Annotated in this window: 55 protein-coding genes and 1 tRNA gene (2 of these 56 cut by a window edge); 20 read left to right on the top strand and 36 right to left on the bottom strand. The window is 45.4% G+C overall.

The window, feature by feature from the left end; translation table 11 throughout:
- Positions 1-723, top strand: partial view of a 2,3-dihydro-2,3-dihydroxybenzoate dehydrogenase gene (locus A8140_RS04790; protein ID WP_005529950.1) — the 3' portion only. 69 nt of this gene lie to the left of the window's left edge; only the last 723 of its 792 coding nucleotides appear in the window; its start codon lies off the left edge, out of view; it ends in the stop codon at positions 721-723.
- A 19-nt stretch (positions 724-742) separates the two neighbouring features.
- Here the strand turns inward: A8140_RS04790 and A8140_RS04785 are convergent, their stop codons facing one another.
- From A8140_RS04785 to A8140_RS04765, 5 genes are all read right to left on the bottom strand, one after another.
- The gene (locus A8140_RS04785) at positions 743-1,465 is read right to left on the bottom strand and encodes a transglycosylase SLT domain-containing protein (protein ID WP_005529952.1); all 723 of its coding nucleotides are present in this window, start codon (positions 1,463-1,465) and stop codon (positions 743-745) included.
- Between the two features lie 362 nt (positions 1,466-1,827).
- Positions 1,828-2,277: a DUF3015 family protein gene (locus tag A8140_RS04780; RefSeq protein WP_005529955.1), complete on the bottom strand. Its 450-nt coding sequence runs from the start codon at positions 2,275-2,277 to the stop codon at positions 1,828-1,830.
- 4 nt (positions 2,278-2,281) lie between these two features.
- Positions 2,282-4,132, bottom strand: a complete 1,851-nt coding sequence (locus A8140_RS04775) for an Lnb N-terminal periplasmic domain-containing protein (RefSeq protein WP_032999980.1) — start codon at positions 4,130-4,132, stop codon at positions 2,282-2,284.
- Positions 4,133-4,259: 127 nt separating this feature from the next.
- Entirely contained in the window at positions 4,260-5,120 is an 861-nt protein-coding gene (locus A8140_RS04770) for an alpha/beta hydrolase (protein WP_005529959.1), read from the bottom strand.
- Between the two features lie 188 nt (positions 5,121-5,308).
- A tRNA-Arg gene (locus tag A8140_RS04765) sits at positions 5,309-5,385 on the bottom strand.
- Positions 5,386-5,589: 204 nt separating this feature from the next.
- Here A8140_RS04765 and folD point away from each other — a divergent pair.
- Positions 5,590-6,450, top strand: coding sequence for a bifunctional methylenetetrahydrofolate dehydrogenase/methenyltetrahydrofolate cyclohydrolase FolD (folD, locus tag A8140_RS04760; RefSeq protein ID WP_005529961.1), 861 nt, complete (start codon positions 5,590-5,592; stop codon positions 6,448-6,450).
- Positions 6,451-6,669: 219 nt separating this feature from the next.
- Here folD and A8140_RS04755 read toward each other — a convergent pair whose 3' ends face one another.
- The 4 genes from A8140_RS04755 to A8140_RS04740 form a co-directional block, all read right to left on the bottom strand.
- Complete coding sequence (locus A8140_RS04755) at positions 6,670-7,869, bottom strand: NupC/NupG family nucleoside CNT transporter (RefSeq protein WP_005536160.1); 1,200 nt, start codon at positions 7,867-7,869, stop codon at positions 6,670-6,672.
- A 235-nt stretch (positions 7,870-8,104) separates the two neighbouring features.
- On the bottom strand, positions 8,105-9,049 hold the full coding sequence (locus A8140_RS04750) for a LysR family transcriptional regulator (protein WP_005430870.1): 945 nt from the start codon (positions 9,047-9,049) through the stop codon (positions 8,105-8,107).
- Positions 9,050-9,120: 71 nt separating this feature from the next.
- A complete protein-coding gene (locus A8140_RS04745) occupies positions 9,121-10,092 on the bottom strand; it encodes a lytic murein transglycosylase (RefSeq protein ID WP_005536157.1) in 972 nt (323 codons plus the stop codon).
- A 48-nt stretch (positions 10,093-10,140) separates the two neighbouring features.
- Positions 10,141-10,422, bottom strand: a complete 282-nt coding sequence (locus A8140_RS04740) for a YcgL domain-containing protein (protein ID WP_005430875.1) — start codon at positions 10,420-10,422, stop codon at positions 10,141-10,143.
- 197 nt (positions 10,423-10,619) lie between these two features.
- Between A8140_RS04740 and minC the strand changes: the two genes are divergently transcribed.
- Genes minC through minE form a run of 3 tightly spaced genes read left to right on the top strand, consistent with a single transcriptional unit; the run spans position 10,620 to position 12,378 of the window.
- Entirely contained in the window at positions 10,620-11,282 is a 663-nt protein-coding gene (minC, locus tag A8140_RS04735) for a septum site-determining protein MinC (protein ID WP_005536153.1), read from the top strand.
- A 17-nt stretch (positions 11,283-11,299) separates the two neighbouring features.
- The gene (minD, locus tag A8140_RS04730) at positions 11,300-12,112 is read left to right on the top strand and encodes a septum site-determining protein MinD (RefSeq protein WP_005437688.1); all 813 of its coding nucleotides are present in this window, start codon (positions 11,300-11,302) and stop codon (positions 12,110-12,112) included.
- A 2-nt stretch (positions 12,113-12,114) separates the two neighbouring features.
- Entirely contained in the window at positions 12,115-12,378 is a 264-nt protein-coding gene (gene minE / locus A8140_RS04725; RefSeq protein ID WP_005437690.1) for a cell division topological specificity factor MinE, read from the top strand.
- Positions 12,379-12,789: 411 nt separating this feature from the next.
- Here minE and rnd read toward each other — a convergent pair whose 3' ends face one another.
- The 8 genes from rnd to A8140_RS04685 form a co-directional block, all read right to left on the bottom strand.
- A complete protein-coding gene (gene rnd, locus A8140_RS04720) occupies positions 12,790-13,908 on the bottom strand; it encodes a ribonuclease D (RefSeq protein WP_005536150.1) in 1,119 nt (372 codons plus the stop codon).
- An 87-nt stretch (positions 13,909-13,995) separates the two neighbouring features.
- Positions 13,996-15,687: a long-chain-fatty-acid--CoA ligase FadD gene (fadD, locus tag A8140_RS04715; protein ID WP_005536148.1), complete on the bottom strand. Its 1,692-nt coding sequence runs from the start codon at positions 15,685-15,687 to the stop codon at positions 13,996-13,998.
- A 105-nt stretch (positions 15,688-15,792) separates the two neighbouring features.
- A complete protein-coding gene (locus A8140_RS04710) occupies positions 15,793-16,647 on the bottom strand; it encodes an alpha/beta fold hydrolase (RefSeq protein ID WP_005536146.1) in 855 nt (284 codons plus the stop codon).
- A 6-nt stretch (positions 16,648-16,653) separates the two neighbouring features.
- Positions 16,654-17,211 carry a Slp family lipoprotein gene (locus A8140_RS04705; RefSeq protein WP_005536144.1) on the bottom strand — a complete coding sequence of 186 codons (558 nt, stop codon included), beginning with the start codon at positions 17,209-17,211 and terminating at the stop codon, positions 16,654-16,656.
- Positions 17,212-17,236: 25 nt separating this feature from the next.
- Complete coding sequence (locus tag A8140_RS04700) at positions 17,237-17,542, bottom strand: hypothetical protein (protein ID WP_005536142.1); 306 nt, start codon at positions 17,540-17,542, stop codon at positions 17,237-17,239.
- Positions 17,543-17,595: 53 nt separating this feature from the next.
- Complete coding sequence (gene tsaB, locus A8140_RS04695; RefSeq protein WP_005446440.1) at positions 17,596-18,297, bottom strand: tRNA (adenosine(37)-N6)-threonylcarbamoyltransferase complex dimerization subunit type 1 TsaB; 702 nt, start codon at positions 18,295-18,297, stop codon at positions 17,596-17,598.
- A gap of 45 nt (positions 18,298-18,342) precedes the next feature.
- Positions 18,343-20,268: an ATP-dependent DNA helicase gene (locus A8140_RS04690; RefSeq protein ID WP_038862752.1), complete on the bottom strand. Its 1,926-nt coding sequence runs from the start codon at positions 20,266-20,268 to the stop codon at positions 18,343-18,345.
- A gap of 91 nt (positions 20,269-20,359) precedes the next feature.
- Positions 20,360-20,542, bottom strand: coding sequence for a hypothetical protein (locus A8140_RS04685; RefSeq protein WP_005534198.1), 183 nt, complete (start codon positions 20,540-20,542; stop codon positions 20,360-20,362).
- Positions 20,543-20,791: 249 nt separating this feature from the next.
- On the opposite strand from A8140_RS04685, the gene purU reads away from it, so the two are divergent.
- From purU to A8140_RS04670, 3 genes are all read left to right on the top strand, one after another.
- A complete protein-coding gene (gene purU, locus A8140_RS04680; protein ID WP_005534200.1) occupies positions 20,792-21,625 on the top strand; it encodes a formyltetrahydrofolate deformylase in 834 nt (277 codons plus the stop codon).
- Positions 21,626-21,833: 208 nt separating this feature from the next.
- Positions 21,834-23,462 carry a serine protease gene (locus tag A8140_RS04675; protein WP_005534202.1) on the top strand — a complete coding sequence of 543 codons (1,629 nt, stop codon included), beginning with the start codon at positions 21,834-21,836 and terminating at the stop codon, positions 23,460-23,462.
- Positions 23,463-23,466: 4 nt separating this feature from the next.
- Positions 23,467-23,835 (top strand): hypothetical protein, encoded by a 369-nt coding sequence (locus A8140_RS04670; RefSeq protein ID WP_005534205.1) that lies wholly within the window; start codon positions 23,467-23,469, stop codon positions 23,833-23,835.
- 71 nt (positions 23,836-23,906) lie between these two features.
- Here A8140_RS04670 and A8140_RS04665 read toward each other — a convergent pair whose 3' ends face one another.
- A complete protein-coding gene (locus A8140_RS04665; RefSeq protein WP_005534206.1) occupies positions 23,907-24,503 on the bottom strand; it encodes a VOC family protein in 597 nt (198 codons plus the stop codon).
- Between the two features lie 220 nt (positions 24,504-24,723).
- Between A8140_RS04665 and argS the strand changes: the two genes are divergently transcribed.
- From argS to A8140_RS04650, 3 genes are all read left to right on the top strand, one after another.
- On the top strand, positions 24,724-26,457 hold the full coding sequence (gene argS / locus A8140_RS04660; protein ID WP_005534209.1) for an arginine--tRNA ligase: 1,734 nt from the start codon (positions 24,724-24,726) through the stop codon (positions 26,455-26,457).
- A 146-nt stretch (positions 26,458-26,603) separates the two neighbouring features.
- Positions 26,604-27,032 (top strand): HIT family protein, encoded by a 429-nt coding sequence (locus tag A8140_RS04655; protein WP_005382194.1) that lies wholly within the window; start codon positions 26,604-26,606, stop codon positions 27,030-27,032.
- 149 nt (positions 27,033-27,181) lie between these two features.
- Positions 27,182-27,703 (top strand): YqhA family protein, encoded by a 522-nt coding sequence (locus tag A8140_RS04650; RefSeq protein ID WP_005534212.1) that lies wholly within the window; start codon positions 27,182-27,184, stop codon positions 27,701-27,703.
- A gap of 109 nt (positions 27,704-27,812) precedes the next feature.
- On the opposite strand, the gene A8140_RS04645 is transcribed toward A8140_RS04650, so the two are convergent.
- The 5 genes from A8140_RS04645 to znuA all read right to left on the bottom strand — a co-directional run bounded on the left by A8140_RS04645 (position 27,813) and on the right by znuA (position 35,771).
- Positions 27,813-28,043 carry a FeoC-like transcriptional regulator gene (locus A8140_RS04645; protein ID WP_005534215.1) on the bottom strand — a complete coding sequence of 77 codons (231 nt, stop codon included), beginning with the start codon at positions 28,041-28,043 and terminating at the stop codon, positions 27,813-27,815.
- Positions 28,040-30,316, bottom strand: coding sequence for a Fe(2+) transporter permease subunit FeoB (feoB, locus tag A8140_RS04640; protein ID WP_038862751.1), 2,277 nt, complete (start codon positions 30,314-30,316; stop codon positions 28,040-28,042). Before feoB ends, A8140_RS04645 begins: the two co-directional genes overlap by 4 nt.
- Positions 30,316-30,543, bottom strand: coding sequence for a FeoA family protein (locus A8140_RS04635; RefSeq protein ID WP_005426705.1), 228 nt, complete (start codon positions 30,541-30,543; stop codon positions 30,316-30,318). The genes feoB and A8140_RS04635 overlap by 1 nt, the downstream gene beginning before the upstream one ends.
- Positions 30,544-31,298: 755 nt before the next feature.
- Positions 31,299-34,679: an AraC family transcriptional regulator gene (locus A8140_RS04630; protein ID WP_033000429.1), complete on the bottom strand. Its 3,381-nt coding sequence runs from the start codon at positions 34,677-34,679 to the stop codon at positions 31,299-31,301.
- 210 nt (positions 34,680-34,889) lie between these two features.
- Positions 34,890-35,771: a zinc ABC transporter substrate-binding protein ZnuA gene (znuA, locus tag A8140_RS04625; RefSeq protein ID WP_005534219.1), complete on the bottom strand. Its 882-nt coding sequence runs from the start codon at positions 35,769-35,771 to the stop codon at positions 34,890-34,892.
- 78 nt (positions 35,772-35,849) lie between these two features.
- Between znuA and znuC the strand changes: the two genes are divergently transcribed.
- Both znuC and znuB read left to right on the top strand, forming a co-directional pair.
- Entirely contained in the window at positions 35,850-36,638 is a 789-nt protein-coding gene (gene znuC / locus A8140_RS04620; protein WP_005534221.1) for a zinc ABC transporter ATP-binding protein ZnuC, read from the top strand.
- Positions 36,631-37,416, top strand: a complete 786-nt coding sequence (znuB, locus tag A8140_RS04615) for a zinc ABC transporter permease subunit ZnuB (RefSeq protein WP_005534223.1) — start codon at positions 36,631-36,633, stop codon at positions 37,414-37,416. Before znuC ends, znuB begins: the two co-directional genes overlap by 8 nt.
- A 129-nt stretch (positions 37,417-37,545) precedes the next feature.
- Here znuB and sucD read toward each other — a convergent pair whose 3' ends face one another.
- The 8 genes from sucD to sdhC form a co-directional block, all read right to left on the bottom strand.
- Positions 37,546-38,418 (bottom strand): succinate--CoA ligase subunit alpha, encoded by an 873-nt coding sequence (gene sucD / locus A8140_RS04610; RefSeq protein WP_005436989.1) that lies wholly within the window; start codon positions 38,416-38,418, stop codon positions 37,546-37,548.
- Positions 38,418-39,584, bottom strand: a complete 1,167-nt coding sequence (sucC, locus tag A8140_RS04605) for an ADP-forming succinate--CoA ligase subunit beta (protein WP_005426700.1) — start codon at positions 39,582-39,584, stop codon at positions 38,418-38,420. Before sucC ends, sucD begins: the two co-directional genes overlap by 1 nt.
- A 205-nt stretch (positions 39,585-39,789) precedes the next feature.
- Positions 39,790-40,998 (bottom strand): 2-oxoglutarate dehydrogenase complex dihydrolipoyllysine-residue succinyltransferase, encoded by a 1,209-nt coding sequence (odhB, locus tag A8140_RS04600; RefSeq protein ID WP_005426699.1) that lies wholly within the window; start codon positions 40,996-40,998, stop codon positions 39,790-39,792.
- A gap of 28 nt (positions 40,999-41,026) precedes the next feature.
- Entirely contained in the window at positions 41,027-43,852 is a 2,826-nt protein-coding gene (sucA, locus tag A8140_RS04595) for a 2-oxoglutarate dehydrogenase E1 component (protein WP_005426698.1), read from the bottom strand.
- A gap of 92 nt (positions 43,853-43,944) precedes the next feature.
- Positions 43,945-44,655 (bottom strand): succinate dehydrogenase iron-sulfur subunit, encoded by a 711-nt coding sequence (locus A8140_RS04590; RefSeq protein ID WP_005426697.1) that lies wholly within the window; start codon positions 44,653-44,655, stop codon positions 43,945-43,947.
- Between the two features lie 15 nt (positions 44,656-44,670).
- Positions 44,671-46,437, bottom strand: coding sequence for a succinate dehydrogenase flavoprotein subunit (gene sdhA / locus A8140_RS04585; RefSeq protein WP_005534230.1), 1,767 nt, complete (start codon positions 46,435-46,437; stop codon positions 44,671-44,673).
- Positions 46,438-46,782 carry a succinate dehydrogenase, hydrophobic membrane anchor protein gene (sdhD, locus tag A8140_RS04580; protein WP_005426689.1) on the bottom strand — a complete coding sequence of 115 codons (345 nt, stop codon included), beginning with the start codon at positions 46,780-46,782 and terminating at the stop codon, positions 46,438-46,440.
- Positions 46,776-47,168: a succinate dehydrogenase cytochrome b556 subunit gene (gene sdhC / locus A8140_RS04575; protein ID WP_005534233.1), complete on the bottom strand. Its 393-nt coding sequence runs from the start codon at positions 47,166-47,168 to the stop codon at positions 46,776-46,778. Before sdhC ends, sdhD begins: the two co-directional genes overlap by 7 nt.
- Positions 47,169-47,564: 396 nt before the next feature.
- Here sdhC and A8140_RS04570 point away from each other — a divergent pair, with 396 nt between their 5' ends.
- Positions 47,565-48,854 (top strand): citrate synthase, encoded by a 1,290-nt coding sequence (locus A8140_RS04570; RefSeq protein WP_005426685.1) that lies wholly within the window; start codon positions 47,565-47,567, stop codon positions 48,852-48,854.
- 186 nt (positions 48,855-49,040) lie between these two features.
- Here the strand turns inward: A8140_RS04570 and A8140_RS04565 are convergent, their stop codons facing one another.
- Positions 49,041-49,799 (bottom strand): Nif3-like dinuclear metal center hexameric protein, encoded by a 759-nt coding sequence (locus A8140_RS04565; protein WP_005535175.1) that lies wholly within the window; start codon positions 49,797-49,799, stop codon positions 49,041-49,043.
- 132 nt (positions 49,800-49,931) lie between these two features.
- Here A8140_RS04565 and A8140_RS04560 point away from each other — a divergent pair, with 132 nt between their 5' ends.
- On the top strand, positions 49,932-50,684 hold the full coding sequence (locus A8140_RS04560) for a DUF1853 family protein (RefSeq protein WP_005535177.1): 753 nt from the start codon (positions 49,932-49,934) through the stop codon (positions 50,682-50,684).
- A 253-nt stretch (positions 50,685-50,937) separates the two neighbouring features.
- On the opposite strand, the gene pgm is transcribed toward A8140_RS04560, so the two are convergent.
- Positions 50,938-52,584 carry a phosphoglucomutase (alpha-D-glucose-1,6-bisphosphate-dependent) gene (gene pgm / locus A8140_RS04555; RefSeq protein WP_005535179.1) on the bottom strand — a complete coding sequence of 549 codons (1,647 nt, stop codon included), beginning with the start codon at positions 52,582-52,584 and terminating at the stop codon, positions 50,938-50,940.
- Positions 52,585-52,676: 92 nt separating this feature from the next.
- The gene (gene seqA / locus A8140_RS04550; protein ID WP_005535181.1) at positions 52,677-53,219 is read right to left on the bottom strand and encodes a replication initiation negative regulator SeqA; all 543 of its coding nucleotides are present in this window, start codon (positions 53,217-53,219) and stop codon (positions 52,677-52,679) included.
- Positions 53,220-53,311: 92 nt separating this feature from the next.
- Here seqA and A8140_RS04545 point away from each other — a divergent pair, with 92 nt between their 5' ends.
- From A8140_RS04545 to fldA, 3 genes are all read left to right on the top strand, one after another.
- Entirely contained in the window at positions 53,312-54,079 is a 768-nt protein-coding gene (locus A8140_RS04545) for an alpha/beta fold hydrolase (RefSeq protein WP_005535183.1), read from the top strand.
- Positions 54,080-54,191: 112 nt separating this feature from the next.
- Entirely contained in the window at positions 54,192-54,413 is a 222-nt protein-coding gene (locus A8140_RS04540; RefSeq protein ID WP_005446406.1) for a DUF2788 domain-containing protein, read from the top strand.
- A gap of 49 nt (positions 54,414-54,462) precedes the next feature.
- Positions 54,463-54,996, top strand: coding sequence for a flavodoxin FldA (fldA, locus tag A8140_RS04535; RefSeq protein WP_005535185.1), 534 nt, complete (start codon positions 54,463-54,465; stop codon positions 54,994-54,996).
- A gap of 57 nt (positions 54,997-55,053) precedes the next feature.
- Here fldA and A8140_RS04530 read toward each other — a convergent pair whose 3' ends face one another.
- Positions 55,054-55,557: a DUF4442 domain-containing protein gene (locus tag A8140_RS04530; protein ID WP_005535187.1), complete on the bottom strand. Its 504-nt coding sequence runs from the start codon at positions 55,555-55,557 to the stop codon at positions 55,054-55,056.
- A 199-nt stretch (positions 55,558-55,756) separates the two neighbouring features.
- On the opposite strand from A8140_RS04530, the gene fcrX reads away from it, so the two are divergent.
- Both fcrX and A8140_RS04520 read left to right on the top strand, forming a co-directional pair.
- Positions 55,757-56,206: a ferric iron uptake transcriptional regulator FcrX gene (fcrX, locus tag A8140_RS04525; protein WP_005535189.1), complete on the top strand. Its 450-nt coding sequence runs from the start codon at positions 55,757-55,759 to the stop codon at positions 56,204-56,206.
- 70 nt (positions 56,207-56,276) lie between these two features.
- Positions 56,277-56,864, top strand: coding sequence for a type II secretion system protein (locus A8140_RS04520; RefSeq protein ID WP_005535191.1), 588 nt, complete (start codon positions 56,277-56,279; stop codon positions 56,862-56,864).
- A 53-nt stretch (positions 56,865-56,917) separates the two neighbouring features.
- Here the strand turns inward: A8140_RS04520 and glnS are convergent, their stop codons facing one another.
- Positions 56,918-57,671 carry the end of a glutamine--tRNA ligase gene (gene glnS / locus A8140_RS04515; RefSeq protein ID WP_005535193.1) on the bottom strand. 917 nt of this gene lie beyond the right edge of the window, so the window shows 754 of its 1,671 coding nt (coding positions 918-1,671); the start codon falls outside the window, past its right edge — the gene reads right to left on this strand; it ends in the stop codon at positions 56,918-56,920.

The following is a 57,671-nucleotide window of genomic DNA, read 5'->3' as shown; positions in this document are numbered from 1 at the left end:
CTAGCATGTGCCAAAAGCTTATTGGCACAAGGAGCACGAGTGATTGCCTGCGATGTCACTCAATTGGCACTCGATACCTTCCAGCAGTCGCTACCAAAATGCCAGCAATCGAATACGTTGCTTGTCCCTTTTGATTTGGCAGATTCAAATGCAATTCAAACCGCTTGCCATAACCTAGAGCAAGACCAACTTATCCCTGATTACATCGTCACTTGTGCTGGCACTTTGCATCTCGAATCAGTTTTAGATTTGCCACTGGAAGCACTGAATAAAACCTTAGATGTGAACTTAAAAGGCACCATGCTGCTCACACAACAACTGGCTAAAATTCTGGTCAAACACAGCAAGCAAGGCGCGATTGTGGCCGTCGGTTCCAACGCAGCAGACACACCACGCGTCAAGATGTCTGCTTACTGCACATCCAAAGCTGGCCTGCACATGTGGATGCAATGTTTGGGGTTAGAACTGGCAGAGCATGGCATTCGTTGCAACATCGTTAGCCCCGGTTCAACCCGGACCCCAATGCAAGAGCAGATGTGGAATGAAGCTTATGGCGAGCGAGAAACAATTCAAGGCAACTTGGTCTCCCATCGCATGGGCATTCCGTTAAACAAGATTGCCGAGACCAAGGACATCACCAACGCGATTGAGTTTTTGCTCAGTGATAAATCAGGTCATATCACGATGCATGATTTGAGAGTGGATGGCGGAGCGACCTTCTGAGCCTCCGCCGAACGGAAAGTTAACCGTAAAACTTGGGGTGCCTGCCCTTCTCTAGCTTGCGCCTCACCTTGTAGGACACATCACCTAACGTGATCTTGCCAGCGTTGTTGCGGTCGATCCCCGCGTTCTGACGATACGCGATCGACCCCTGTTTAAACAACACATGCGAATGGGGTTTACCAATGGCAGCCGGATAGAGGATAGCCATGTACACATCTTCAAGAGAGTCCATTCGGCCACGGTACGGCAAGAAGTACGCTTTGACGTAATCGAGCTGCTCAATTGCGCTCATCTTGGCCAGTTTTTTGGTGCTGGTACCCAGCGCCTCGGCCGTTGAAGGCATAAACTGAATAAGCCCTGTCGCGCCACTTCCAGAACCATTTTTGATGCTCGGGCTAAACGTCTCTACCGTTTCAAACGCCATGCAAGCCATTAGGTGGTTTGGGTCTATATTGAGCTCTTGAGAAATGTCGCTGACTTTGCTTTTAAACTCGGGTGAAACGCGATTACCCCAAGCTAGGGCATCAACAGGAGAGGAGGAAAAACACGAACAAGAAACATCATTTTTATTAGGGAATAAAGATAAAGGCGAGAGAGTGTTTACAACCTTCTGGTTCTTACGCATCAGGCTGTTAGGAAAGGAAAAAACCTTATCTTTTTTGTGCTTAAGCTTTGTTATTTTTAGTAGCTTATACAATCGCTTAGAAACCGTTTTCACGATAAAACCACAGTGGGAAAACATTTTTAAAACTGTAGTCCATTTCTTACTTTTTTAACATCAGTATCAGTAGTGAAGCACAAAAATGTGAGGTGGATCGGTGAGCTTTATAGGAAACATTTAGGATAAGAATAGGAATGAGAAAAAATCATACTTCATGATTTTCTTTCCGATCAAAGCAATAAGTAGTTTGTTGCACATCGGAATTCGGTTGAATGTATTTGGGCTACTAAACTAAGATGCAAACCTAAAGTAGAGATTTACACACTTTATTCTGGGCGTCCATATTAAGCTTCATCCAGTCAGCTCAAAAGTCGAAGTTGTAGTTCAAAAAATAAAAAAGGTTACCGAAGTAACCTTTATAAAAGCTCAACTTATACCTTAAATTAAAGGCTAGCCATAACTACATCGTAGTAAGCTTCAGGGTTTGATTGTTTAGCTACCACTTGTTCCGCCATTTCAGAACGTATAGCGTTGATAACTTGTGGGTGCTGGCTCGCGTCAACATCAAGCATATTTAGCATTGCGGTCAAGTGTAAACCAGAACCTTGAGATGTTTCTTCGATTACTTGATCGTAGTTGTCTTGAATAAATTGTGCAGTTTTAACTTCCTTACCCTCACATGAACCCTCAGAAGAAACTTGAGATGATACCGCTGTAGTGCCTAAATCCCAAATAACGTTAGAGATAGCTGCTGCCGTTCCATTATCATTAAAAATCATTGCACCAATACCACAATGTGTCCACGGGTTAATATTTGATTTTCCTTCTTCAGCAAAAGTAGTGCCAGTAAGAAGAGTGGATACAGCAATTGCGCAAAGTGTTATTTTTTTCATTTTATTACCAGTACGTTGAAAATTTTATAGCATATTCAAAATCTTCATCATATTGAATCGACGTCCTAATATCGAAATTCTTACTTTCGAAAAAACGCTGATCCCATTTGAGGTAGTTTTTGTGTTCTGCTATTTTGGTTATGTCGAAGCCACTCCCAGCTTTTATGGAAGTAACCCAGTATGGTGCTATATTTAGCACTAAGCCTATCTCCGGACCAATACGGACGGTGCCGTGAGAGAGGTCCGAAAATAAAATTTCCCCAGCAAGAGCAGCATAGCCAGCTGAGTCATTTTCTAAATAAATACTTTTACCTAAAAATCCACTTACATACATATCCGAGCAATCAATACACGATAAGCTACTTGGTTTGTAGCCTGCATTTAAAGACCACGCATAGAAATCATCTTCGGCTAGTCCCGTCTGGGATACGTTCAAATTTAATACATTAAACAGGGTCAATTCTCTTACTGACCAGCTATGTTCCTGCTCCGTATATAATAGAGTCAAATCAAAGGTACTAAGCTCCGAAAAAGGTATACGAGCAGAATTGATGTTTAATAAGTCATAGTAATTTGCACGAAAACGTAAACTGATTCCTGAACCAAATGCGTCATTGTATCTTGTAGATACCTGAAACATCGCCGTATTTTGTGCTGTATGGGGTGGCAGCTTATTTGCTTGTTCCCAACTACTTTGCCCTGCAGGCAAACGAAAGCGCTCAGTTAATAGTTTTTCTCTTTTTGTCACTTCAGCTTCAGACAAACCACCATTTTTAACGTCTAGGAACGCGTAATAGTCATACATAAAGTCAATGACTCGTTTTACTTCATCATCATCAAGAGAAAGAAGTACGTTATGCTCTTCGCCAATTGGAAGAGCAATAATGCTCTCTACACTTTCTTTTTCATTAGCATTTAGCTGATTAAAGCGGCTATATAGCTTTTCCTGACGAGATTCATGATAGACAACGTTTTCTATATAACTATTCGTTTCAGGTTGATTGAGCATCATCACCAAATCGTAGGGCATCACCCAAATTTTATTTGGTGCCAAAAGGGGCCTTTCAATAACTAATTCTAAAAGCTTAGCAAGCTGGTAGCCGCAATTTTGTTTAAAGAAATAGTATGCCATGCTCGTATTGTCTAATTCCCACAAGTGTGCAAGTAGAAATATAACTTTTTCTTTGGGAAGATTAAGTTTGTATTCCCATAAGTCTCTAAGCTCTGTTTCGTTATATGCCAAATTTTGATGATGATACTTCTGGTTTGCAAAATGTCCCTGATACCCTCCGGTTATTCCTTTATAGATGTAGACAAGCTTATTATCCGACTCTGGAACCATCGCTCCGTAGCTGAACGTGTTGTCTAGTAACTCATTACCTTCACCTGAATTAAATTTGAGTAAAACGTGACCATACATTGAAGCAGGATTACCCAAATAACCACTCGCATAAACCACGCTGATACTATCAGTCATAAATGACCCTAGATACTGATTATATTCAGGACAATCTATTTCTGGGAATAAAATCTCTGGGACGACACGTTTTAGCCATATTTTCCTTGCAGGGAATTGACACTGGGTAATAGGTTCATCGATAAACGATTGAATCGTAGATTTTAACTCTTCTTCTGGGTTAAGTTTTCCAATCGGCGATAAGAAAAATGATGGACTTGTAACACTACTAAGAGTTTCAAAGAGCCCCTCTTCGTAGTGAATTAGTAAGTGCCATGTCGTCAGAGAGCTTATAGCTTCGAGATCATAGTTTTCTAAAGTTCCTTTTTGACCAGAAGAGGCGTTACTAGATGTAAAACAAAACACAAAGATTAAGATGGATATAATTAACTGTTTCAATAGGACCGAATTTACCGAATACATGCTTGATATAAAACTGAGCGCTTATAATAGCAAAACACGTTCGTTATTATCAATATTTTTCATGCTTATGGTGTTTTTATATCATTAAACGTATGGGTTGTGTTCATTGACAAACTTTGTTTTGGTCTTTTAGATCTGGCCATTGCCTTAGCTGACAAATAATCTTCTCTCGCCAGATAGGTGAGTCCCAAATAGTAATATGACCTTCTGTGTTAGTAATCCAAAGTTGCTTTGGAGATTGAGTGTGTGAATACAAAGCAAAAGCATGGCTTGAGCTTATAAGAGGATCCAGAGAACTGTGAGTTATTAGTACAGGGACATTATCTATCTGAGCAACATTAGCCAGTGGCGAATAATCATCAGTAACTAACATGCTAAGAGGATATTGAAATAGCCATGTAATCCAAGATTTACCAAGCGTTTCCTGCATTATTTTACGGTGTGAACTAAAGGTGCTGTCCAGTATTAGTCCCTGCGGTTTTTTTAATGTTGGAAGCTCAGCAACTAAATTAACGGCTACGGATGCGCCAAGGCTTTGCCCCCAAATAATAATCGGTAAATTAGTTGTGTTCTGAGTGAGTAATTCGTAATAGCCAGCTCTCGCATCTTCTTGTATCGAAGCGAAATCAGGCTCCCCATGAGAGAGACCGTAGCCACGATAGTCAATTATCATGACTTCCCACCCAATATCTGATAGCCAGTGGACATTTGCGATGTGATAGCTAAGATTTTGAGCATTACCATGTAAAAAAAAGACAGTACCTTGCTTTTCTTTATCTGTATGAACCCTCCAAGCGTGTAGCCTAGTACCATCCTGTGAGGAAAAAAATACATCGGTTTTAGAAAACTCGAATACTTCAGGTGACGATACCAGATTCTTTGACGGCCAAAAGAACAGGCTCTCACAACCTAGGAGCATTAAAGATATTAAGAAGTAGGCTGGAATCTTTACTCCACAAATCAAGCACTCACCTGTTATGTTTTCATATTATAACAACAAGTATTGTCACTAGTTTTAGAATATTCAATTTAGAATAATCCGCTCGGCTCAATCTTTAGAAGTTGCTGACACATAGAGTGCCCAGTATCAGATCTGGAACGAAAACGACAAAACCCCGACAACTCGAGGAGCTATCGGGGTTTCTGAATATATGGCACGCCCTGTAGGATTCGAACCTACGACCACATCCTTAGAAGGGACGTGCTCTATCCAGCTGAGCTAAGGGCGCGCTACAGGGAAAGGATTATACGAGTTCAAGCGCTTAAATCAACGGGTTTTCATAACATTCTGATCTGAATGCCTAAAAAAAGGGCACTAAAGCGATAAATGTTCAAAAACACCCCAAAGCAAACGTTTGCGTATGGATGTTAAATAGATTTTCTGCGACAATGCGCCGCAAATAATTTGCCTTCTCAATTTAAAAAGGAAAGTCATGACTGCTCAAAATATAGATGGAACTCTCATTTCCCAAACTGTTCGATCCGAAGTTGCAGCACGTGTGAAAGCTCGCGTTGAGGCTGGCCTTCGTGCTCCTGGTCTTGCAGTTATTCTAGTTGGTGAAGATCCAGCTTCTCAAGTTTACGTTGGCAGTAAGCGCCGTGCGTGTGAAGAAGTTGGCTTTGTCTCTAAGTCTTTTGACCTTCCTGCGACAACGTCGGAAGAAGAGTTGTTGGCACTTATCGATGAGTTGAACAACGACGCAGAAATCGATGGCATTCTTGTTCAGTTGCCACTTCCTGCTGGCATCGATGCAACGCACGTTCTTGAGCGTATTCACCCAGAAAAAGACGTGGATGGCTTCCACCCTTACAACGTTGGTCGTCTAGCACAGCGCATTCCTAAGCTTCGTTCTTGTACGCCAAAAGGCATTATTACGCTGCTTGATCGTTACAACATCGAGCTACGCGGTAAGCACGCGGTTGTGGTTGGCGCATCAAATATCGTTGGCCGCCCAATGACACTTGAGCTGCTTCTTGCTGGTTGTACAACGACAACTTGTCACCGCTTTACCAAAGACCTAGAAGGTCACGTTCGCCAAGCTGACCTTGTTGTGGTTGCTGTTGGTAAGCCAAACTTCATTCCTGGTGAGTGGATTAAGAAAGGCGCTGTTGTGGTCGATGTGGGCATCAACCGTCTTGAGTCGGGCAAGCTAGTAGGTGACGTGGAATACGACAAAGCACGTGAGAATGCGAGCTTCATTACACCAGTACCGGGCGGTGTTGGCCCAATGACGGTAGCAAGCTTGATTGAGAACACGATGCTGGCTTGCGAGCAATTCCATACGAAGAAGTAAAGAATTACGATACTGAAAGGGCTCCGCAAGGGGCCCTTTTTGTTTGGAGTAATAACCCCCTCTAACTCCCCCTTGAAAATGGGGAGGACCGGTCTGAGATCGTTTTTACCTATGAAATCACATCGCACATCATATTCATTGTCGACTGGTGCTTCACACTAAGCGCACTCAAGTCTAGTCCCCTCCCCTTTCTAAGGGGAGGGTTAGGGAGGGGTTCTGTTACAAACTCAAGATCACGCCAGCAATTGATGCACTCATCAAGTTCGCCATTACACCTGCTGCGATTGCGCGGAAGCCGTATTTCGAGATGAATGAACGCTTCTCTGGCACTAATGAACCTAGACCACCAATCAGCATTGCCATGGTTGAGATGTTTGCGAAACCACACAGTGCGAAGGTTACAATAGCTTGTGAGTGTGCGCTTAGCTGAGACTTCACTTCCATCAGTTGGATGAAGGCTACGAACTCGTTTACCACGATCTTGTTACCGATCAGGGAGCCAGCTACGATAGCTTCATTCCAAGGAATACCTAGCAACCATGCGATTGGTGCGAATAGGTAGCCAAGCACTAACTCGAAGCTTAGTTCCATACCGAATAGACCGCCGAACCAGCCTAGAATGCCGTTTAGCATCGCGATAACACTCACGAACGCCAATAGGGTTGCACCTACCGCCACTGCAATACGTAGACCAGACATTGCGCCGTCAGCCATTGCTTCAACCACGTTGGTTGCGCGTGGCATTTCTACTTGGTCTAGATCCATATCCTGTGCTGCGCTGTCTGTCTCTGGCATCATAATTTTTGCCATTAGAAGACCCGCTGGTGCTGACATGAATGCCGCTGCGATTAGGAAGTTAAGATCCACACCCAGTGATGCGTAACCCACTAGCGTGCCACCTGCAACCGATGCCAAACCACCAGTCATGACTGCGAAGAACTGAGAATCGCTCATGTGCTTCAGGTATGGCTTTACTACTAGCGGCGCTTCAATCATACCAACGAAGATGTTCGCTGTTGCAGATAGCGATTCTGCACGGCCTGTGCCTAGCAAACGCTGTAGACCACCACCGATTAGGTTGATCACTTTTGGCATTAGACCAATGTGGTACAAACCAGAAATCAGCGCTGAGAAGAAGACGATGATACCTAGTACATTAATCGCGAAGGTAAAGCCACCTGTTGCTAGGTTGCCAAATAGGAACGCGATGCCCTCTTGACCGTAGTTGATTAGGTTAGAAACCGCGCCAGTTACTGCGTTAAGCGCTTCTTTACCCGCTGGAACGTAAAGTACCAATAGCGCGAAGATTACTTGCAGAGCAAAAGCCAAAGACACCGTTCGTAGACGAATGTTCTTACGGTTAGTCGAAAGCAGCCATGCTACGAATAGGATGACTACGATACCAAGAATTGAGTTCATAAAATGAATCCGAAAAAGGGGGAACAGGAAAGGCGTCGGATTGTATAGAGCGTAAAAAATGCTGCAAGTTGGGGATGTTAACAGGCTGAAAATCTCACCAGCTTACTCTTTAACCAGCAAAATAACTCGTTGAATTAAATAAAGATAAACGTTTGCTTAAAGTTATTATTTCCAAATGGAAAAGATGTTTCTGGATTTGGAAAAACTTTGTGATTCAAATCACCTTATGTATTCCCTACTTAGGAATCGAAATATACGGCGCTAATCGCTGATCCCAATGGCAAGGAGAACCGATCTTCTGTTTGATGAATTCGATCACTGCTGAGATCTTTTTCGGCATATGCTGACGACTTGGGTACACCGCATAAAACGGCATGGACTGGCTGGCTTTCCAATCTGGTAGAAGCTGGATCAATTTGCCTGAGCGGAATTCATCCCCCAGCAAGTAAGTGGCTAAGTAAGCAATCCCCCACCCTGCGATTGCGGCATCACGCACCGCTTCTGCTAAATCGACTGAGTAGTTGCCAGAGACTTTCACGTTGAGCTCTTGCTCGCGATTGGTGAACGCCCAGCTGGTGTAGTCACGCTCCCAACTGCGGTAAATAAGGCAGTTATGCTGCGACAAGTCATTCGGTTCGGTTGGCGTATCGTGCTTGAGTAAATAATCCGGCGATGCGGCAACCACGAATTGGCAATCTGCTAGACGCTGAGCAATGTAGCCTTCTGGTAGGTGTTCATTATTGGTGATCCACAAATCCAAGCCTTCTTCGAGCATATCGACTTTGTAATCGAACAAATGCACTTCGACTTGCAGTTGCGGGTATTTCTCGCGAAGTTCTTGAATGGCAGGAATGATATGCAAGGTGCCAAAAGACTGCGACAAACCAAGACGAACCAAACCGGCGACTTCATCGCGCTGGCTTTCCATCTCTAACGTTGCACTGCTAACGGCTTGCACCACTTGCTCACAGTGGTGATAAAAGGTTTGCCCGGCTTCGGTTGGCGTGAAGCTGCGCGTGGTGCGTTGCACAAGCTTGATACCCAGTGAAGCTTCCAACTGGCTGAGCTGTTTACTAACGTGAGAAACAGACACGCCTAGGCTCTTTGCCGCAGCGGTAAAGTTCTTATGTTTGATCAACGCTGAGAAGATCACCATTTGTGCAGCACGTTCAGATAACACGCAAACCTCGTTTCAAATAGAGAAAACAAAGGGCTCCGAAGAGCCCCTTTTTATTCGTTTATACATTCAACCTAGAATGTGATGCGGTCAGCTAAGTGACTTACCGCCAGTGCGAAGTAGTAAGAGCGGTTCCACTTCATCAACACATTGTAGTTGTTGTACACCAAGTAAGTACGACCGTTCTCATCGTCTGGCATGATCAACCAAGCCTTGATGTCTTCGTCCAACTTAGGAAGTGAGCTGCCATCGTATTTGGTGATGCCAAGCTTGCTCCACTCTTGCAGATACTTACCTTTTTCCGCTTCGCGACCTTGCAGGTTATGGTCGATGCCGTGTGGCACTTTAACCTGACGACCCCAAGTGAACTTATCATCCCAGCCAGATTTACTTAGGTAGTTCGCAGTAGAAGCAAACACGTCCGCTTCTGATTGCCAGATGTCTTTCTTGCCGTCACCATTACCATCCGCGGCAAAGCGTAGGAATGAGCTTGGCATAAACTGACATTGACCCATCGCACCAGCCCAAGAACCTTTGAAATTCTCTAGCTCGATATGACCTTCATCTAGGATTTGTAGTGCCGCCATTGTTTCTTTACGGAAGAACTCTTCACGACGACCTTCAAATGCCATGGTCGATAACGCGTCGATCACGCGGAAGTTACCAGTGAACTTACCGAAGTTACTTTCTACGCCCCAAAGTGCAACGATAAAGCGCGGCTGCACGCCAAACTCATCGCCAATGCGTTTAAGTTCAGCGTAGTGTTCTTTATACAGTTGCTTCGCTTGCTTAACCTTCCACTCAGGTACCGCGCGAGGAATGTATTCGTCTAACGTCAGTTTCTTCTCAGGTTGGTTACGGTCAGCTTTGACTGCACGTGGTTTGTATTCCACATCAGCAAAAGCGGCATCGATCACCTGTTCGGAAATGCCTTTATCACGCGCTTCTGCACGCAATTTATTTAGGTATTCATCAAAGCCGTCGCTACTTGCAAAGGCTGAAGTGCACATACCAACGCTGAGCATTGCTGCCAGTATCTTTTTCATATCGCCCTCCTCGAGCGAGGCAGAATTCCCAGATGAAAAGCGGTGACGTTATTCGCCTTTCTGCTGGGCTTTTTGTTCTTTGTATTTTTCTAGTAGGTTTTCCGGCGGAGGCGGAACCTGTAGGAAGAAACCATCATTAATTAATGACGTTTTCACTTTCTCGACATCAACTTGTGCCAAAGTACGACCATCAAGTTTGATTGTCATCACCGGCATAGGCTTACCGAACATCTGCATTAACGTGTCAGGAACCTGTGAGAAATCATCCTTTTTCGGAATATAGAGATAAGTGCCTTCTTTTCTGGAGCTTTTATAAATAGAACAAAGCATGACGAGCCTTTTGTGCTGATTTACCCGCTTTGAGTGCGGATTTTGTTGAAAACGTAAAATTCTCGCAAACTTGATAGCAAATTTGAGATTAATTCACTTATTTGCCCGCTTGAGAACTTGCTGCGCTAAAGGATGAAATATAACATGACAGACCTAGTTTAAGGCAACGCTCTTTCAATAAAGGCAAGAAGTCCACGATGACCCATTCACCTGACCTTAAAGGTAGCAGTTTTACATTGTCAGTTTTACACCTTTCTGACAACGAGATCGCTAAGACTGTCGAATTTTTGCAAGAAAAGGTTTCTCAAGCACCCTCTTTCTTCGCATCCGCACCTCTGGTTATCAATATAGCAAAAGTAGAAGGCGATATTGATTTCACCGCACTTAAACAAGGCATCGCCGATGCAGGGTTTATTCCGGTTGGCGTGACTGGCTGTAAAGATAAGCGCGTTCAAAACCTTGCCTCAGAAGCGGGCTTCGCCATCATGTCTGCAAGCAAATCTCCAACTCAAGCACCAGCGAAAATTGCGCCGACCAAAATCGTTCGTACGCCGGTACGTTCTGGCCAGCAGATTTACGCCAAAGACGGTGACTTGGTTGTACTAGCACACGTAAGCGCTGGTGCAGAAGTGATTGCTGATGGCTCTATCCACATTCATGGCACCCTACGTGGACGCGCCATTGCTGGTGCGAGCGGCCAACAAGAAGCACGAATTATTTGTCACGATTTACAAGCTGAACTGGTTTCCATTGCAGGAGATTACTGGTTGAGCGATCAAATTGAGAGTGAGTATTGGCAAAAGAAAGTAATGATCAGTAAAGCCGAAGAATCATTACATCTAGAAACACTCACGATTTAGTCTAAAAAGGAAATAAAATGGCACGCATTATTGTAGTAACGTCTGGTAAAGGTGGCGTTGGTAAAACCACTTCAAGCGCAGCCATCGCCTCTGGTCTGGCTCTTAAGGGCAAAAAGACTGCGGTGATCGATTTTGATATCGGCTTGCGTAACCTCGATCTTATCATGGGCTGTGAACGCCGCGTGGTGTATGACTTTGTTAACGTCATCAACGGTGAAGCAACGCTTAACCAAGCGATGATCAAAGACAAGCGCACAGATAACCTATTCATTCTTCCAGCTTCTCAAACACGTGATAAAGACGCGCTAACCAAAGATGGCGTGCAACGTGTGTTCACTGAGTTGGATGAAATGGGCTTCGACTTCATCATCTGTGACTCTCCAGCAGGTATTGAGCAAGGTGCTCTGATGGCGCTGTACTACGCAGATGAAGCGATTGTAACGACAAACCCAGAAGTGTCTTCGGTACGTGACTCTGACCGTATCTTAGGTATTTTGGATTCTAAGTCTCTACGTGCTGAGCAAGGTCTTGAGCCAGTTAAGCAGCACCTACTACTGACGCGTTACAACCCTTCTCGCGTAACACAAGGTGAGATGCTAAGCGTTGAAGACGTAGAAGAGATCCTACACATTTCTCTACTGGGCGTAATTCCAGAAAGCCAAGCGGTACTGAATGCATCAAACAAAGGTGTGCCAGTGATCTTTGACGAGAACACAGATGCAGGCATGGCTTACTCTGATACGGTAGACCGCCTACTGGGCAACCAGGTTGAATTTCGTTTCCTTACTGAGGAGAAGAAAGGACTCTTTAAACGACTATTCGGAGGCTAGACATGTCACTACTAGAATTTTTCCGCCCACAAAAGAAAACTTCTGCGAATCTAGCCAAAGAGCGTTTGCAGATCATCGTTGCTGAGCGTCGTAGCCAGAACGATCCTGCGCCTTCTTACTTGCCTCAATTGAAAGAGGACATCTTGAAGGTGATCAGCAAATACGTTGCGATTGATCCAAACATGGTGGATTTGACGTTCGAACACAAGGACGATGATATTTCGGTTCTTGAGCTCAACGTGAAGTTGCCAGAGGACGAGAAGTAATTACTCTTCGGCTTTAATTGAGAGTCTTCCTTTTCGTCATTCTGGTCAACGAGTTACGAACGTGATTCGGTACCTATGACTAGCATGCTCGGGTTATGGAAAAAAGGTTTTGAATTCAAAGCGAGCTGTCAGTAGATTCCTAGTCTCACTTAGGTTCGCTGGAATGACCCAAGACCCCTTCGTCATTCTGGACAGCGAGGTACGAGCGTGATTCAGAATCTTTGACTAGCGTGCTCGGGTGGTTGATAGAAGGTTTAGAATTCAAAGCGAGCTGCCAGTAGATTCCTAGTCTCACTTAGGTTCGCTGGAATGACCCTGTGGCTTAGTCCTGCTGAAATGAGCACTCAAAACAAAAGACAAATGCGTGTTACAAAAAAGGTTGGCGATAATGCCAACCTTTTTTATTGGTACTTACTTCAGCACCTTATTCATCTTCTCGCCGAGTAATTCAAGACGCCAGCCTTGCATTACATCCGGTAGACGCGCTGGGTCACGGTCTTTCTTCCATACCCAACTGATGATTTGGTTAATCTGCTTTTTAGACGCCAAGAACTCGGTCGCCAAGCCTGACTTTTGCGACGCTACCTTCACCACATCCTTCATGTTCTTGAAGATTTGCTTGTAGCCTGGGTAATCCATCAAACGTTCGATTTTCGCTGGGTAATCATCGGCTGGTGTTTGCTTCGCTTGCTTCACAATACCCGCAATCTTCGCACCGTGGCGGTTAATCGCACGAATATCGATGCCTTCCGCTTCCATCTTCTTAAAGCCAGTCAAACCAAGACGAGCCACTGTCAGCAGGTCACCTTCTTTGAAGATAAAGTTCAGCGCAAGGTCACGCTTAATCGCTTCGCGGTAGCGCCAAGTCGCCAAAGGCTTAAGAATCGCAAGTTCAGCCGGTCTTAGCTGCCATGAGCCTTTGATGTCTAGGTAGGCATTTTCTTCGTTCACGCTGCGAATACGCTTTGATACCAGTAAGTCGCTCTCTTGCTGAACCGCCTCCCACCAGCCTGCTTCGTTCACTTTATCTAATAGCTTCTCGTAAAGGGGCATTAGGTAGTGCACGTCAGCCGCAGCGTAATCAAGCTGCTTTTGAGTCAGTGGACGCGCCATCCAGTCAGTGCGAGATTCGCTCTTGTCTAGCTCGACGCCAAGGTATTCTTCCACCAGCGTAGCGAAGCCCGTCGACAGGCCGTGACCTAGGAAAGCGGCCATCAACTGCGTATCCACCATTGGGAATGGTGTACAGCCAAAGGCATTTTGGAAGACTTCTAAATCTTCACCACACGCGTGCAGTACTTTTAGCACTGAGGTGTCTTTTAGCAACTCGACGAACGACGTCATGTCCGTCAGTTCTGTCGGGTCGATAAGAGAAAGTTGTTTGCCATCGAAAAGCTGAATCAATCCTAGTTGCGGATAGTAAGTCCTGATTCGCACGAATTCGGTATCCAGCATAACTACGTCGGCTTCTCTTGCTAGAGCGCAGACTTCTTCTAGGTCTTTGTTTTTCGAAATGATCTGATAGTTCACATGCTTCTCGCTATAAAAAAATGCCAGCAAAACGCTGGCATTCTAACACTATTTGGCAATAAATGGTTGTTGCACAAAGAAATCCGCTTATGCGCTCTTCTTCGCTAGCTCTGCGTCGTTCTCTTCACGCAGTACGCGACGAAGGATCTTACCTACGTTGGTCTTAGGTAGATCTTCACGGAACTCAACCAACTTAGGCACTTTGTAGCCAGTTAGGTGTTGGCGACAGTGTGCAATCACTTCGTCTTTGGTTAGGCTCGGATCGCGTTTTACAACGTAGATCTTCACCAACTCGCCAGACACTTCGTGAGGCTGACCGATTGCCGCTACTTCTAGCACTTTACCGTGCAGTGCAACTACGTCTTCGATTTCGTTCGGGTAAACGTTGAAGCCAGACACAAGAATCATGTCTTTCTTACGGTCAACGATGTGTAGGAAGCCTTCATCATCAAACTTAACGATGTCACCCGTCGATAGCCAACCGTCTTCGTTGATCACTTCTTTGGTCGCTTCTGGGCGCTGCCAGTAACCTTGCATCACTTGAGGACCGCGAACTTGAAGCTCACCTGTCTCTGTGTTTGCTAGTGCGTTACCTTCTTCATCAACAATACGTACTTCTGTTGATGGCACAGGCAGACCGATAGAACCATTGTATTCCACTAGGTCGTGCGGGTAAGCCGCCACCAATGGAGAACATTCTGTTAGACCGTAACCTTCTAGTAGGTAACAGCCTGTGGTCTTTTGCCATTTTTCAGCGACAGCACGCTGCACGGCCATACCACCACCTACTGCGAGGCGAAGGTTGCTGAAATCTAGCTCATGGAAATCTTCGTTGTTCACTAGCGCGTTAAACAGCGTGTTTACACCAGTAATCGCAGTGAACTGGTATTTTTGCAGCTCTTTCACAAAGCCCGGAATATCACGCGGGTTAGTGATAAGCAGGTTGTTGCCACCCATTTCGACGAACAGTAGACAGTTCACCGTCAGCGCGAATACGTGGTAAAGCGGCAGTGCCGTAACAACAAGCTCGCGACCCGGAGATAATACAGGACCATAAGCGCCTTTCGCCTGCATTACGTTGGCGATCATGTTGCGGTGCGTAAGGATTGCGCCTTTCGCTACGCCCGTTGTACCACCAGTGTACTGAAGGAATGCAATATCATCGCCAGACATAAATGGTTTCACGTACTGAAGACGACGACCTTTGTGCAGTGCTTTACGCATTGAGATTGCACCCGGTAGATCGTACTTAGGCACCATGCCCTTCACATACTTAACCACGAAGTCGACAAGCGTACCTTTTGCACGTGGCAGCATTTGACCAAGACTGGTCAGAACCACGTGTTTCACTGGCGTGTTTTCTACGATTTGCTCGAGCGTGTTCGCGAAGTTAGAAACGATAACGATCGCCGTTGCGCCAGCATCGTTTAGCTGATGCTCAAGCTCACGAGGAGTGTAAAGTGGGTTCACGTTCACAGCGATACAGCCTGCACGCAAAATACCGAATAGCGCGACAGGGTATTGAAGCAGGTTTGGCATCATAAGAGCAACGCGGTCACCCTTCTTCAGCTTAAGTTCATTTTGTAGGTATGCGGCGAATGCGCGGCTACGCTCTTCCAATTTGCGGAAGGTCATGACCGAGCCCATGTTCATGAATGCCGGTTGGTCTGCGTATTTTTGAACAGACTGCTCGAACATTTCTACCAAAGACTCATATTGCTCTGGATTGATGGTTTCAGGTACGTCACTTGGATAACGTGAAAGCCATGGTTTATCCACGATGTTACTCCTCGTTTATAACTGGCAAAAAATAGCGTCCTTTTTATTTTGAGCACTATTACAGCACAGCAAACGTGCTTGAGCACGTAACTCTCAAACACTTGTTTAAATTTTGTTAACTACACCAAGAATTCGCTTTGTCACCTCGAGTGTTTGCTCTAAATGACAATGGTGACCACCCGCGACAGAAACCACATTCGGTGGATTTTCGCCCCAATCGACTTGGTTAGACTGTAAATGCTGAAATCCTTTGTCACCCAAAATGATCAGGTGCGGACAGCGTATTTGGCTGGTGATCGAGTTCGCGTGGTCCTGTGCCATGCGGTAAAGAGAATCGCACTTTAATTTGGCATCGTGTCGCCAAAACCATTGGTTCTCGCGACATTCAGTTCCGCGCTCTACGATTGGCATCAACTGCTCGGCGGTCAGGTGATTCGCTTGCATGCGTAGCTTTAACGCCAGATCGAAAGAAGCGATAGCTCGCTCCGGTTTGTTGCGTTGACGTTGTCGGCTAAGGACACCATCACGCAGTCGTTTCACGCTATTGGAAGGCTGTTCTGCGAGTGGACCCGCTCCTTCAATTTGCACCAACGCTTCGACCTGTTCAGGAAAGGCAGCACTATAGCAACTTGCGATTAATGCGCCTAGTGAATGACCTACTAACACCAGTCTGTTTGGCGATAATTCATCCAATAATTGGTGTAAATCAGCAATGTAGTCGTGGAAGGGATAGTAATTGTCCGAGGATTTATGACTGGATAAGCCATGACCAAATAGGTCAATTGCCAGTAAATGAAGATCAGGATTGCACTGATGTATGGCGTTCATCAAGTTTTTGAAGCTGCCCGCGTTATCCATCCACCCATGAAGAAAAACGACTGAACAAGCAGTCGTTTTTTCGTTTCCGATCTCTAAGGCTGCCATGCTCCCATTTGGGAGTGCAAAACGGCGCTCATTCATCACAGATTATTTAACCTTCTTGATCACCTTGCCGTCTTGCGGGAAATCCGAACGCATCATACGGCAGTTAATGGAGTAACAAGGGTAGTAATAGGTTGGCGTATCGTACATACGTAGGCGCTCTTCAATCTTCCATAGGCGGTAACCATCGCCTTTGATCGCCGGGAAGATGTATTGGTGCTCACCAATTTTGCCTTCTTCTTCGCCCGCGCCTTTACCAACAACGGTAATAAGTCGGCCTTGGCTAAACGCAACCGGCTCTAGGTAACCATCAAAATAAACCGCGAAGCGACCCGTTGGTTCTTGATCGATGTCCGGCTTACCTGATTTGCCGATCGGCAGATTTACGATCTCCAGACGCGTTTGGTCTTTCAAGTTATCCACTTTCGCTATAACACCACCAAGACGGACATCATTAGCAGCCTGTCCTTGGTCTTCAGCAAAAGCTTTGTAATCCGTCAAAACCTGCTCAGTGCTTGCATTCAGCTCTTCAGGAAGAGAACTACAAGCAGAAAGCCCGAATGCCGCGATAATAACCAGAAAAATACGTCCAGAAAGTTTCATAAACCCACACTATAAATTCGTTTTTTTACACATAGATATCGACACCAAGTAATTGGGCAAGTTCCTCTTTCTTAGCTCGATTCATGACGTCCATATACTGTTCCATTGCTTTGCGAGCATGACCCTCGGGCAAATCATATTGCACTTGAGCACGATGAATCTGAGACTCATCCACTTGCTTAATGGAATGCGCGACAGCGTTCGCCACCTTAGAAGGTTGACCAACGGGCTGCTTATCTTGAGCTTTCTTTACCTGCCCTTTTTGACCGACTTTATTGGTGCGTTTTGCACCCGGTATTAACGCAGGAGGTAAACCATTGATAGACGCCATAACGCTCCATAAAAATACAGGGCAAACGCCCCGTATATTCTAGTAGTAATGAATTATTCGCGACCCGGAAGTTTCTTCCACGTTACATTATCGCGCAGATAAACCGGGCTCGATTCTTCTACTGGGACTGTGTTGCCTTTCTTAAGTTCCTGTTCAGCAAGAATCACGATGTCTTGCGAATCAGGGTAAAGCACATCACCGCTCGTTAAGTTGAGTGGCAGTTTGCCAAGATCTTCTTGGTAAGCATCCCAACCAGTACCCGCTTTAGTCCACGTTTTGTCGTCTGCTTGTGCTTCTTCCGCTAGACGCGCTGGTGGAATAACACATTCTGCATCGACACCAGCCCATTCACCGTTTTCTTGGCGAGTGTAACGTGCCCAGTAAACTTCACTCATACGCGCATCAATCGCAACCGCGACATCCGTTGCACCGTGCAGACGGTAGCTTGCTTGTGCCATCGCAGCCAGCGTTGAAACGCCAATCATTGGTAAGTCAGCACCAAACGCCAAACCTTGCGCGATACCAATACCGATACGAACGCCAGTAAAGCTGCCCGGACCACGACCAAACGCCAATGCGTCTAGATCTTGTAGAGTCAGGCCCGCTTCTTTCAGTACTTCGTCTACCATAGGCAGTACTTTCTTAGTGTGGTCACGAGGAGCCACTTCACTGCGTGAAATCACTCGGTCATTAACCAGTAGCGCAACTGAACAGTTCTCAGTTGCCGTATCGATAGCAAGAATTTTTGCGCTCATGTAACTCTCTACAATTCTTCTTTAATTTATTGATGCCACAGCGCATTAGTCTGCGGCAGGTTGTTCTGTTTTTAGGAATGTTTTGATTCGTTCCAAATCCCGTGTTCTTGGGATTGGCGGTAAGCTGCCAAGGAAGGTGCCACCGTAATCACGCGTTACCAAACGGTTGTCGCAAATGATTAAGGCACCATGATCTTTTTGGTCTCGAATCAAACGTCCTACGCCCTGCTTTAACGTGATAACCGCATCTGGGATTTGCACTTCTGCAAACGGCTCACCGCCACGTAATCGACAATCTTCGATTCGGGCTTTGAGCAGCGGGTCATCAGGGGCAGTAAACGGTAATTTGTCGATGATAACACAGCTCAGCGCATCACCTCTAACATCGATCCCTTCCCAGAATGCACCCGTCGCCACCAGCAGTGCATTACCCAGTTCCATAAACTCGGCAAGGGTCTTTTGTTTGCTCATCTCACCTTGCATTAGCACAGGCAGATCCAGCACTTCACGGAAGCGTTCACCAAGCTCACGCATCATGCTGTGCGAAGTACACAGGAAGAAACAACGCCCGTCGTTCTCTTCAATCACAGACGCAAGCATTCGCACCAGTTTGTCGGCTAAGCCTGGGCTGTTTGGCTCTGGCAAATAACGAGGCACACATAGGCGCGCTTGCTTCTCGTAATCGAACGGAGATGGCAACGAAAACTGCTGCTTCGGGTTCAATCCAAGACGATCGGTAAAGTGTTTAAAGTCGCCAGATACTGCAAGGGTTGCAGACGTGAAAATCCACGCGCCTTGTTTGATTTCAATTTGCTCATGGAATTTATCTGCAACCGATAGCGGCGTAATGTGCAGAGCAAAGTGGCGGGGAGATGTGTCGTACCAGTATGAGTAACCAGTAATATCGACATCACAAACGCGATCAATTCGTCCTTTGATCAGGTTGGCACGCTCAAAAGCGGTATCCAGCAATTGGCTTCGACCTAGCGCCAGTTTCAACACATCAATCGCCAAGTCTAAGCTATCGGTTAAGCGCACCAATTCACGCTTGATCGATTCCGACTGCAGCGCTTCACGCCAGTTTCCACGAAAGCCCGGTTCACCGAGCACGATGCGCATATCCATCGCACTTTGCATCAGCTTTTCACCGACTTTTTGTAGCTGGCGCATGTCTTTTGCTTCAGTGCGGTAGGCTATCTCAATGTCTTTAGCGAGCTCTTGGATCTGACGGCTAGAGATCGATTGTCCGAAGTATTCGCTGGCAATGTCTGGAAGCTGGTGCGCTTCGTCGAAGATGAACACGTCAGCTTCTGGGATCAACTCACCAAAGCCGGTTTCTTTGATCGCGAGGTCTGCAAGGAACAAGTGGTGGTTGACGACAACAATGTCTGAATCCATTGCGCGTTTGCGTGCTTTTAAGACGAAACAATCGGTGTAGCTCGGACACTCTTTACCCAGGCAGTTATCGTTGGTGGAGGTAATGGTTGGGATGATCATGCTGTCTTCTGACAGATCATCACAGTCACCTAAATCGCCCGTTTTGGTTTCAGACGACCAAGTGCGGACTTTAACCAATTGAGTCAGCAGTGTTGGATCGGCCTCATTAGTATGGCTCTCGACCATTTGTCGGCTAAGACGATCCAAACATAGGTAATTGGAGCGACCTTTTAGTAGCGCAACTTGTCCATAAAAGCCCAAAGCATTGACCATCAAAGGCAAGTCACGGTGATACAATTGCTCTTGCAGGTTCTTCGACCCGGTACTGATGATGACTTTTTTGCCACTTAATAGCGCTGGCACAAGGTAAGCGAAGGTCTTACCCGTTCCCGTTCCGGCTTCTACCACCAGCTGAGTTTGGTCTTTGATCGCACTGCTGACAGCTTCTGCCATATCGATTTGTGGCTGGCGAGCTTGAAAGCCCGGAATGGCTTTGCCTAACGCGCCCTCAGAGGAGAATGTTTTTGCGATCATGCCTGACATCTGGTTGGAAAAATTGTCGTGAGTATATCAGAGATACTTGTTCAATCAGACAACCTGCAGCGCTATTTCTGTCTATTCACTCTCAACGACTCAATACGGTTTGCAGAAACGAGGGTTCCTCTTCCGACAAAGTGCTCATGGATTCAGAGACGGTTAGTTTCCTCAGTTGACGTTGCAACAGAGATTTTTGGTTTGCATTGAGCAAATGTAATTGTTCCATTAACTGGCGGAGATCCTCATCAGAAACACCAAAATGTTTAGGCATCCTTTACCTCCTCGACATTAAACACACGAATACTGAATCGCTTATATCAATTCGAGGGTTAACGCAGAGTAAACCTTGGTGTTTTAAATGAACAAATGAAGCACACCAAACAAAGGGTTCAACGGATAATTTGTTGAAACCGCGCCGAGAATAGATTATTTATGAAGTCAAATTGCTGTACGATTCACGCTTCTGACGTGACCCTTTTATTCGTACGCTAGAAAAATAATACATGGAAGTATCTGATTTATGGAAAAGAAAACACTGTTAACCCATTGTTCTGACGCACCGGGTTTGATCTCAAAAATCACCAATATCTGTTATAAGCATCAGCTGAATATCGTTCATAATAACGAGTTTGTTGATAACACCAGTGGACACTTTTTCATGAGAACCGAGTTGGAGGGTTACTTCAACGATCAAACGCTACTCGCCGATTTAGACCAAGCGCTGCCACAAGGTGCAAAACGTAAACTTATTAGCTCTCGGCGTAAACGCATCGTCATCCTAGTAACCAAAGAAGCGCACTGTCTGGGTGATATTCTGATGAAGACTTACGATGGCAGCTTAGATGTTGAAATTGCTGCGGTTGTTGGTAACTACGACAAACTTCAAACACTCACTGAACGTTTTGATATCCCTTACCATCACGTGACTCACGAAGATCTTAGCCGTGAAGAGCACGAGCAGAAGATGCTTGACGTGATTGATCAATATGATGCCGATTACCTTGTACTGGCGAAATACATGCGTGTTCTCACTCCGACTTTCGTGGAGAAATACCGTCACAAGATCATCAATATCCACCACAGCTTCTTACCCGCGTTTATCGGTGCTAAGCCATACCAACAAGCTTACGATCGCGGTGTGAAGATCATCGGTGCTACGGCGCACTTCGTGACAAATGACTTGGATGAGGGTCCAATCATCAAGCAAGACGTTATTCCAGTGGATCACACGTTCAGCGCACAAGATATGGCGCAAGCAGGTCGCGATGTAGAGAAGAACGTATTGAGCAAGGCTCTGAATAAAGTGGTCAATGACCACGTATTTGTTTACGGCAATAAGACGGTTATTCTGTAATTACTTCTCTCTTTTTACAATTTCACTATTAATAAACCCGCCTAATCGGCGGGTTTATTTTTTCAACAGTATCTTCCGCAATAAATCCCAAGAATCACTCCCCTATTTTATAGCTTTTCATTTTCTTTCAGCCATTTACTTGAGTAATAACTCTATCTATAATTAATTCTCATTTCTTATAAAATCACTTTAATATTACGGAATTAAAATGAAAAAAACGTTAGTGGCTTTTCTGATTGGGCTGACTTTGCCAGCAACCACAATCGCAGATACTCTTGAGCCTGTTAAGAATGATGTAACCACTCGCATTATCGGCGGTGAGCCAGCCAATACTTCTGACTGGAGGTTTATTGCTTCACTGGTACGTAAAGGACAGCCAGCATCTATTGGTCACTTATGTGGCGGTAGTTTCCTTGGTGGAAAATACGTATTAACTGCTGCGCACTGCGTAGAAGACTTCAATGCGGACGATCTGGATATCGTTCTTGGTCTTTATGACAAAAACAGAGAGTCTCAAGCACAGCGCATCGCCATTAAAAATATCTATTCACATGATGAATATAACAACATAACAACGAACAATGACATTGCTCTTATTGAGTTGGAACGCAGTGTCGACAGCGCGACTATTGCTCTTGCAACGCCAGAAGTTCTAGCTAACGTACGCGCAGGAGATAAAGTACATGTCGCAGGATGGGGAAACACCTCTACGACAGGAAGGGAATTTCCGGCTGTTTTACAACAAGTTGATTTAGAGTATGTGGATCGAGAGACCTGCCAAAACCTAAAAGGAGATTACGCCAAGGTATCAGATGATGGCATCTGTGCGGGATACTATTGGGGAGGAAAAGATAGCTGCCAAGGAGATAGCGGCGGTCCACTCATCGTTGATGATAACGGTATCAACAAATTGCTAGGCGTGGTCAGCTGGGGGGATGGATGTGCTCAACCAAACGCTTATGGTGTTTACGCCAACGTCGCTCATTTTCAACACAATGGATGGATAGATAGCCATCGCAATACTATCAGCTTCACTAAGTACCGAGATCTTCGTTTCGTTGAGCGAAAAGCGCAGCAAGAGACCTTTACTATTCGTAATGACGATACTATCCCATTCAACATCTACCAAAGCACAATAACATACGGAAGTACCATCGAGAAAAGCAATTGTACTGGTACCTTAAAGCCTTCGCAAAGCTGTCAAATTACCGTCGGCTACCAACCTAGCTATTCGGAATCAGAAACAACGATAGAGCTCTTTACCGATCATCCGAAACTGTCCAGACTCACAACAACTTTCGAGTATTCAGGTGTAGATAAAGCAAGCAGATCAGTGCGTAATGCCATTCCGCTAGCAGACGCAAATGTTTATACCGGTCAAAACGCTTGGACGGCTGAAAATGGTGAACTGCAATCAGCGGATATGGGAGCTTATCCTGGTGTATCTGAGCTGGTTTTGACCGATCTTCCGAAGGGCAAACTTACCATGGATCTCAAAGTAATGTCCGATGGTTTTGATTACTTGCTCATCTTAGTTAATGGTGAAATTTACGATAGCACCAACCAACTCCTCGATTATAAAGAGATCCAGATCGATCTTTACAAAGCATCTAATACGATAACGTTTGCATACCTCAAACACCCGCTTTCAAGTGGCATTTACAGCGCGCAAGCATTTGTTCGCAACATAAATATGTCAGTCAGCACAGACAATACGGGTGATGCTGGCAATACTGGTAACGACGTTAATAAAAAGTCTAGTTCAGGCGGCAGTTTATCTATTGGCCTACTGGTGTTAATGGCTGCAGGTTCATTCGTACGACGCAAAAAAAGGTAACGAGATGAAACATAGACTCAAGATATTCCTACTTGGTTTGGGCACTATCAGTTTAACTGCATGTTCAGCAAACGCAGGACTGCAAACAAACCAGACGTCTGAGCACCAAGCAATGATGGTAGAGGCTTATAGGACAAGTGAGAGTCAAATTTCATTTATCACAGAGTCTAACGGCTGCAGTGAAAACGAGGACTTTAGCCTAAAAATAGAGCAAAGCTCACAGACAGAAGCTCTTATTACTATCGTTAGAGACAAGGCGGATCATTGTAAACGAATGCCGTTTGCCAAAACTTTTACACTGCCTCTAGATGAAGAGTTGCAAGGCAAAAAGCTTTTCATTACAAACCCAAAAAGCAAGTCACTAACTAAATAATAGTTAGCTTGCAAAAGGGAGCCTCGGCTCCCTTTTTGCTTCCAACAACTAAGCAACTCTCACTCTAGCGTTTACGACTGCTCAGACTCAACAATACGCTTGAGTGAATGCGGGTGCAGCTTGATACAAATGCCTTGATACTTAAACGCCACCGTTGGGTTATTCAAGCGTTCGCCTTCCCCTTTCGGGCTCGATAGTTTGATCTTCACACCCAGCTCTTCTAACTCATTAAAGCGTGCGCCAAACGCTGGATAAGTGTGTCTCAAATCAGCAAGAAACTCATCTGCGGTTTCGGCATGAGACGGAATCACAAACTCCACATGTTCCCAGCTTTCAGTTGGGTAGATTTTGCCTTCCGCAGGGTATGGCAGCTCCAGACACTCAATCTTCCAGCCACGGCTTTCCAACGCTTTATCGAACTCAATAACAATAATTGGGCGACCGTTGATTTTCGCTTGTGAAATCACCTTTCCGTATTGACTCCAAGCCTCATGCGCAGCTTTTGCAGTATCAGTATCGTTAATACGCAACGCAATATGGTCAGCTTGAGCAAAGCTCAGATCCAGTTTTAACAGGGATGCAAACTCTTCAATCTTCGCCATAAATGCATCCAAATCTTGGATCATCAATTCAGGCGCTAGGCGTTTTTCAACTAGTTGAGTCGTCATTGTGGCTCTCTTGTGGGGCTATTTATCTCATTACTCTGAGCGCAATAGTAAACGCAAACCAAGCCTCATTTCCATTCAATCGAAAAAGTATAAATTTCCCCAATTCCTCTCTGTATGAAAAGCAATAAAGTTGTTATCATTAGCCCCATTTTTGTGAACTCCAGCAGAACTTGGCACTTACTTCGCCGAGTTCTTCGTCCTTGAATTGAAGGAAACGCGTGTGAATATCCAAGCACTTATTAATGACAAAGTATCTCAGGCTCTAGAAGCCACTGGCGCACCTGCAGGCAGTCCTGCGGCGGTACGCCAATCAGCAAAGCCACAATTTGGTGACTACCAAGCAAACGGCGTAATGGGCGTTGCTAAAAAACTGGGTACTAACCCACGAGAATTTGCACAGAAAGTACTGGATGTTCTAGACCTAGACGGTATTGCGAGCAAGACAGAAATCGCAGGTCCTGGTTTCATCAACATTTTCCTAAGCGAAGAGTTCCTAGCAAAGCAAGCGGAAGCAGCATTGGCTGATTCACGCCTTGGCGTTGCAGCAGACGAAGCTCAAACTATCGTTGCTGACTACTCTGCACCAAACGTTGCGAAAGAAATGCACGTTGGTCACCTACGTTCAACCATCATCGGTGATGCGGTAGTACGTACTCTTGAGTTCCTAGGTCACAAAGTGATCCGTGCGAACCACATCGGCGACTGGGGTACTCAGTTCGGTATGCTTATCGCAAACCTTGAGCGTGTACAGCAAGAGTCTGGCGAAGTTTCTATGGAACTGGCTGACCTTGAAGGCTTCTACCGTGAGTCTAAGAAACTGTACGACGAAGACGAAGAATTCGCAGTGAAGGCACGTAACTACGTTGTGAAACTGCAGAGCGGCGACGAGTTCTGCGCAGAAATGTGGAAGAAGCTGGTTGACGTAACCATGATTCAAAACCAACGCAACTACGATCGTCTAAACGTATCTCTATCTCGTGATGACGTAATGGGCGAAAGCATGTACAACGACATGCTACCTAAGATCGTAGCAGACCTTAAAGCACAAGGTCTTGCGGTTGAAGATGACGGCGCGCAAGTTGTATTCCTTGAAGAATTCAAGAACAAAGACGGTGAAGCGATGGGCGTTATCGTTCAGAAACGCGACGGCGGCTTCCTATACACAACAACGGACATCGCATGTGCGAAATACCGTTACGAAGAACTAGGCGCGGACCGCGTACTTTACTTCATCGACTCTCGTCAACACCAACACCTAATGCAAGCTTGGACTATCGTTCGTAAAGCGGGCTACGTGCCAGAGTCAGTATCTCTTGAACACCACGCGTTCGGTATGATGCTAGGTAAAGACGGTAAGCCATTCAAGACTCGTGCAGGTGGTACGGTTCGTCTTGCTGATCTTCTAGATGAAGCAGAAGTTCGTGCAGCACAGCTGATCGAATCTAAGAACCCAGAACTAGCCGAAGACGAGAAGAAAGCGATCGCTAACACAGTTGCAATGGCAGCGGTTAAGTACGCAGACCTTTCTAAGCACCGCACCACGGACTACGTGTTCGATTGGGACAACATGCTAGCGTTCGAAGGTAACACTGCACCATACATGCAATACGCTTACACTCGCGTAGCATCTGTATTCGCTAAAGCTGGCATTTCTATGGATGATCTACAAGGTGAAATTAAGATCACTGACGAGAAAGAAAAAGCGCTTATCGCAAAACTTATGCAGTTCGAAGAAGCGGTTCAATCTGTTGCTCGTGAAGGTCAACCACACATCATGTGTAGCTACCTATTCGAACTAGCAGGTCAGTTCTCTAGCTTCTACGAAGCGTGCCCTATCCTAGTTGCTGAAGACGAAGCCGTGAAACAAAGCCGTCTGAAACTAGCAGCGCTAACAGCGAAGACCATCAAGCAAGGTCTGTCTCTACTAGGTATCGATACTCTAGAGCGTATGTAAGCGAATCGAGAATCGAGAATCGAGAATCGAGAATCGAGAATCGAGAATCGAGAATCGAGATGATTTCGAAAGGTTGGCGTGAAAGCGTCAACCTTTTGTTTTATCTAGCGTATACTGATGTCATTCAATTCAAATCGGATAACATAATGAGTTTTGAACTGCATCCTCAACTGGCAAAAGACACCACCGTTATCGGCCACTTCCCACTGTGTGTGGCGCTTCTGCATAAAGACAACGCCGTGCCATGGGTTATCTTGGTCCCTAAACGTGCAAACCTAAAAGAGCTTCACCACTTGCCAATGCAAGAACAGCAACAGTTTTTGCTAGAGTCTCAAGCGGTAAGCCAAGCACTGGAAGCAACCTTCCGTCCAGACAAGCTAAACCTTGGTGCACTAGGTAATATGGTGCCACAGCTGCACATTCACCATATTGCTCGCTTCAAAGATGACGTAGCATGGCCGGGACCAGTTTGGGGGAACACCAAAGGTGAATTCCGTACAGAAGAAGAGCAAAACGAATTGCTTGGTCGCATTAAAAATGTGCTGTCACTGAGCTCTATTTTCCAAAAAGCATAAGCACTGCTAGCGAAAATAATTCGTCTTTGAATACGACTGAAATAGACAGAGAAAGATTAATACATATTTGTAACAATCTTTCTCATTTTCTGGGATTATCACTTAAATCAAACTTGTTTAGACTGCCAGCTCAATTAGAGAGGGTCATCATGAAACAAGTCTTCAACACATTCCGATACGTTAGCTGGATCGCCATCATCTGTTCTATGGCTGCTTCGTTCTTGCTTTTTGTTATGGGCGCAGCAAAAACCTATTCGGCATTTGCGGTCTTCATTCTTAATCAAACACCTCCAGAAGCACTCGCACATTTAGATAAAGCAGACATCGCGATCGCGTATTTGATCAAGTCACTGGATACGTTTCTTGTCGCGTTAGTTTTGTTCATTTTTGCTCACGGCATCTACACACTGTTTATTTCCAACAAAGCTAAAGCGAAAACACAAGACCGGTCGGTTTTGCATTGGATCAGAACCCCAAACATCGGCCACCTAAAAAATATTTTGGCTGAAGTCATCATCGTGATCTTGTTTGTGAAGTTCTTAGAGCTCGTACTGATTAACTTCGACAGCTTAGATTGGACGATCTTAACATTACCTATTTCGATTTTAGTTTTAAGTCTTGGTTTGAAGTTCCTAGGCTTAGGCGCGACTAAACACTCTGAAGAGCATTGATCCCGCAGTATTCACAAACAATAACCAGAAAAAGAAAAGCCGCATCGTTGCAGATGCGGCTTTGTCGTTTTTACGTGATAACTTTTTAGGTGACTAATTCTGACAATCGCTACATGGTGACTGTCAGAGATAGACCATCTTGCTTGGTCACCGAGTAGCGTACTCGAGTCACGTCATGAGCTTTATTAGTGTCGACTAGGCGGCAAATTTTGCCCTTCTTAATCCACACGCTTAACATTGCGTCGGCACCATCTTCACTCATCCCAAATTGCTTAGCCAGATCTGACTGGGACACGGTTCCTTTGTCTGCAATGTATTGATAAAGCTCTTTTAAAATCATGCTACTTGCGCCTCCAACGAACCTTGTTGCTTCTTGCCAACTCGCTTGAACACACGATACGTGCCAAGGAAGATAGCTACGATCGCTGCCATCCAAATACCGCTAGTAATCGGACTATACGCGAAGTGCGTCAACTGGTTGTAGAACGTTGCACATAAGTACGCTAACGCCATTGTCCAAACTGCAATAAAGCGGGCGAACTTATGGCCAAATTCACGAACGTAGGCACCCATCGCCGCCACACAAGGAGTGTACAGTAGGATAAAGATTAGGTACGCAAATGCAGCATTGCCAGAGGTAAACTTCGCTTTAATGTTGCCAAAGATAGACGCATCAACTTCTTGATCTTCTGCTACTGCATTTGAGTCTGTTAAGTCACCAACCTCAATACCGAGCGGATCTGAGTAGCTCAAGCCAGCAAGGTTTTCAGGGATACTCATTACCGCCTCTTCTAGGCTGCCCATTAGATCGAATTCAGCTTCTTCACCATCGCTTGGTGTGGTATATAGGCTGTTCAACGTACCAACCACCGCTTCTTTCGCGAAAATACCGGTAATAATACCTACTGTCGCTGGCCAGTTATCTTCTTGAACACCGATTGGCGCGAAGACTGGTGTTACGACTTGTGCTGCTTTAGAAAGTACAGAGTTCTCACTGTCTTCGTTACCAAAGCTGCCATCAGTACCTAGCGAGTTAAAGAAGCTAAGAATAGCAACAACAACAACGATCGTTTTACCTGCACCCAATACAAAGCGCTTTAGCTTTTGCCATGTTTTGATTACAACGTTTTGTAGAGTAGGAAGCTCGTAGTCCGGCATTTCCATCACCAAACTATCACTGCTACCTGGGTAAAGCGTGTGCTTAAGGAAAAGACCCGTGAAGATCGCTGCCACAATACCAAGTAGGTAAAGTGCAAATACGATGTTCTGACCAGAACCAGGGAAAAATGCCGCAGCAAACAGCGCGTATACTGGCAGACGGGCACCACATGACATAAACGGCGCCATAGATGCAGCCAATTTACGCTCACGCTCTTGGTCTAGGGTACGAGTCGCCATGATTGACGGCACGTTACAACCAAAGCCAAGAACCAGTGGTACAAATGCTTTGCCCGGCAGACCGATTTTTTGCATGACTTTATCAAGTACAAATGCAGCACGAGCCATGTAACCTGAGCTCTCAAGTACAGCTAGGAACAGATACAAACACGCGATAACCGGAATGAAGGTTGCAACAGTCTGGATACCACCGCCGATACCGTCAGCAAGAACCGTCGCTAACCACACTGGTAAATGGCCGTCTAGTAAGTGGTGACCACCATCCACTAATATCGCACCAACACCGATGTCGAAAAAGTCGATGAACGCACTACCGATGTTGATAGAGAACATAAACATCAGGTACATCACAACAAAGAAGAACGGGATACCCACCCACTTGTTTAAGATGAACTGGTCTAGCTTTTCAGTCACACTACGACTCAGCTTACCTTCACTACGGCGTACTTTCTTACACTCTTCATGAAGATGTGTGTATTTTGTGTCAGCAACGTGCAGGTCAACATCCAGTTCAAGCTCAGCGATCGTGTTTTCAACGCTGTTGCGGTCAGCATCAGACATGCTGTTAAGAACCAATACGTCTTTTTCTAGCGCACGAATCGCTAGAGCACGGTTGGAAACGGTTTGATCATTGAAAAGAGCCGAAACGTTGTTGATAGCCGCTTCCATTTGCTCGCCGTAGTTCAAAGAAATTTCTTTTAGTGCAACACCTTGAACCACAGACTTATGCAGCTTCTCTTTAAACTCTGCAACTTGTCCTTTATTCGTTGCAGACAAACTCACTACTGGGCAACCCAATGTTTTTTCTAACTCTGCAACGTTAATGACTTGGCGCTCACGCTTAAGCGCGTCCATCTTGTTCAACACGACGATCATTGGGCGACCGAGTTCGCGCAACTGCAACGTCATATATAGAGAGCGTTCTAGACTTGTTGCGTCCACCACGTTGATGATCAAGTCTGCAGGATGAGTAAGTACCGCACGAGATGCAATAGATTCGTCGATACTGTTACTGTCGTTGCCACTGTCTAGAGAATAGATGCCCGGAAGGTCTGTCAGTAAGAACTCATCACCAGCATGTTTGTACTGACCTGTTTTCTTTTCAACAGTCACACCAGCCCAGTTACCGACTTGCTGCTTAGCACCAGTCAGGCCATTGAAAAGCGTCGTTTTACCACTATTAGGGTTACCAACAGTAAGAATTTGGTATTGCATTATGCTCGCTCCACTTCGATGTTCTGCGCAATGGTTTCTCGCAACGCTACAGAAACACCACGGACTTCAACTTGCAGCGGGTCACCCATTGGCGCACGTCGAATCACTTTTACTTCTGTGTTTGGCAATAACCCCATAACCATAAGCTTTTTTCTGACATCCGATGTGAGACCTTCCAATAATCGGATGGTCACCGTTTCTCCGGGTTTAATTTCTGATAGCTTCATAGTGGCCCTTAAGAGTATTGCTAATGATAAATATTATTATTAAGACTATTTAATGCGCCGATTCTACTCTTCTACATCACCTTAATCATTGTGTGAAATCAAAGATTTCACTATTACCACCGACAGTTTAACGTTAACTCCGTCAAGTTATATCACGTCATTTTCGTCAAAATCGAATATTTTCAGGCTGACCAAAATTAACACAACCGTAACAAACCAAGTTGGGCAACATTAATTTTCATTTAAAAACAGAACTTTAATATCAAAATGAAACTTTGTCGCTTTTCTCACATAAAGCTGTCGTTATTTTTATAAGAAAAATAAGTAAGGTCTCGTATAGTTAACTCATCGAGAGGCAACAGCCACTCAAAAGAATTCCAGAGGTGGCATGGCAACATGTCACTCCGGCAGCAAGCGAAGGTGTCATTGACACCCGTGGTATAGTCCCCCCGGCTATACCACGATATTTTTTTCTTCTCTTTCTTCATTCGCTTATCACTTTACGTCCTATAATCCCTAAACGTTTTCCTCGAAAAAAACCAATTATTCTCGTTGCCTATCGCAATTTTATATCGCCAATGTGCTACAAGTATTCCTCGTTAGATGGATCGAGCCTTTCATCCCGCATCTCGCCAGATTAAATCTGATTACCCTTCTACCTAGCATCCATATCGCGTTCTTTACGATACCGCTCGTCTTACAAGCGTAAAAAAGCCCAACTCTAATAGCTGGGCTAGATAAACTTTGAATTAGCACTATGGGCTTGTTTGGCTCTCTTGTGTCATCGCGAACTTAGACGGCGGTAACCCAAAGTGTAATTTAAACTTCTGGCTAAAGTAGGATGGGTCATTGAAGCCACAGTTGAAGGCAACTTCACTGATCTTCTCACCAGCTAGCAACTGCTCACATGCGGTCTCCAACCTGACTTCCGTTACATAATCTTTTAGTGTTCTGGACGACGCCGACTTAAATCGTCTCTGCAAGCTTCGCTCAGACATAAACAACATCTTAGCGGCAGATGCCGTACCAAACTCTGGGTCGTGGTAGTGCTCAGCCACTAACTGATACACTTTCATTAACCACTCTTGCTCAGGCGACATCTCTTCTTGTTGAGGTTGCTGTGTCTGAGCAAACTCAGGAAGCGCCTCCTCAACATGACTTGGCTCTTGAGCACATGGCCACGTAATCTCTATCTTATTTTGAGCATCAGAAGTGAACATCGATAAATGACCGCCACTGGCTGCAACTAATTGAGGCAGGTTATCCATACTTAAGTCAACATTGTTGGTGCTCGTTGGACGTATTGTCGATGCTTTACTTGGCAACTGAGTACCATGGTCAATGAAGCTCAGCGAGACAATATCATCGCCCTCTTCCAGTGTTAATTTAACCAACTGTCCCCGGAACGAGCGCTTGATGATGTTGGCAAAGATGCTGTTAAAAATGACATCAAGGTTGAAGCTCTCTAGTGAAATGCGGCTCGCCTTTTGCTCATCTTGCAGTTCGACATTAATGCCTGCTTTTGAAAAGTCCTCGCGCCAAACATCCACCACCGATTGGGTTATCTGACTTAAGTTGTAATTTTGACTGCCGCTGCTGGTGTCTTCAGGAGCACTTTTAAGCTCGTTCAATTGCCAGTAGGTCTTGGATAAATGGTCTTGAGTTACCGAATCCACATCACTAGGAAGCTTGTTCACGATCGAATCAATACTCGACTTTATCGATTGAGCAACATGATCCACCAGCAGGTTTCTTACCTGAATCTGCTTTCTCAATTGTTGGTTACTGGTCAACAGCACTCGACTTTGATGGCGCAGCTGGTTGGTTTTTAGCGTAACTTGAGCTGCCAGATCTCGGTTAGCTTGCAGCACATAGCGTGAGCGCGAGTACGTTAGAAGGGCAAGAACCGCAATAACAGCCAAGGTAAAACCCGATATGGCCAACTTCGATAGATACCATGGTTTAAGCACTGTAAATCTGGAATCTAATCCAATCAGACCCGAAGCCAGTTGTAAGTCATTACTAACCTGTAAGTGGTAATCGCCAGAATTAAGGTGTTCTAACGTTAATTGCCCACCTTCTAACGTTTGCCATTTTTCACTTTCATTTAAGCGATAATACAAATTCTGATTGTCAGGCTTGGGCATCACACCAAAAAGGAAACTAAGGGACGACCCATAAGGCAGCTTCATCTCTTCTAAGTCGGCACTACCCACTTGCATCACTTCATTTTCCAGCATGACTTGGCTAACAATAAGCTTAGATTCTGGCGTGTTAGATACCAGCAATTTAGACGAGTCAACTTTAACTAACCCATACTGAGAGCCAAAGATAAGTTGGCGATCACTATCTTCAGCACGACGGATAACATTACAAATGCCTGGTAAGAATTCATTATTGATAAGGCCCGATGAAGAAGAGTAATGCTTCATGAGCTGCCCAGATAAATGGTAGTAACTTAAGCCAACAGAAGAAGCAAGCCACACCCCTTCCGAATCACTAAGCAAACAAGCTGGGCGAGAGTTTGCGACACTCATCTCCATCACTTGTTTTTCACTGCTGCCCGGAATGGTTCTGAAAACGCCATAGGCGGAAGCAAACCACTGTGAGCCATCATTTGCGGTAATAATATCGAGTGATTCACCGTACTTTTCTGAAAAGTGGTTAAAGCGAATTCGCTCTCCGTCATACTCGTAAACGCCGTGGTCTGTCCCTATCAGCAGCAACTCTTCCTTGTCGTACAGACGCGTAATCTTCGCGGGTAAGAACTTACTCACTAACCATTCGCTGCCAAAATTTCTCATAGCCTGGTTAACAGCATCAATATTAAATAGCTGATAACCACTGGATATCCAAAGGCGATTCGGGCCATCAGCGGTAATATGATCGATTGTCTTGCCTGCGATGACTTGCAGGTAAGGGAATGTCACCTGCTGTAAGTTTTTCAGGCTATATATTTCCAAACCCGTGGACGTAGCAACCCAGAGCCTTTCTCCCTGAAAAGCAAATTCGTTAATTTGTGACGACACATTCAACACATCGGTAATACTGCCATTGTTCGAGCGATACAACTTATGATCGTCCGCAAACCAAAGTGCCCCATCGGGTCCGGTAAGCGTCTGCCGAATACGACCAGAGAGCATTTGTTGGTCATAACTACTGAACGTGATTCGCTCAAACTTTTTACTAAACAGAGAGTAATAGCGAATGCCTTGGTTGGTGGCAATCCACATTCCCCCCATATTATCGTTCAGCAACGAGTAAATTTTGGTACTGGCGAGCTCTAGCTCCAGAAAACTTGCTGGTGTCACTTGGGTTACTTCGCCAGTTAAGAAGGAATACAAATAAAGACCTTGCTCTGTCCCTACCCAGTATTCTTGATTGGTTTCAGCAAAGGTTAAGACATGAGAAGCGCCAATTCGAATAACAGGTTTGCCTGGCTCATAGATATTAAATATCAACGCGCCTTTTAAAGTGCCGACTAAGATTTCACGACGAGTATGGGAGTAATACACTTTCTCAATGTAATTTTTGCCCGATGAGACAACATGATTAAACTTGCTGCCCTCTGATAGGTATACGCCTGAAGTCGTCGCCAACGCCCACTTGGTTTCGACAAAGATAGCGTCATTAATATAGACGTAACTGTTGTTGCTATGCTGATAGAGCTGTAATAGAGAAAAGGAGTTCAGTTCGCTGGTTTCAACATTATAGGTATAGAACTGCACACCATCACTGACCCAAATATAGTTCCCGGATGAGCCTATCTTACGGATCTGAGAGCCTGGGTTGAGGCTAAAGACTAAACGACGTTCTTGGTTCGGGTAAGTTTGATAAACCTCGTTTTCAATAAATGTCCAAAATGAGCCTTTGTGGTAAGCCAGCTGCTCTACTTTGTTTCTGAGAAAGCTACCGGATTTTGGCAGTGTGGTTTGGCCATCATAGAACAGAACACGACCATGAACATCATGGATCCAGAGCCCACCTTGTTCACCGGGGAACAATTTTTTCGCTGCAATAAAAGTGCCCTTAACCTGATTCGGCAAAGGGTAAAAGATCGCATTCGCTTCACTTGAAGCAATTGCTTGAAATGAGAGGATAAAAACCCAAAAAAGTAGGGCTAATTGGCGCAGCAAGATAAAGTCCTTACATGTATCAATACTTGCGGCCTCATCATCCACTCAGGCTTTCAATGGCTGAGTGTGTGTGGTTATTTCGAGCCGCTAATTATTGATAATGATATCTCAAATCCTTTGATAGGAAAGACTCACTGCGCCTAAGGGTTGCAATTCTTACTGCTAGATCACGTTAAAAACAGATCTGATGCAAGAAGCACATCACAATTGTTACTTTTCGCTCAAACACTGACTAAAGCTATTCGACATACCTTGAAGAAATTCAAAGTAACTGCCTGACTTTACGTCAATATCACTACCTAACGGATCAAGAGTACCCGTGTTTACGTCACTACCGCGCATAACACTCTCAATCACAGCCGGAGTAAATTGAGGCTCTGAGAACACACAGGCAACATCACCAGTGCCAAGTGTTTTACGAATATGAATCAGCGTTTTCGCACCAGGTTTTCGATCAGGAGAGACGGTAAAGTGACCCATTTGATTTAGATCGTAGCGCTCTTCAAAATAACCGTAGGCATCGTGGAATACAAAGTAACCTTTGTCTTTCACTGGTGTAAGTTGCTGTTTAATTTCTGCGTCTGTCGCTTTCAACTGGACTTCAAACTTGTTTAAGTTTTCCGCATAAGTTGCAGCGTGTTCAGGGTCGATTTCAGCCAACTTGTGAGCAATAGCATTCGCAACTTGTTGAACGGTTTCAATACCTAGCCAAAAGTGAGGATCGTGAGTACCATGGTGATGTCCATCGTGGTCATGAGCATGTTCACTACCAAACTTGCGTAATGACAAATCTGGAATTTCACTAATCGTTAACGTGTTACCTTTGTCCGTCACGACTTTCTCTAGAAACGATTCGAGGTCATGCCCGTACCAAATGACAAGATCCGCCGCTGCGACTTTCTTTACATCAGATGGACGCAGAGCGTAGTCATGAGGCGAAGCGTTGTTTTGAAGCAGAACGTCTGGTTTCGTTACACCTTCCGTTAGCTCGGTTGCGATCATTTGAATCGGTTTAATACTGGTTAACACAGTGACTGCGTGAGCAGGTAAGGTTAACATTGCTGTAGCAGCAAGAATTATAGCTCTTTTCATAGTTTTACTTGGGGTATGGCGTGGAAAGTGAGATAATGTTACATTATAACATTATCACTTTGCAAATGAGTTTCATTCATGTCTTCACTAGTCCGTCTTGAGCAACTGTGCGTCGAGTTTGACGAACGTAGAGTTCTCGACAATGTCACTATGGAATTAGAAAAGGGCAAGATCACCACCCTAATTGGTCCCAATGGAGCGGGAAAATCGACGTTAGTTAAGGTTATTCTAGGTCTCCAGAAGCCGACCAGCGGTACATTAACCAAACAGCGTAAGCTGAAAATTGGCTATGTCCCTCAAAAACTGAAACTCAACGACTCTCTCCCGTTGAACGTGATTCGCTTTTTAAACCTCGCAGGTAAATATAGCAAGCAAGAGTGCCTTGATGCGTTGCGCCTTGTCGGCGCTGAGCACCTGATCGCAAGTAACATGCACCGTCTATCTGGTGGTGAAAATCAGCGTGTACTTCTAGCACGAGCACTCCTTCAACGCCCAGAACTTCTCGTTTTGGATGAACCCGCTCAAGGTGTCGATGTTCAAGGCCAAATAGACTTATATGACCTGATTGAAAGCATCCGCCATCGCTTTGATTGTGGTGTGTTTATGGTTTCACACGACCTACATTTAGTCATGGCTAAGACCGATGATGTGATTTGTTTGCATCACCACGTGTGCTGTTCAGGCTCGCCAGCAACCATTACTCAGCATCCTTCTTACATTGCTCTATTTGGCAATGCTACCCGTGAGTCTCTAGCGTTTTACCACCATGACCACGAACACCACCATCACGATTTAGCTGGCTCACCAGTCACTGGCGACGCTATCTCTTGCTCAAACCACGCTCACGGACATCACCATCATGATTGAGTTTTTACTGCCTTCAATATTGGCCGGCATTGGTATCGCACTTATCGCAGGTCCACTTGGCTCATTCGTGGTGTGGCGCAAAATGGCTTACTTTGGTGACACACTCGCGCACGCGTCTTTAATGGGGCTGGCGCTTGGCTTTCTACTAGACATCAACCTATATCTTGCTCTGCTCGTTTGCTGTCTTGCATTAGCGGTACTGCTAGTGACACTTCAAAAGCAACAGCTTGTCGCGACGGATACATTGCTGGGCATTTTGGCTCACAGTGCTTTGTCGATTGGTTTGGTCTCTGTCAGCTTCTTAGACAATGTTCGCGTCGATCTAATGAGCTATTTATTTGGTGACCTATTGGCGGTATCACCTCAAGATCTGATGTTCATCTACGCTGGTGTACTCGCAGTTAGTGCATGCTTATATCTTTTCTGGCGTCCACTACTGTCTAGTACCGTGAGTGAAGAGCTTGCTGCTGTGGAAGGTGTGAATACCGATTTAGTACGTCTAGTTCTGATGCTTATGGTTGGTGTAGTGATCGCTGTCGGGATGAAGTTTGTGGGTGCGCTGATCATGACTTCACTACTGATTATTCCTGCGGCAACGGCTCGTAAAGTCTCTTCTTCACCAGAGCAGATGGCGCTGTTTGCATCGATCATTGGTTCTATCGCGGTGTTGATGGGACTGAGCCTGTCTTGGCATTTCGATACTCCAGCGGGTCCCTCTGTCGTAATCAGTGCCACATTCTTATTCATGCTTAGCCAACTTATTAGCCGCAAAGCATAGCCCTAGCGTTTAATACAACCCACCACATGCTTGAGACAAAAATCAAAGCAAGATAAAAAAGCTGGGACAGAAAAAGAAAAGCCTGCGAAAATCGCAGGCTTTTTAATACTTATAGTGTGGCTTGGTTAATTACCAACCAGTCACTTCACGTAGACCTTTACCAATCTCAGCTAGAGATTTCACAGTCTTAACGCCAGCTGCTTCTAGTGCTGCAAATTTGTCTTCTGCAGTACCTTTACCACCAGAGATGATTGCACCTGCGTGACCCATACGCTTACCAGGAGGAGCAGTAACACCCGCAATGTAAGAAACCACTGGCTTCGTTACGTTTTCTTTGATGTAAGCTGCTGCTTCTTCTTCCGCAGTACCACCGATCTCACCAATCATTACGATTGCTTCTGTTTCAGGGTCTTCTTGGAAAAGCTTCAGGATGTCGATGAAGTTTGAACCTGGGATTGGGTCACCACCGATACCAACACACGTTGACTGGCCAAAGCCCTCATCAGTCGTTTGCTTAACCGCTTCGTACGTTAGTGTACCTGAGCGAGAAACGATACCCACTTTACCTTTCTTGTGGATGTGACCAGGCATGATACCGATCTTACACTCATCAGGAGTGATAACACCCGGACAGTTAGGGCCGATCATGCGAACGCCAGTTTCTTCTAGCTTCACTTTTACGTCGATCATATCTGTCGTTGGGATGCCTTCAGTGATCGTTACGATAAGCTCGATACCCGCGTCGATCGCTTCTAGGATTGCATCTTTACAGAATGGTGCCGGAACGTAGATAACTGTTGCCGTAGCGCCAGTCACTTCTACCGCTTCACGTACCGTGTTGAATACAGGAAGACCAAGGTGAGTTTGACCACCTTTACCCGGAGATACACCACCAACCATTTGTGTACCGTAAGCAATTGCCTGCTCTGAGTGGAAAGTACCTTGACCACCAGTGAAGCCCTGACAGATTACTTTAGTGTCTTTGTTAATTAGTACAGACATTATTTAGCCTCCGCAGCAGCAACAACTTTCTGAGCAGCATCTGTTAGCGACTCAGCAGCAATGATATCAACATCAGAATTAGCAAGAACTTCGCGACCTAGGTCAGCGTTAGTACCTTCTAGACGAACAACAACAGGTACCGTTACACCAACTTCTTTCACTGCACCGATGATGCCTTCTGCGATCATGTCACAACGAACGATACCGCCAAAGATGTTTACTAGAACCGCTTTCACGTTGTCATCAGATAGGATGATTTTGAATGCTTCTGCTACACGTTCTTTTGTTGCGCCGCCACCTACGTCTAGGAAGTTAGCAGGCTTACCACCGTGTAGGTTTACGATGTCCATTGTACCCATAGCTAGACCCGCACCGTTAACCATACAGCCAACGTTGCCATCCAGTGCCACGTAGTTCAATTCCCACTGAGCTGCGTGCGCTTCACGCTCGTCTTCTTGTGAAGGATCGTGCATTTCACGAAGCTTCGGCTGACGGTATAGCGCGTTTGAGTCGATGTTGATCTTACCGTCAAGACATAGCAGGTTGCCTTCGCCAGTAATAACCAGTGGGTTGATCTCTAGTAGCGCTAGGTCGTACTGAGAGAACATAGTGCCAAGACCCATGAAGATCTTAACAAATTGTTTGATTTGGTCACCTTCAAGACCAAGTTTGAACGCTAGCTCGCGACCTTGGTAAGCCTGAGGGCCTACTAGTGGATCGATTGCTGCTTTGTGAATTAGCTCCGGCGTTTCTTCCGCAACTTTTTCGATTTCCACACCACCTTCAGTCGAAGCCATGAAAACGATCTTACGAGTTGCACGGTCAACAACCGCACCAAGGTAAAGTTCGTTAGCGATGTTAGATGCTTCTTCTACAAGGATTTTAGTAACAGGCTGACCATTTGCGTCTGTTTGGTAAGTCACCAAGTTCTTACCTAGCCATTTTTGTGCGAATTCTTTTACGCCATCTTTTGTATCGTGTAGCTCAACGCCGCCCGCTTTACCGCGGCCACCAGCGTGAACCTGACATTTTACAACTTTCTTTTCAGTAGTGATGCGACCTGCTGCTTCGAAAGCTTCTTGTGGCGTATCACATGCGTAGCCTTCCGGTACAGGCAAACCGAATTCTGCAAACAGCTGTTTGGCTTGGTATTCGTGCAAATTCATTTTGATATTCCGTTTGTTTATCCCTTAAGGGATTTATTATTTCCATAACGCCGCATCGATGCGGTACGTCTGTAGGGTCTTCTCAAATCAACTGCTTATAAGTTTATATCGGGGGCAGTTCAAATGAAGGCCAGACGCTGAGCCAGTCTAGCCTCGGATGCTGTAGACGTCGAGCTATCAAGGACAACTCGACGTTTTAGCGATATTAAACGTCTAATAGCAGACGCGCTGGATCTTCTAGTAGCTCTTTAATGGTTACTAGGAAACCCACTGACTCACGGCCATCGATCAAACGGTGGTCGTAAGATAGTGCTAGGTACATCATTGGTAAGATTTCTACTTTGCCGTCAACCGCCATTGGACGCTCTTGGATTTTGTGCATGCCCAAGATTGCCGATTGTGGTGGGTTGATGATTGGCGTAGACATCAATGAACCAAATACACCACCATTAGTGATAGTGAAGTTACCGCCCATCAACTCATCAACCGTTAGCTTGCCGTCACGGCCTTTGATTGCTAGCTCTTTGATGCCTTTTTCGATGTCAGCAAAACCTAGTGTGTCGCAGTCTTTTAGAACTGGCGTCACTAGACCACGTGGCGTAGAAACCGCCATGCTGATGTCAAAGTAGTTGTGGTAAACGATGTCATCACCATCGATAGATGCATTCACTTCTGGGTAACGTTTTAGTGCTTCAGTTACTGCTTTCACGTAGAAAGACATGAAGCCAAGACGAGTACCGTGACGCTCTTCGAACTGGTCTTTGTATTGCTTACGAAGGTCCATGATTGGCTTCATGTTCACTTCGTTAAACGTGGTTAGCATTGCCGTGTTGTTCTTCGCTTCTAGAAGACGGTTTGCTACTGTCTTGCGCAGACGCGTCATTGGTACACGCTTTTGGCTACGAGCCGCTGCAGGCGCTTCAACGGCTGCTGGAGCTTCTGCTTTCGGTGCCGCTTTTGCGTTTGCAAGATGTGCTTCAATGTCTTCGCGAGTAATACGACCGCCAACACCAGAGCCTTTCACTTGGCTAGCTTCAAGACCGTGCTCAGCAAGAAGACGACGAACTGCTGGGCTTAGCGCATCGTTGCTTTCTTCTGTTAGCGTTGCTTTATGACGCTTATCAGGAGACGCTTCTTTGTCTTCTGTTGAATCTGTTGTTGGTTCGCCTGCTACTGCGCCTGGCTTAAGCTTCGCGATCAACTGCTTAGAAAGTACTGTTGCACCTTCTTCTTCAATAATGGCTTCTAAAACGCCCGCTTCCGGAGCCGGTACTTCAAGCACAACTTTATCGGTTTCGATATCAACCAGAACTTCATCACGCTCGACTACGTCGCCTGGTTGTTTGTGCCATGTCGCTACGGTTGCGTCAGCAACTGATTCAGGTAAATCTGGAACCAGAATTTCAATTGTCATATCTGTTTCTTCCTTTAACTTCTAGTTCTTAATTCGAAGTTTTTGAGTTCACGTTCAGAGCGTCTTCAACCAACGCTTTTTGTTGTTTCAAGTGCACCGACATGTAGCCTACTGCTGGCGAAGCAGAAGCTGGGCGACCTGCGTATTTAAGATCTGCGCCTGCTGGAATAGCAGCACGGAAGTTGTGTTGGCTACAGTACCAAGCACCCTGGTTTTGAGGCTCTTCCTGACACCACACGAAATCTTCAACATTCGTGTATTGCGCGATAGCGGCCTGAACTTCATCCATTGGGAATGGGTAAAGCTGCTCGATACGCACAATAGCAACATCATCTTGTTCGTTGTTGCGACGCTGTTCTAGAAGGTCGAAATAAACCTTACCTGAACAGAACACAACACGTTTCACTTTGCTTGGATCCAGATTATCGATCTCTGGAATCGCTGGTTGGAATGTGCCTTCAGAAAGCTCTTCCAATGACGATGTACAAAGTGGATGACGCAGTAGCGACTTAGGTGACATAACAATCAGTGGACGACGCATAGGACGCACCACCTGACGACGGATCATGTGGTAAACCTGTGCTGGTGTAGATGGCACTACAACCTGCATGTTTTGTTCAGCACATAATTGTAGGTAACGCTCTAAACGCGCAGATGAGTGCTCAGGGCCCTGACCTTCGTAACCGTGTGGCAATAACATAGTTAGACCACATAGACGAGCCCACTTTTGCTCACCCGATGAAATGAATTGGTCAATCACCACTTGTGCACCGTTCGCGAAGTCACCGAACTGTGCTTCCCAAATGGTCAAACCGCTTGGTTCTGCTGTTGCGTAACCATATTCAAACGCCAATACAGCTTCTTCTGACAACACTGAGTCAAAGACTTGGAATGGACCTTGTTTGTCATGAATATTCGCCAACGGAATGTAGGTGCTTGCGTCGTTCTGGTTATGCAGAACTGAGTGACGGTGGAAGAAAGTACCACGCCCAGAGTCCTGACCAGAGATACGGATACGCTTGCCATCATCAACTAGAGTTGCGTACGCCAACGTTTCAGCCATACCCCAATCGAGAGGCTTCTCACCGCTGATCATTGCCGAACGATCGTTGTATAGCTTGTTTACACGGCTTTGTAGCTTATGACTATCTGGGTATTGGATTAGGCGCTGACCCAACTCTTTCAAGCGAGTTGAATCGAATGTGCTATCCCAAGAAACATCCCAGTCATGGCCGAGGTACGGTGACCAGTCAACAGAGTGTAGAGCCATTGGGCGCCACTCTTTAACCACGACTTCGCCTTTGTCTAGCGCGTCGCGGTACTCGTTAACTAACTGAGTCGCCACTTCGATATCTGATTCGTTTTTGTCGATCAGAACATCAGCGTAGAGTTTACGAGGCGTTGGGTGTTTCTTGATTTTTTGGTACATCAACGGCTGAGTTGCATTCGGCTCATCCGCTTCGTTGTGACCATGACGACGGTAACAAACCAAATCAATCACAACATCGCGTTTAAACTCGTTACGGTAATCCAGTGCAATGCGCGTTACGAAAGCAACCGCTTCTGGATCGTCAGCGTTAACGTGGAAAATTGGTGCCTGTACCATCTTCGCGATGTCAGTACAGTACATGGTCGAACGTGTATCGCGAGGGTTCGAAGTCGTGAAACCAACTTGGTTGTTCACAACAATACGAACTGTACCGCCAACGCAGAAACCACGTGCAAGAGACATGTTGAACGTCTCTGCTACCACACCCTGACCTGCGATTGCGGAGTCACCGTGGATAGTGATAGGTAGTACGCGGCTGCCATCAAAGTCACCTAAGCGATCTTGACGAGCACGAACTGAACCAATAACTACTGGGTTTACAATCTCAAGGTGAGATGGGTTGAAGGCTAGCGCTAGGTGAACATCACCACCCGGCGTTGCAAAGTCTGCAGAGAAACCTTGGTGGTACTTAACATCGCCCGTACCCCATGTTTCATCATGCTTACCCGCAAACTCATCAAACAAATCTTGTGGCTTCTTACCAAGAACGTTAACAAGCATGTTCAAACGTCCACGGTGAGCCATACCGATAACCACTTCACGCATGCCGCTTGTACCAGCATGACGGATCAGCTCTTTTGTCATCGGAATCAGTGCATCACCACCCTCAAGCGAGAAACGCTTCGCACCAGGGAATTTTGCACCCAAGTAACGCTCAAGACCTTCAGCAGCCGTTAGCTCCTCAAGGAATGTACGTTTTTCGTCTTTATCGAAAGATGGCTGACCAACGACAGACTCTAAACGTTGTTGGATCCAACGCTTTTGCTCTGTGTCTGTCATGTGCATATATTCTGCACCGATAGAACCACAGTAAGTCTTCTTCAGTGCTGAGTAGATATCTTTCAACTGCATCGTCTCTTGGCCAATGGCAAAAGAACCTACGTTGAAAGTTTCTGCGAAGTCATCTTCGGTGAGATTGTGGAATGCGGGGTCTAGCTCCGCCACAGGTGGACGTTGCCATAGACCTAGAGGATCGAGTTCGGCAGCTTCATGACCGCGGAAGCGGTATGCGTTGATAAGCTGTAGAACTTTTACTTGCTTAGCGTCGACATCTGGATCACTAACTTGGACACTGTAATGCTTTGTTTCTTGAGCGAGTCGTCGGAAGTAGTCACGGACACGCGAGTGCGGCTGTTCAGCCACTTCTTCTGAGTTCTTAGGCAACTCATCAAATACGCGTTTCCACTCCTCACTTACCAAATCGGGATCACTTAGATACAGTTCGTAGAGGTCCTCTACATACGTTGCATTGGCGCCAGCCAAGTGTGAAGACTCGAGCCATGCCTTCATCACGCCGTTGTGCATATTTTCCCTTAACCAGTAGTTTTCACGTTTGCTTCGGTCTGCGCCGAGCTATTAAGAGCCGCTCCAAGTAGAGCGGCAATTTTTGTTATTAATTAAATCGAACGATTCACCAGCATCGACTTGATGTGACCGATGGCTTTCGTAGGATTTAGTCCCTTAGGACAAACACTTACACAATTCATGATGCCATGGCAACGAAAAACGCTAAATGCATCATCAAGATCGGACAAACGTTCATCAGTCGCTGTATCTCGGCTATCAATTAGCCAACGGTAAGCCGCCAAAAGACCTGCAGGACCGATAAATTTATCTGGGTTCCACCAGAATGATGGACAAGAAGTTGTACAACATGCACACATGATACATTCATACAATCCATCTAAATGCGCACGCTCATCTGGCGATTGTAAGTTCTCGCGTGAAGGTGGTAGAGCACCATCATCAATCAAGAAAGGCTTAACTTTCGCATAGTTATCGTAGAACTGCGTCATGTCAACGATAAGATCGCGTACTACTGGTAGACCTGGTAATGGTCGGATGACAATCTTGTCACCCTGCAGTGCTGAAAGCGGTGTAATACACGCTAGACCGTTTTTACCATTCATGTTCAGGCCATCAGAGCCACAAACACCTTCACGACATGAGCGACGGAATGAGATGCTAGGATCTTGCTCTTTCAGCAGAATCAATGCATCCAGAACCATCATGTCTGAGCCTTCTTCCACCTCAAGGGTGTAATCCTTCATGTAAGGTTTTGTGTCTACATCCGGGTTGTAACGGTATAAAGAGAAGTTCAGTTTCATAGTCATTTCCTCCTCTTAGTATGTACGTACTTTCGGTGGGAAAGCGTCACGGTGAACTGGCGTCATGTTTACATCACGCTTTGTCATCGCTTCTGTTTCCGGGTTGTAGATAGAGTGGCATAACCAGTTTTCATCATCACGCTCTGGGAAGTCGAAACGAGCATGTGCACCACGGCTTTCTGTACGGTAGTTCGCCGCTACAGCTGTAGAGAATGCAGTTTCCATCAAGTTGTCTAGCTCTAGACACTCGATACGTTGCGTGTTGAATTCAGAAGACTTATCAGCAAGGTGTGCGTTTTGCAGACGCTCACGGATCACTTTCAGCTCTTCTAGACCTGTTGCCATTGCATCACCTTCACGGAATACCGAGAAGCTGTTTTGCATGCAAGATTGCAGATCTTTACGGATTTGAACTGGGTCTTCACCACCAGTGCTGTTTTCCCAACGCATAGTACGCGCTAGAGAAGCTTCAATGTCAGATTCAGTTGCTGGGCGAGCTTCAGCTTGAGCAGCCAATGTTTCGCCAAGGTGTAGACCTGTCGCGCGACCAAATACCACAAGGTCGAGCAGTGAGTTACCACCCAGACGGTTTGCGCCGTGTACTGATACCGAAGCAATTTCACCACATGCGTATAGACCTTGAACTTCAACGTCATTGCCGTCAGCAGTCTGCTTGATTGCTTGACCTGAAACTTGTGTTGGAACACCGCCCATCATGTAGTGACAGGTTGGGATTACTGGAATTGGCTCTTTCACTGGATCCACATGCGCGAATGTGCGTGAAAGCTCACAGATACCTGGTAGACGAGATTCAAGAACGTCTTTACCTAGATGATCCAGTTTCAGCTTGATGTGCGGACCCCAAGGGCCGTCACAACCACGACCTTCACGGATTTCAATCATCATTGAACGCGCTACTACGTCACGGCCAGCAAGGTCTTTCGCGTTTGGTGCGTAACGCTCCATGAAGCGCTCGCCGTCTTTATTTAGAAGGTAACCACCTTCACCACGACAACCTTCAGTAACAAGAACACCTGCGCCAGCGATACCCGTTGGGTGGAACTGCCACATTTCCATGTCTTGCATTGGAACGCCAGCACGCAGCGCCATACCAACACCGTCACCAGTATTGATGTGAGCGTTCGTTGTAGAGGCGTAAATACGACCTGCGCCACCTGTTGCTAGGATAGTTGCTTTCGATTTGAAGTAACAAATCTCGCCCGTTTCCATACAGATAGCAGTACAACCCATGATCGCGCCATCTTGGTTTTTAACCAAGTCTAGTGCGTACCACTCAGAGAAGATGGTTGTTTTGTGTTTAACGTTTTGTTGGTAAAGCGTATGAAGAAGAGCGTGACCAGTACGGTCTGCCGCAGCAGCAGTACGAGCCGCTTGCTCACCACCAAATTCTTTCGATTGGCCACCAAATGGACGTTGGTAGATAGAACCGTTATCGAAACGAGAGAATGGTAGACCCATTTTTTCTAGCTCGATAACCGACTCAGGGCCATTCTTACACATGTACTCGATAGCATTCTGGTCACCAATGTAATCAGAACCTTTTACTGTGTCGTACATATGCCACTGCCAATCGTCATTGTGCGAGTTACCAAGCGCAACCGTAATACCGCCTTGCGCGGATACAGTATGAGAACGAGTTGGGAATACTTTTGATAGCAAAGCACAAGATAGGCCTTGCTCCGAAATTTGTAGTGCAGCGCGCATACCTGCACCACCAGCGCCGATTACTACGGCATCAAACTCACGAACTGGAATAGACACTTACGCACCCCACAGAATAAATAGACCAGAGAAGACATAGCCGAATAGCACGGCAATAACACCAAGTTGCAGTGCGCCACGAAGTTTCGCGCACTTAATGTAATCCGTTAATACTTGCCACAGACCGATCCACGCGTGAATCAGAATCGAAACAAGTGCCAACATGGTGAAGACTTTAGTGAATGTACCACCAAAGAATTGGGTCCAAGATGCGTAAGAGATATCTGAGAAAGCACAGAAGCTCACCAGATAAATCGTGTATAGAGTCATAATGATCGCTGACGCACGAATCAGTAAGAAATCGTGGACACCGTTACGACCAAATGAAGAAACGTGTTTTACCATACCAAGATCCCCGCCAATAGTGATAACACTGCAGTAGCACCAAACGAGACTTTAGCGCTCATTGCGCCTGACTCGAGTTCTTCAAAGTGACCTAAGTCCATCAACAAATGACGAACACCACCAGCAATGTGGTAGGCAAGTGCAGTTAAAATTCCCCACAGAATGAATTTCACGAAGAAGCTATCGACGATGTCAGCGGCTTCCATAAAACCCATCGGGGATGACAGAGAAATAGACAGTAACCAAAGTAATATACCCACCGCAACAAACGTAATCACACCCGACACACGGTGTAGGATGGACGCGATTGCTGTGATAGGAAAGCGGATGGTCTGTAAATCTAAATTAACAGGTCTTGACTTTCTTTCTTTCACGGGCTTGCTCACTCAGCTCCATTGAGCATTTATTGTTATAACCAATTTCAGCTTCCAAACGTACAAAAGTTAACATTTGGTTAACAAATACTCGTAATAAGCTCGGAGATAATTGTAAACACTTTGTTAACAAACGGAGTCCGTAGACAAACCTCACTTTTGTTTCCAGCCCCGTATTTTATAAGGATTTCACTAAAATTTTCTGTGCCAATATACGGCCAGCAACATTCTAATACAATTGATGTAACAAATTATGCTACATAGAACAGATTTTTAACGATTTTCATGAGAAAAATCATAACAAGTGCACACAAAACTGGAGAAAAATTGACTTTAAGCTTTAACAACAGTACAAAAATGGCACATAAACATCCTGGACGGATTAAATAATAAACAAAGGAGATTGTTATGGCGGATAAGAAAGCTACCCTTCATGTTGAAGGTCATGCGCCGATCGAACTGCCAATTATGGACGGTACGCTAGGTACACCTGTGATTGATGTTCGTAAACTGGGAGCCAATGGTTACTTTACTTTTGACCCAGGTTTTCTTGCCACTGCATCTTGTGAATCATCAATTACATACATCGATGGCGGCAAAGGTATTCTTTTGCACCGCGGTTACCCGATTGATCAATTAGCCAATAACGCAGATTACTTAGAAGTATGTTACATCCTGCTTTATGGCGAAGCCCCTACCCGTGAGCAATACGAGCAATTTAAAACAACTGTTACTCGCCATACTATGGTGCACGAGCAGATCGCAAGCTTCTTCCATGGCTTCCGTCGCGACGCTCACCCAATGGCAGTAATGTGTGGCGTAGTTGGCGCACTGGCGGCCTTCTACCACGATTCACTAGATATCAACAACGACGAGCACCGTGAAATTGCGGCGTACCGTCTACTGTCTAAAATGCCAACGCTGGCAGCGATGTGTTACAAGTACTCAATCGGCCAGCCGTTTATTTACCCTCGTAACGACCTAAACTACGCGGAAAACTTCCTGCACATGATGTATGCAAACCCATGTGAAGAATACGAAGTAAACCCTGTTGTTGCGCGTGCGATGGATAAAATCTTCACACTTCACGCAGACCACGAACAAAACGCTTCAACGTCGACAGTTCGTCTATCTGGTTCTTCTGGCGCGAACCCATTCGCGTGTATTGCCGCTGGTATTGCTTCTCTATGGGGTCCTGCACACGGTGGTGCAAACGAAGCGTGTCTGAAGATGCTTGAAGAGATCGGCAGCGTAGACAACATTCCTGAGTATGTTGAGCGTGCAAAAGACAAAGATGACCCATTCCGTCTGATGGGCTTCGGTCACCGCGTTTACAAGAACTACGATCCACGTGCGACAGTAATGCGTGAAACATGTCACGAAGTTCTTAAAGAGCTGAACATCCAAGATCCACTACTAGACGTAGCAATGGAACTTGAGCGCATTGCTCTTTCTGACGAATACTTCGTGTCTAAGAAGCTTTACCCGAACGTAGACTTCTACTCTGGCATCATCCTAAAAGCAATCGGTATTCCTGTATCGATGTTTACGGTAATCTTCGCGATTTCTCGTACTATCGGTTGGATCGCTCACTGGAACGAAATGCACAGCGACCCACTAAACCGAATCGGTCGTCCTCGTCAGCTATACACTGGTGAAACTCAGCGTGAGTTCTCTCCATTGCACGAGCGTGAGTAACGATTAGAATCGAGAATCGAGAATCGAGAATCGAGAATCGAATAAAATAAGGGTTGGCGTGAAAGCGTCAACCCTTTCTATTTTTAAGAGATGAGAACGAGCTACGCTCTGTGGAACGCTTCGCTTCGAGATGCGAGAGATAATTGCGTAACACTTTCGCATCTCAAAGGACAAAACCCTTCCCTTCTATACTGGGTTATCAATATCAATAAACGTAACGTCTAAACCATGCTCTTGCGCTAACCATTCCCCTAGCGCTTTAATGCCGTAACGTTCGGTTGCGTGATGACCTGCAGAGAAGTAATGGATATCCAATTCACGAGCCGTGTAAGTCGTACGTTCTGAGATCTCGCCCGAAATAAATGCATCTAATCCATGCTGAGCAGCAAGCTCAATAAAATCCTGACCACCGCCGGTACACCAGCCAACAGTCTCAATCATTTTGTCTGCATTGTCAGGCGCAATATGCAAAGGTTCACGGTTTAGGACTTGATTGATTTTGTGTGCGAAGTCAGCGCCTGTCATTGCCTGTTTCAAGCGCCCAAACATCGCTACCGATTGTGGGTGCCCTTCCAAGCCGCCTTTCACTTCAATATCTAGGAAGCGAGCAAGTTCTGCGTTATTACCTAGCTCAGGATGAATGTCTAACGGTAAGTGGTAACCATATAGATTGATATCATTTTTAATCAAGCTACGGATGCGCTTTCCTTTCATACCACGAATTGGCTCAGGCTCTCCTTTCCAAAAGTAACCGTGGTGAACAAGCAGTGCATCTGCCTTTAACTCGATGGCTTTGTCGATCAATGCCTGTGAGGCTGTAACTCCAGTCACAATGCGTTTGATTTCTGATTTGCCTTCTACTTGCATACCATTTGGCGCGTAATCTTTGATAAGTTGCGGCGACAGTTTCTGGTTAAGGATCTTTTCCAGCTGTAAGTTATTCATTTTTACTTCCAATACTTGTGGCTTGAGCAAAGTGTATATCGAACCGCAATCTAGATGCCAGTTGTGACATCCCCAACTCAAATAAATTTCGATACAATAGGAAGACTATGCCAGTGACAACAAGGATAATGGATGAATTCTCTACAACGTTTCTATCAATGGATTGCTTGCACCCCGCCACTTTTTAAACTTCAAACGCCATTTGCCACTGTAGAAGATCTTCTGGCATCTCCTCTATCAGACAACGAAGACTACGCTGGTAATCCACGACTTGGCTTCCTTTACCAACACCTTTGCACCAAGCTGCTGACTTGCTCGCCTCGATATGAATTGGTTGCTGAAGAGATTCAACTCAATGACACGACTGGCCGCACGATTGGCGCCGTTGATTTGATCCTCAAGAATCAGGAAACCAAACAACACGAGCATTGGGAAGTGGCCATCAAGTTCTACTTACTGCATGAGGGTATTTGGTATGGGCCGAATGCTCACGACCAACTGCACAAGAAACTCGACCGCATGCTCACCCACCAACTAAAAATGAGTCAAAGAGAAGAGTTCCACCAACAGTTGCCGTTAGACAATATACCGAGTGAGCACCTTCTAATGCAGGGACGTCTTTACGTTAACCCTTTTTCAGCAGAACCTATCCCGACAAGCTGTTTAGGTTACGAACTAGACCCAAGCCAAATATCCGGTTACTGGTGCTATCAAAGCCAATGGGAGCAAATTGAAGAGCCACTTTACGCCCTCTCTAAACCACTTTGGGCAATAGGCAATGAGCAGTTCTTAGAGCCTATCGATAAACCATCCGATAGGTTTGTTCACGCTCAAACAAAGAGCGGTCAATTTTGGTTTGTTGTACCGGATACTTGGCCGAACTAAAACGGGAAACGGGAAACGGGAAACGGGAAACGGGAAACGGGAAACGGGAAACGGGAAACGATTTTATTTTGTTTTTCGAGGAACAAGTTCCGTCAACACCTTCTTAATCAAAATACCTTTTCACTATACTCTCAATGAGCACCTCTCAATTCCCAAAGCGAAGCGCTCCCGACTCTCGAAGCGCAGCGTTCCCTCTTCACAAATAAAAAGGGCCGACGCAATGTCGACCCTTTTAAAATCTTAATCGTTTGAATTACAAACCAGCGGCTGCAAACACTTGATTAACGATTTCTTGTGCTTCAGCTTCGATTTGTTTTAGGTGCTCTTCACCTTTGAAGCTTTCACAGTAGATTTTGTAGATGTCTTCGGTACCTGATGGGCGAGCTGCAAACCAACCATTCGCTGTCGTTACTTTAAGGCCACCAATTGCAGCACCATTACCTGGTGCGTGCGTTAGACGAGCTGTAATTGCATCACCAGCCAGAGTTTCTGCCGCTACCATTTCTGGTGACAACTTCTTCAGTACGTCTTTTTGTGGGCCATTAGCAACAGCTTGAATGCGGTTGTACTTAGATTCACCGTGCTTCGCTGCTAGCTCTTCATAGTAATCTTGAGGGTTCTTACCCGTTACCGCAGTGATCTCTGCTGCTAGAAGACATAGCAGGATGCCGTCTTTGTCTGTTGACCAAGGCGTACCATCTTTACGAAGGAAAGACGCACCTGCACTTTCTTCGCCGCCGAAGCCAAACTTACCAGTGTACAGACCCTCAACAAACCATTTAAAGCCGACTGGTACTTCACATAACTCACGACCTAAATCCGCTACAACACGGTCAATCAAAGCACTTGAAACTAGCGTTTTACCAACAGCTACGTCTTTACCCCACGCTTCACGGTGACGGTATAGGTAATCGATACAAACCGCTAAGAAGTGGTTCGGGTTCATCAGACCTTTCGGCGTAACGATACCGTGGCGATCGTAGTCAGGGTCGTTACCAAAGGCTAAGTCGTATTCATCTTTCAACGCCAATAGACCCGCCATTGCGTAAGGAGAAGAACAGTCCATACGTACAACGCCGTCTTTATCTAGAGACATGAATTGGAAAGAAGGATCAATCGCTTCACTTACTAGCGTTAGGTCTAGGTCGTATGCCTGACCAATTTGACGCCAGTAATCAATGCCACTGCCACCCAATGGATCGACACCAATCTTCAGGTTTGCTTTTTGGATTGCTTCCATATCGATAACATTCACTAGGTCATCGATGTATGGCTTCACCAAGTCCATCTCTACAAACAGATCCGATGCTTTCGCTTCTGCCAGTGGTAGGCGTTTAACACCTTGCAAACCTTCAGCAATCAGCGCGTTTGCACGATCTTCGATTGCTTGAGTCAGTTCAGCCTCTGCTGGACCACCGTGAGTCGGGTTGTATTTGATGCCGCCGTCTTGCGGTGGGTTATGCGATGGGGTAATTACGATACCGTCTGCTTTGTCATCATGCTTGATGTTGTGAGTCAGAATCGCGTGTGAAATACCCGGTGTTGGTGTGTAGCCGTTGTCTTGTTGAACAATCACTTTCACGCCATTTGCAATCAATACTTCAATCACACTTGAAAATGCTGGTTCTGATAGTGCGTGCGTGTCTTTACCAACGAACAATGGACCTGTTGTACCTTGCTCAGCACGAACTTCTGCTACCGCTTGAGCGATCGCTAAAATGTGGTTTTCGTTAAAAGTGTGCTTGTCTGCAGTACCGCGGTGGCCAGAAGTACCAAATTGAACCTTATGTTCTGCGTTTGCTGCGTCTGGTTGAAGTAAGAAGTAGTTAGCAACGAGTGCTGGGATGTTGTAAAGATCTTCCTGCTGCGCTTTTTGCCCAGCACGAGGGTGCATAGCCATGTTTGACATCCTTTCTTTAAAAACAAATAAAATCAAAAAAGCCTCATAATATCTGCTAAACGCTACACATTATGAGGCTTCTATCAGGTTTCTTAGATTGAACCTGTTACTTTCTCTATTAAGTCAGGCTGGAATTCCATGTGAGCCATCACCTGCTCCACCATCTGTCGCTTACGACTGGTATTGTTGTTGGTGATTACCCAAAATGGCGTGCCAGGAATTGCTTTAGGTTTGGTAGTGTTACCATTTGCTAGCAGAGTCTCTTCGTTATCAGCAAAGTAAACGCGTTTGCGCCCTTTCACTTTTGTTGCTTGAGAGAAACTCTCTGGATTCAGTTTGTGTAAGGTTGATAGTACCAACATGAAGCGATCAATCGCTTTCTTAAGACCAGCAAACTCGTCAGAGATAAGTAGAGAACGCATCTCTTTTACGGTATCTACTGATTCTGCTTTGCCAGCATCTTTACTTACTACAATCCCTTGTGGCTGTTCTACTACAGGTGCAACAACTGCTTCCTGCAACTGGCCATCAAGGTTCAAAAGGCGTCGTAAAATATCCGAGGCACTTTCACCGATATGCTTGGTTTGACCCGCAATGTAACGGTATAGATCCTCATCAACCTCAATTGTTTTCATTCGCTTTTCACATTCTCAATGTTTAAACTCTGGGGGATTATAACGAGATCCTCGCGGATACTCCACGTTAAACCCATCACGAATAAGATAAAATGTCAGCATTACTCAACTATAAGCAGGAAGGGCACGGCCAAACGGTTGTTTTGATTCATGGATTGTTTGGCAGTTTCAGTAATCTAGGTTTACTGGCTCGCGACCTCGTCCAAGATCACTGTGTGATCAGCATTGATCTACGAAATCATGGCCTTTCTTTCCATTCAGAAACACACAACTATGAAGTAATGGCGCAAGATGTTGCTGATTTACTTCGTTATTTGAATATCGAGCCAGCACTTGTCATCGGTCACTCAATGGGCGGAAAAGTTGCGATGAAATTGGCGGATGTTGCGCCAGAGTTTGTTAAACGACTAATCGTACTCGATATGGCGCCAGTGTCTTACCAAACAAACCGTCACGATAACGTGTTTAACGGCCTGCAAGCGGTAATCAAAGAAAAACCGGCCAATCGCCAGCAAACGATGGATATTCTTGCTCAACATATTGAAATCGATGGCGTTAGACAATTCCTGTCGAAATCGTTGTACAAAAATGGTGACCAAATGGACTGGCGCTTTAACGTTGCAAGTTTGCTCAACAACTACGACGACATCATTGGCTGGCAAGAAATTGCACCAACCGACATTCCTACGTTGTTTGTTAAAGGCGGTGATTCCGACTATCTGATGCCTGAGCATCAACCTGCGGTTAAACGCCAGTTTAACAACGCAAAAGCACACATTATTGCCAACACCGGACACTGGTTACATGCCGAGAAACCGGCAGAAGTTATGCGTGTGATCAGGAAATATATTTCGAGTTAACAAATTCGAAAAACAATGCCAGATTATTGAAATAACCCTTCTCGTAGTGCATTAACTTTACCGTTTAACAGTGGTATAGTGCGCCCAAGAATTTTTGGCATGAAGGACGACAATGCTATACGACTATATGGACATGCTCGAGTCGATCGGGCTCGATCTTCTTTTTGCTGCTATCTTCTTCTTCATTGGGATGGCGATAAAAGATGTACTAAAGCAAGGCAATGTACCTGTTTTTGGTCGTCGTATTGTGTGGTTGGTTCTTTTCCTTGGCTGTGCTGGTTTCATCGCCAAAGGTCTGATTCAGCTCAGTTGGGAAGGCACAGGGCTAGGTTAAGCTCTGCTCCCCCATCGCCAGTAACAAACAATGTAAAGGTATAGACTCTATGGCAAGTGTAGGTATCTTCTTCGGTAGCGACACAGGTAATACTGAAGCCGTTGCAAAGATGATTCAAAAGCAACTAGGTAAACAACTAGTTCACGTTCAAGACATCGCAAAAAGCAGCAGAGAAGACATTGATAACTTTGATCTTCTACTTCTAGGTATCCCGACTTGGTACTACGGTGAAGCGCAATGTGATTGGGATGATTTCTTCCCAGAACTTGAGCAAATCGATTTCTCTACGAAGCTAGTTGCTATTTTCGGTTGTGGTGACCAAGAAGATTACGCAGAGTACTTCTGTGACGCAATGGGCACGGTACGTGACATCGTTGAAGCGAAAGGCGGTACTATCCTAGGCCACACTTCGACTGAAAGTTACGAGTTCGAAGCATCTAAAGCTCTAGTAGAAGGTGATGACAGCCAATTCGTTGGTTTGTGTATCGACGAAGACCGTCAACCAGAACTGACTGACGAGCGCGTAGAAAACTGGGTTAAGCAAGTCTACGAAGAGATGTGCCTAGCTGAGCTTGAAGGCTAAAGAAGCATTCATAAAAAAGACCTCCTTCGTGGAGGTCTTTTTGTATCTAAACAGGTACTAAGAGATTTCTGTCGCAATTTCTTCTTCTCGGTACTGAGGTTTCTTCCTCACGTACAATTTGCGCTGCACTTCCGAAACAACATTGCCCTCTTTGTCTTTTACGTGAGTAATGAATTCAGGGAAGCACTTCTCACCATTACGAGTCATTTGATAGATGTCATCTAGCATGCCATCTGTCACCTCAAACTCCGCAAACAAATCACTCTGCCCGGGCTTAATGAAGTTAATACTCGCCTCTTTATCCCAGACGTAGTATTCCTCGCGAAGAATGCCCATCAACATCAAAGAGTAAATTGGGTCAGTGAGAGAGAAAATACTTCCTCCATACTGAGTTCGATTGGCGTTTTTATTCCACCAGCGCAGTTTCAAACGAACTTTCACCGTTCGAAAGTCTTCAGAAATATGTAAGATTTTAATACCAGCCCCCCAGAATGGCGGCCAAATATTCAGCGAAAACTTCACAATTCCTGGTTTATATATCTTAGCAAGTCGCTTATTCATAACTGTCCGTAGTCGTTGCGTTCCAATGTTATCAATATGTAACTGGTCTGATCTGTAATATAATCGACCTGTTTCCAATTTACAAAAAGAATCTATTAACCCTTTGAAGTTCGTGGTTTAATGTTCAGTACGCTTCGCCTATAATGATAGGAATATTATATTCTGTTAAATCGCTGCAGATGATCCAACGGGAAAGTATATGTCAGACAATAATCAGGCGCTGAAGGATGCGGGTCTAAAAGTAACCCTTCCAAGGCTAAAAATTCTAGAAGTACTTCAGCAGCCAGACTGCCAGCACATCAGTGCTGAAGATTTGTACAAAAAGCTAATTGATCTAGGTGAAGAGATCGGACTAGCAACCGTTTATCGTGTACTAAACCAATTCGATGATGCTGGTATTGTTACTCGTCATCATTTCGAAGGCGGTAAATCAGTATTTGAACTGTCAACTCAACATCACCACGACCACCTTGTGTGTCTAGATTGTGGTGCAGTGATTGAGTTTTCAGACGACGTGATCGAAGAACGTCAAAAAGAAATTGCGGCTAAGTACAATGTTACGCTTACTAACCACAGCTTGTACCTATACGGTAAATGTAGCGACGGTTCATGTAAGACAAACCCTGACGCTCACAAGCCAGCAAAATAAAAAGTAACGCTTTTTGTTAAGAAAGACTTAAACGTCAGCCTCGGCTGGCGTTTTTTTATGGAGACAAGCGATGAAGAAAAGGAATTCTTGTGGCTTTGCCTTACTCGAACTGATTATTGCGATTGTCATTCTCGGTATTCTTGCCGTTGTCGCGGCACCAAGATTCTTAAATATCCAAGATGATGCCTATGAAGCAAAGATGGAAGCAATTTCAGATCAATTCGAAACAGCGGTTCGTTTCACACAAAGCCAATGGTTGGTAAATGGCGGTACACCTGAAGCTCAGCAAGACTTAGAAGGTTACGGTGGTGGAGAGTTGGATGTAAATGAGTTTGGCTACCCTTTAGGAACAAACAAAGGCAACCGAAATGGAGTGATTGGTAACCCCTACAACATAGGGCAAGGGAATTCGGGTTGTATTGCCGTATGGCAAGCCCTACTTGGTGACGAATATTCCCTATCAAATAATCACAACGCTGACGATCGGTTTGACTTTATTACACGTCGGGTCCAAGACAAAGACTCTCATCAATCTGTTTGCTATTACACGTTTACCAAGAAAGGCTACGAACGAAACCCTGAGAGTTCAACCTACGTCATATGGTACGACTCAAAAACCGGTAGCGTCACAACATCCAAACCGACACGATTAGAATAACCATAAAAAATGCCAGCAATGATGCTGGCATTTTTGTTAGCGAGATATTGAGATTATTGGTTCTCGATTTTCGCCCAAGTATCACGTAGACCAACCGTACGGTTGAATACTAGGTTATCCGCTGAAGAGTCTTTCGAATCTGCACAGAAGTAACCCATACGCTCAAATTGGTAACCTTTTTCAGCTTCTGATGCTGCTAGGCTTGGCTCAACAAAACCGTTTAGAATCACTAGTGATTCTGGGTTGATTGTCGCAGCAAAATCATCTGCAGCCGCTGGGTTTGGTACTGTGAACAAACGATCGTACAGACGAATTTCTGCAGGCAGAGCTTTGTCTGCTGAAACCCAGTGAATTACGCCTTTCACTTTACGGCCATCTGCTGGGTTCTTACCTAGCGTCTCAGCATCGTAAGTACAGAAGATTGTCGTGATGTTGCCTTCCGCGTCTTTCTCGATGCGTTCAGCCTTAATCACGTATGCGCCACGTAGACGTACCTCTTTACCTAGAACAAGACGCTTGTATTTCTTGTTTGCTTCTTCACGGAAGTCTTCGCGCTCGATCCAAACTTCACGAGTGAATGGCACTTCACGCTCACCCATCTCAGGTTTATTTGGATGGTTCGCAACAGTCAGCGTCTCTACCGCGCCTTCTTCGAAGTTCTCGATAACAATCTTAACAGGATCTAGAACAGCCATCGCACGCGGTGCATTTTCGTTTAGATCATCACGAATACAAGATTCTAGTGAACCGAACTCAATCATGTTCTCTTGCTTCGTTACGCCGATACGCTTACAGAACTCACGAATA

The sequence above is a fragment of the Vibrio campbellii CAIM 519 = NBRC 15631 = ATCC 25920 genome (assembly GCF_002163755.1).
Taxonomy (GTDB): domain Bacteria; phylum Pseudomonadota; class Gammaproteobacteria; order Enterobacterales; family Vibrionaceae; genus Vibrio; species Vibrio campbellii.
The sequence above is the reverse complement of the archived record's forward strand: the minus strand, read 5'-3'. Positions and strand labels throughout refer to the sequence as shown.

Excerpts from the sequence above, each read along its gene's own strand:
- A8140_RS04785 (WP_005529952.1), bottom strand. The coding sequence starts at position 1,465 with ATGTTTTCCCACTGTGGTTTTATCGTGAAAACGGTTTCTAAGCGATTG.
- A8140_RS04780 (WP_005529955.1), bottom strand. The coding sequence starts at position 2,277 with ATGAAAAAAATAACACTTTGCGCAATTGCTGTATCCACTCTTCTTACT.
- folD (WP_005529961.1), top strand. The coding sequence starts at position 5,590 with ATGACTGCTCAAAATATAGATGGAACTCTCATTTCCCAAACTGTTCGA.
- A8140_RS04755 (WP_005536160.1), bottom strand. The coding sequence starts at position 7,869 with ATGAACTCAATTCTTGGTATCGTAGTCATCCTATTCGTAGCATGGCTG.
- A8140_RS04745 (WP_005536157.1), bottom strand. The coding sequence starts at position 10,092 with ATGAAAAAGATACTGGCAGCAATGCTCAGCGTTGGTATGTGCACTTCA.
- A8140_RS04740 (WP_005430875.1), bottom strand. The coding sequence starts at position 10,422 with ATGCTTTGTTCTATTTATAAAAGCTCCAGAAAAGAAGGCACTTATCTC.
- minC (WP_005536153.1), top strand. The coding sequence starts at position 10,620 with ATGACCCATTCACCTGACCTTAAAGGTAGCAGTTTTACATTGTCAGTT.
- minD (WP_005437688.1), top strand. The coding sequence starts at position 11,300 with ATGGCACGCATTATTGTAGTAACGTCTGGTAAAGGTGGCGTTGGTAAA.
- minE (WP_005437690.1), top strand. The coding sequence starts at position 12,115 with ATGTCACTACTAGAATTTTTCCGCCCACAAAAGAAAACTTCTGCGAAT.
- A8140_RS04710 (WP_005536146.1), bottom strand. The coding sequence starts at position 16,647 with ATGAATGAGCGCCGTTTTGCACTCCCAAATGGGAGCATGGCAGCCTTA.
- A8140_RS04705 (WP_005536144.1), bottom strand. The coding sequence starts at position 17,211 with ATGAAACTTTCTGGACGTATTTTTCTGGTTATTATCGCGGCATTCGGG.
- A8140_RS04700 (WP_005536142.1), bottom strand. The coding sequence starts at position 17,542 with ATGGCGTCTATCAATGGTTTACCTCCTGCGTTAATACCGGGTGCAAAA.
- tsaB (WP_005446440.1), bottom strand. The coding sequence starts at position 18,297 with ATGAGCGCAAAAATTCTTGCTATCGATACGGCAACTGAGAACTGTTCA.
- A8140_RS04690 (WP_038862752.1), bottom strand. The coding sequence starts at position 20,268 with ATGATCGCAAAAACATTCTCCTCTGAGGGCGCGTTAGGCAAAGCCATT.
- A8140_RS04685 (WP_005534198.1), bottom strand. The coding sequence starts at position 20,542 with ATGCCTAAACATTTTGGTGTTTCTGATGAGGATCTCCGCCAGTTAATG.
- purU (WP_005534200.1), top strand. The coding sequence starts at position 20,792 with ATGGAAAAGAAAACACTGTTAACCCATTGTTCTGACGCACCGGGTTTG.
- A8140_RS04675 (WP_005534202.1), top strand. The coding sequence starts at position 21,834 with ATGAAAAAAACGTTAGTGGCTTTTCTGATTGGGCTGACTTTGCCAGCA.
- A8140_RS04670 (WP_005534205.1), top strand. The coding sequence starts at position 23,467 with ATGAAACATAGACTCAAGATATTCCTACTTGGTTTGGGCACTATCAGT.
- A8140_RS04665 (WP_005534206.1), bottom strand. The coding sequence starts at position 24,503 with ATGACGACTCAACTAGTTGAAAAACGCCTAGCGCCTGAATTGATGATC.
- A8140_RS04655 (WP_005382194.1), top strand. The coding sequence starts at position 26,604 with ATGAGTTTTGAACTGCATCCTCAACTGGCAAAAGACACCACCGTTATC.
- A8140_RS04650 (WP_005534212.1), top strand. The coding sequence starts at position 27,182 with ATGAAACAAGTCTTCAACACATTCCGATACGTTAGCTGGATCGCCATC.
- A8140_RS04645 (WP_005534215.1), bottom strand. The coding sequence starts at position 28,043 with ATGATTTTAAAAGAGCTTTATCAATACATTGCAGACAAAGGAACCGTG.
- feoB (WP_038862751.1), bottom strand. The coding sequence starts at position 30,316 with ATGCAATACCAAATTCTTACTGTTGGTAACCCTAATAGTGGTAAAACG.
- A8140_RS04635 (WP_005426705.1), bottom strand. The coding sequence starts at position 30,543 with ATGAAGCTATCAGAAATTAAACCCGGAGAAACGGTGACCATCCGATTA.
- znuA (WP_005534219.1), bottom strand. The coding sequence starts at position 35,771 with ATGAAAAGAGCTATAATTCTTGCTGCTACAGCAATGTTAACCTTACCT.
- znuC (WP_005534221.1), top strand. The coding sequence starts at position 35,850 with ATGTCTTCACTAGTCCGTCTTGAGCAACTGTGCGTCGAGTTTGACGAA.
- znuB (WP_005534223.1), top strand. The coding sequence starts at position 36,631 with ATGATTGAGTTTTTACTGCCTTCAATATTGGCCGGCATTGGTATCGCA.
- sucD (WP_005436989.1), bottom strand. The coding sequence starts at position 38,418 with ATGTCTGTACTAATTAACAAAGACACTAAAGTAATCTGTCAGGGCTTC.
- sucC (WP_005426700.1), bottom strand. The coding sequence starts at position 39,584 with ATGAATTTGCACGAATACCAAGCCAAACAGCTGTTTGCAGAATTCGGT.
- odhB (WP_005426699.1), bottom strand. The coding sequence starts at position 40,998 with ATGACAATTGAAATTCTGGTTCCAGATTTACCTGAATCAGTTGCTGAC.
- sucA (WP_005426698.1), bottom strand. The coding sequence starts at position 43,852 with ATGCACAACGGCGTGATGAAGGCATGGCTCGAGTCTTCACACTTGGCT.
- A8140_RS04590 (WP_005426697.1), bottom strand. The coding sequence starts at position 44,655 with ATGAAACTGAACTTCTCTTTATACCGTTACAACCCGGATGTAGACACA.
- sdhD (WP_005426689.1), bottom strand. The coding sequence starts at position 46,782 with ATGGTAAAACACGTTTCTTCATTTGGTCGTAACGGTGTCCACGATTTC.
- A8140_RS04570 (WP_005426685.1), top strand. The coding sequence starts at position 47,565 with ATGGCGGATAAGAAAGCTACCCTTCATGTTGAAGGTCATGCGCCGATC.
- A8140_RS04565 (WP_005535175.1), bottom strand. The coding sequence starts at position 49,799 with ATGAATAACTTACAGCTGGAAAAGATCCTTAACCAGAAACTGTCGCCG.
- A8140_RS04560 (WP_005535177.1), top strand. The coding sequence starts at position 49,932 with ATGAATTCTCTACAACGTTTCTATCAATGGATTGCTTGCACCCCGCCA.
- pgm (WP_005535179.1), bottom strand. The coding sequence starts at position 52,584 with ATGGCTATGCACCCTCGTGCTGGGCAAAAAGCGCAGCAGGAAGATCTT.
- seqA (WP_005535181.1), bottom strand. The coding sequence starts at position 53,219 with ATGAAAACAATTGAGGTTGATGAGGATCTATACCGTTACATTGCGGGT.
- A8140_RS04545 (WP_005535183.1), top strand. The coding sequence starts at position 53,312 with ATGTCAGCATTACTCAACTATAAGCAGGAAGGGCACGGCCAAACGGTT.
- A8140_RS04540 (WP_005446406.1), top strand. The coding sequence starts at position 54,192 with ATGCTATACGACTATATGGACATGCTCGAGTCGATCGGGCTCGATCTT.
- fldA (WP_005535185.1), top strand. The coding sequence starts at position 54,463 with ATGGCAAGTGTAGGTATCTTCTTCGGTAGCGACACAGGTAATACTGAA.
- A8140_RS04530 (WP_005535187.1), bottom strand. The coding sequence starts at position 55,557 with ATGAATAAGCGACTTGCTAAGATATATAAACCAGGAATTGTGAAGTTT.
- fcrX (WP_005535189.1), top strand. The coding sequence starts at position 55,757 with ATGTCAGACAATAATCAGGCGCTGAAGGATGCGGGTCTAAAAGTAACC.
- A8140_RS04520 (WP_005535191.1), top strand. The coding sequence starts at position 56,277 with ATGAAGAAAAGGAATTCTTGTGGCTTTGCCTTACTCGAACTGATTATT.